This window comes from Pseudoalteromonas sp. HF66, from assembly GCF_011806445.1.
GTDB lineage: Bacteria > Pseudomonadota > Gammaproteobacteria > Enterobacterales > Alteromonadaceae > Pseudoalteromonas > Pseudoalteromonas apostichopi.
The window spans coordinates 1-57,671 of record NZ_JAATOU010000022.1 but is presented as its reverse complement, the minus strand read 5'-3'; the positions used below and the strand labels follow the sequence as shown (position 1 = coordinate 57,671).

General features: G+C 41.6%; 55 protein-coding genes (1 of these 55 running past the window's edge). 31 read left to right on the top strand and 24 right to left on the bottom strand.

The features are described 5' to 3' along the window. Positions 1-178, top strand: partial view of a hypothetical protein gene (locus HCZ11_RS17110; protein ID WP_167659043.1) — the 3' end only. The gene continues 275 nt to the left of window position 1, outside the view; 178 of the gene's 453 nt are visible here — the last part of the coding sequence; the start codon falls outside the window, past its left edge; the stop codon is at positions 176-178. Here HCZ11_RS17110 and hemF read toward each other — a convergent pair. The 6 genes from hemF to HCZ11_RS17080 form a co-directional block, all read right to left on the bottom strand. Continuing rightward, positions 175-1,125 (bottom strand): oxygen-dependent coproporphyrinogen oxidase, encoded by a 951-nt coding sequence (gene hemF, locus HCZ11_RS17105; protein ID WP_167659042.1) that lies wholly within the window; start codon positions 1,123-1,125, stop codon positions 175-177. The genes HCZ11_RS17110 and hemF overlap by 4 nt on opposite strands. Before the next feature lie 2 nt (positions 1,126-1,127). After that, positions 1,128-1,694 carry an L-threonylcarbamoyladenylate synthase gene (locus HCZ11_RS17100; protein ID WP_167659041.1) on the bottom strand — a complete coding sequence of 189 codons (567 nt, stop codon included), beginning with the start codon at positions 1,692-1,694 and terminating at the stop codon, positions 1,128-1,130. A gap of 33 nt (positions 1,695-1,727) precedes the next feature. After that, a complete protein-coding gene (locus HCZ11_RS17095) occupies positions 1,728-2,297 on the bottom strand; it encodes a type I DNA topoisomerase (protein WP_130050107.1) in 570 nt (189 codons plus the stop codon). Positions 2,298-2,368: 71 nt separating this feature from the next. After that, positions 2,369-2,842, bottom strand: coding sequence for a DUF494 family protein (locus HCZ11_RS17090; protein WP_130050108.1), 474 nt, complete (start codon positions 2,840-2,842; stop codon positions 2,369-2,371). Then, on the bottom strand, positions 2,835-3,932 hold the full coding sequence (gene dprA / locus HCZ11_RS17085; protein ID WP_167659040.1) for a DNA-processing protein DprA: 1,098 nt from the start codon (positions 3,930-3,932) through the stop codon (positions 2,835-2,837). The genes HCZ11_RS17090 and dprA overlap by 8 nt, the downstream gene beginning before the upstream one ends. Positions 3,933-3,962: 30 nt before the next feature. Continuing rightward, positions 3,963-5,081: a LysM peptidoglycan-binding domain-containing protein gene (locus HCZ11_RS17080; RefSeq protein WP_167659039.1), complete on the bottom strand. Its 1,119-nt coding sequence runs from the start codon at positions 5,079-5,081 to the stop codon at positions 3,963-3,965. A 118-nt stretch (positions 5,082-5,199) separates the two neighbouring features. On the opposite strand from HCZ11_RS17080, the gene def reads away from it, so the two are divergent. Genes def through trkA form a run of 4 tightly spaced genes read left to right on the top strand, consistent with a single transcriptional unit; the run spans position 5,200 to position 9,351 of the window. Then, on the top strand, positions 5,200-5,709 hold the full coding sequence (def, locus tag HCZ11_RS17075) for a peptide deformylase (RefSeq protein WP_054554770.1): 510 nt from the start codon (positions 5,200-5,202) through the stop codon (positions 5,707-5,709). A gap of 20 nt (positions 5,710-5,729) precedes the next feature. Continuing rightward, positions 5,730-6,683, top strand: a complete 954-nt coding sequence (fmt, locus tag HCZ11_RS17070; RefSeq protein ID WP_130050111.1) for a methionyl-tRNA formyltransferase — start codon at positions 5,730-5,732, stop codon at positions 6,681-6,683. After that, positions 6,676-7,962 (top strand): 16S rRNA (cytosine(967)-C(5))-methyltransferase RsmB, encoded by a 1,287-nt coding sequence (gene rsmB / locus HCZ11_RS17065; protein WP_167659038.1) that lies wholly within the window; start codon positions 6,676-6,678, stop codon positions 7,960-7,962. Before fmt ends, rsmB begins: the two co-directional genes overlap by 8 nt. Before the next feature lie 12 nt (positions 7,963-7,974). Then, positions 7,975-9,351, top strand: a complete 1,377-nt coding sequence (gene trkA / locus HCZ11_RS17060) for a Trk system potassium transporter TrkA (protein ID WP_054563775.1) — start codon at positions 7,975-7,977, stop codon at positions 9,349-9,351. 84 nt (positions 9,352-9,435) lie between these two features. Here the strand turns inward: trkA and HCZ11_RS17055 are convergent, their stop codons facing one another. From HCZ11_RS17055 to HCZ11_RS17015, 9 genes are all read right to left on the bottom strand, one after another. After that, complete coding sequence (locus tag HCZ11_RS17055) at positions 9,436-9,654, bottom strand: EF-hand domain-containing protein (protein WP_167659037.1); 219 nt, start codon at positions 9,652-9,654, stop codon at positions 9,436-9,438. A gap of 86 nt (positions 9,655-9,740) precedes the next feature. Further along, complete coding sequence (locus tag HCZ11_RS17050; protein ID WP_130050114.1) at positions 9,741-9,956, bottom strand: calmodulin; 216 nt, start codon at positions 9,954-9,956, stop codon at positions 9,741-9,743. A gap of 140 nt (positions 9,957-10,096) precedes the next feature. Further along, on the bottom strand, positions 10,097-10,309 hold the full coding sequence (locus HCZ11_RS17045) for a calmodulin (RefSeq protein WP_054554776.1): 213 nt from the start codon (positions 10,307-10,309) through the stop codon (positions 10,097-10,099). A 68-nt stretch (positions 10,310-10,377) separates the two neighbouring features. Further along, positions 10,378-10,587 carry a calmodulin gene (locus HCZ11_RS17040; protein ID WP_054563772.1) on the bottom strand — a complete coding sequence of 70 codons (210 nt, stop codon included), beginning with the start codon at positions 10,585-10,587 and terminating at the stop codon, positions 10,378-10,380. 475 nt (positions 10,588-11,062) lie between these two features. Then, entirely contained in the window at positions 11,063-11,719 is a 657-nt protein-coding gene (locus HCZ11_RS17035) for a flagellar brake protein (RefSeq protein ID WP_130050115.1), read from the bottom strand. Between the two features lie 38 nt (positions 11,720-11,757). Then, positions 11,758-13,209: a TrkH family potassium uptake protein gene (locus tag HCZ11_RS17030; RefSeq protein ID WP_130050116.1), complete on the bottom strand. Its 1,452-nt coding sequence runs from the start codon at positions 13,207-13,209 to the stop codon at positions 11,758-11,760. 95 nt (positions 13,210-13,304) lie between these two features. Beyond that, the gene (locus HCZ11_RS17025; RefSeq protein ID WP_130050117.1) at positions 13,305-13,922 is read right to left on the bottom strand and encodes a YigZ family protein; all 618 of its coding nucleotides are present in this window, start codon (positions 13,920-13,922) and stop codon (positions 13,305-13,307) included. Positions 13,923-13,979: 57 nt separating this feature from the next. Beyond that, entirely contained in the window at positions 13,980-15,302 is a 1,323-nt protein-coding gene (gene pepQ, locus HCZ11_RS17020) for a Xaa-Pro dipeptidase (RefSeq protein WP_130050118.1), read from the bottom strand. 93 nt (positions 15,303-15,395) lie between these two features. After that, positions 15,396-17,282, bottom strand: coding sequence for a transglycosylase SLT domain-containing protein (locus HCZ11_RS17015; RefSeq protein ID WP_130050119.1), 1,887 nt, complete (start codon positions 17,280-17,282; stop codon positions 15,396-15,398). A gap of 195 nt (positions 17,283-17,477) precedes the next feature. On the opposite strand from HCZ11_RS17015, the gene fadB reads away from it, so the two are divergent. The 4 genes from fadB (at position 17,478) to HCZ11_RS16995 (ending at position 21,862) form a co-directional block, all read left to right on the top strand. Continuing rightward, the gene (gene fadB, locus HCZ11_RS17010) at positions 17,478-19,637 is read left to right on the top strand and encodes a fatty acid oxidation complex subunit alpha FadB (protein WP_167659036.1); all 2,160 of its coding nucleotides are present in this window, start codon (positions 17,478-17,480) and stop codon (positions 19,635-19,637) included. Between the two features lie 5 nt (positions 19,638-19,642). Then, positions 19,643-20,809: an acetyl-CoA C-acyltransferase FadA gene (fadA, locus tag HCZ11_RS17005; protein WP_130050121.1), complete on the top strand. Its 1,167-nt coding sequence runs from the start codon at positions 19,643-19,645 to the stop codon at positions 20,807-20,809. Between the two features lie 153 nt (positions 20,810-20,962). Then, positions 20,963-21,202: a sulfurtransferase TusA gene (gene tusA, locus HCZ11_RS17000; protein WP_054554785.1), complete on the top strand. Its 240-nt coding sequence runs from the start codon at positions 20,963-20,965 to the stop codon at positions 21,200-21,202. 135 nt (positions 21,203-21,337) lie between these two features. Beyond that, positions 21,338-21,862 carry a transposase gene (locus HCZ11_RS16995; RefSeq protein ID WP_167659035.1) on the top strand — a complete coding sequence of 175 codons (525 nt, stop codon included), beginning with the start codon at positions 21,338-21,340 and terminating at the stop codon, positions 21,860-21,862. Positions 21,863-22,279: 417 nt separating this feature from the next. On the opposite strand, the gene HCZ11_RS16990 is transcribed toward HCZ11_RS16995, so the two are convergent. The 7 genes from HCZ11_RS16990 to dnaA form a co-directional block, all read right to left on the bottom strand. Further along, positions 22,280-22,729, bottom strand: a complete 450-nt coding sequence (locus tag HCZ11_RS16990) for a hypothetical protein (protein ID WP_167659034.1) — start codon at positions 22,727-22,729, stop codon at positions 22,280-22,282. A gap of 61 nt (positions 22,730-22,790) precedes the next feature. Further along, positions 22,791-24,860, bottom strand: a complete 2,070-nt coding sequence (glyS, locus tag HCZ11_RS16985) for a glycine--tRNA ligase subunit beta (RefSeq protein WP_167659033.1) — start codon at positions 24,858-24,860, stop codon at positions 22,791-22,793. An 8-nt stretch (positions 24,861-24,868) separates the two neighbouring features. Continuing rightward, entirely contained in the window at positions 24,869-25,768 is a 900-nt protein-coding gene (glyQ, locus tag HCZ11_RS16980; protein WP_054554789.1) for a glycine--tRNA ligase subunit alpha, read from the bottom strand. Positions 25,769-25,910: 142 nt separating this feature from the next. After that, positions 25,911-28,337: a DNA topoisomerase (ATP-hydrolyzing) subunit B gene (gene gyrB / locus HCZ11_RS16975; RefSeq protein ID WP_130050124.1), complete on the bottom strand. Its 2,427-nt coding sequence runs from the start codon at positions 28,335-28,337 to the stop codon at positions 25,911-25,913. 12 nt (positions 28,338-28,349) lie between these two features. After that, the gene (gene recF, locus HCZ11_RS16970) at positions 28,350-29,444 is read right to left on the bottom strand and encodes a DNA replication/repair protein RecF (protein ID WP_054563761.1); all 1,095 of its coding nucleotides are present in this window, start codon (positions 29,442-29,444) and stop codon (positions 28,350-28,352) included. 6 nt (positions 29,445-29,450) lie between these two features. Continuing rightward, positions 29,451-30,554, bottom strand: a complete 1,104-nt coding sequence (gene dnaN, locus HCZ11_RS16965) for a DNA polymerase III subunit beta (RefSeq protein WP_054563760.1) — start codon at positions 30,552-30,554, stop codon at positions 29,451-29,453. A gap of 13 nt (positions 30,555-30,567) precedes the next feature. Then, on the bottom strand, positions 30,568-31,965 hold the full coding sequence (gene dnaA / locus HCZ11_RS16960) for a chromosomal replication initiator protein DnaA (protein WP_130050125.1): 1,398 nt from the start codon (positions 31,963-31,965) through the stop codon (positions 30,568-30,570). 506 nt (positions 31,966-32,471) lie between these two features. Between dnaA and rpmH the strand changes: the two genes are divergently transcribed. From rpmH to yidC, 4 genes are all read left to right on the top strand, one after another. Next, positions 32,472-32,606: a 50S ribosomal protein L34 gene (rpmH, locus tag HCZ11_RS16955; RefSeq protein ID WP_045980711.1), complete on the top strand. Its 135-nt coding sequence runs from the start codon at positions 32,472-32,474 to the stop codon at positions 32,604-32,606. A gap of 5 nt (positions 32,607-32,611) precedes the next feature. Continuing rightward, positions 32,612-33,034, top strand: a complete 423-nt coding sequence (rnpA, locus tag HCZ11_RS16950) for a ribonuclease P protein component (RefSeq protein WP_130050126.1) — start codon at positions 32,612-32,614, stop codon at positions 33,032-33,034. Between the two features lie 128 nt (positions 33,035-33,162). Beyond that, a complete protein-coding gene (gene yidD, locus HCZ11_RS16945) occupies positions 33,163-33,435 on the top strand; it encodes a membrane protein insertion efficiency factor YidD (protein ID WP_054563758.1) in 273 nt (90 codons plus the stop codon). An 8-nt stretch (positions 33,436-33,443) separates the two neighbouring features. Continuing rightward, entirely contained in the window at positions 33,444-35,075 is a 1,632-nt protein-coding gene (yidC, locus tag HCZ11_RS16940) for a membrane protein insertase YidC (RefSeq protein WP_167659032.1), read from the top strand. A 56-nt stretch (positions 35,076-35,131) separates the two neighbouring features. Here the strand turns inward: yidC and HCZ11_RS16935 are convergent, their stop codons facing one another. Together HCZ11_RS16935 and HCZ11_RS16930 are read right to left on the bottom strand one after the other, a co-directional pair. Continuing rightward, complete coding sequence (locus HCZ11_RS16935; protein WP_167659031.1) at positions 35,132-36,337, bottom strand: PepSY-associated TM helix domain-containing protein; 1,206 nt, start codon at positions 36,335-36,337, stop codon at positions 35,132-35,134. Between the two features lie 9 nt (positions 36,338-36,346). Further along, positions 36,347-38,494, bottom strand: coding sequence for a TonB-dependent siderophore receptor (locus tag HCZ11_RS16930; RefSeq protein ID WP_167659030.1), 2,148 nt, complete (start codon positions 38,492-38,494; stop codon positions 36,347-36,349). Positions 38,495-38,701: 207 nt separating this feature from the next. Between HCZ11_RS16930 and mnmE the strand changes: the two genes are divergently transcribed. From mnmE to HCZ11_RS16840, 18 genes are all read left to right on the top strand, one after another. Next, positions 38,702-40,066, top strand: coding sequence for a tRNA uridine-5-carboxymethylaminomethyl(34) synthesis GTPase MnmE (gene mnmE / locus HCZ11_RS16925; protein WP_130050130.1), 1,365 nt, complete (start codon positions 38,702-38,704; stop codon positions 40,064-40,066). A 147-nt stretch (positions 40,067-40,213) separates the two neighbouring features. Next, positions 40,214-40,954, top strand: a complete 741-nt coding sequence (locus HCZ11_RS16920) for an isocitrate lyase/phosphoenolpyruvate mutase family protein (RefSeq protein WP_167659029.1) — start codon at positions 40,214-40,216, stop codon at positions 40,952-40,954. A 586-nt stretch (positions 40,955-41,540) separates the two neighbouring features. Next, positions 41,541-41,990 carry an FMN-binding protein MioC gene (mioC, locus tag HCZ11_RS16915; RefSeq protein ID WP_130050132.1) on the top strand — a complete coding sequence of 150 codons (450 nt, stop codon included), beginning with the start codon at positions 41,541-41,543 and terminating at the stop codon, positions 41,988-41,990. Positions 41,991-42,418: 428 nt separating this feature from the next. Continuing rightward, entirely contained in the window at positions 42,419-44,308 is a 1,890-nt protein-coding gene (gene mnmG, locus HCZ11_RS16910) for a tRNA uridine-5-carboxymethylaminomethyl(34) synthesis enzyme MnmG (protein ID WP_130050133.1), read from the top strand. A 15-nt stretch (positions 44,309-44,323) separates the two neighbouring features. After that, positions 44,324-44,944, top strand: a complete 621-nt coding sequence (gene rsmG, locus HCZ11_RS16905; protein ID WP_054554802.1) for a 16S rRNA (guanine(527)-N(7))-methyltransferase RsmG — start codon at positions 44,324-44,326, stop codon at positions 44,942-44,944. Positions 44,945-44,957: 13 nt separating this feature from the next. Further along, complete coding sequence (locus HCZ11_RS16900; protein WP_054554803.1) at positions 44,958-45,743, top strand: ParA family protein; 786 nt, start codon at positions 44,958-44,960, stop codon at positions 45,741-45,743. Positions 45,744-45,763: 20 nt separating this feature from the next. Next, positions 45,764-46,675 (top strand): ParB/RepB/Spo0J family partition protein, encoded by a 912-nt coding sequence (locus tag HCZ11_RS16895; protein WP_167659028.1) that lies wholly within the window; start codon positions 45,764-45,766, stop codon positions 46,673-46,675. A 159-nt stretch (positions 46,676-46,834) separates the two neighbouring features. Further along, positions 46,835-47,215, top strand: a complete 381-nt coding sequence (locus HCZ11_RS16890) for an ATP synthase subunit I (RefSeq protein ID WP_130050135.1) — start codon at positions 46,835-46,837, stop codon at positions 47,213-47,215. 15 nt (positions 47,216-47,230) lie between these two features. Beyond that, positions 47,231-48,088, top strand: a complete 858-nt coding sequence (atpB, locus tag HCZ11_RS16885; RefSeq protein WP_130050136.1) for a F0F1 ATP synthase subunit A — start codon at positions 47,231-47,233, stop codon at positions 48,086-48,088. A gap of 56 nt (positions 48,089-48,144) precedes the next feature. Beyond that, positions 48,145-48,378: a F0F1 ATP synthase subunit C gene (gene atpE / locus HCZ11_RS16880; protein ID WP_010561330.1), complete on the top strand. Its 234-nt coding sequence runs from the start codon at positions 48,145-48,147 to the stop codon at positions 48,376-48,378. Positions 48,379-48,420: 42 nt separating this feature from the next. After that, positions 48,421-48,891 carry a F0F1 ATP synthase subunit B gene (atpF, locus tag HCZ11_RS16875; RefSeq protein WP_054554807.1) on the top strand — a complete coding sequence of 157 codons (471 nt, stop codon included), beginning with the start codon at positions 48,421-48,423 and terminating at the stop codon, positions 48,889-48,891. Between the two features lie 16 nt (positions 48,892-48,907). Further along, positions 48,908-49,441 (top strand): F0F1 ATP synthase subunit delta, encoded by a 534-nt coding sequence (gene atpH / locus HCZ11_RS16870; protein WP_167659027.1) that lies wholly within the window; start codon positions 48,908-48,910, stop codon positions 49,439-49,441. A gap of 14 nt (positions 49,442-49,455) precedes the next feature. Next, positions 49,456-50,997: a F0F1 ATP synthase subunit alpha gene (gene atpA / locus HCZ11_RS16865; RefSeq protein WP_054554809.1), complete on the top strand. Its 1,542-nt coding sequence runs from the start codon at positions 49,456-49,458 to the stop codon at positions 50,995-50,997. 59 nt (positions 50,998-51,056) lie between these two features. Next, positions 51,057-51,917, top strand: a complete 861-nt coding sequence (atpG, locus tag HCZ11_RS16860) for a F0F1 ATP synthase subunit gamma (protein ID WP_062568484.1) — start codon at positions 51,057-51,059, stop codon at positions 51,915-51,917. A gap of 32 nt (positions 51,918-51,949) precedes the next feature. Beyond that, complete coding sequence (atpD, locus tag HCZ11_RS16855) at positions 51,950-53,335, top strand: F0F1 ATP synthase subunit beta (RefSeq protein WP_054554811.1); 1,386 nt, start codon at positions 51,950-51,952, stop codon at positions 53,333-53,335. Between the two features lie 13 nt (positions 53,336-53,348). Continuing rightward, positions 53,349-53,771 carry a F0F1 ATP synthase subunit epsilon gene (locus tag HCZ11_RS16850; RefSeq protein ID WP_054554812.1) on the top strand — a complete coding sequence of 141 codons (423 nt, stop codon included), beginning with the start codon at positions 53,349-53,351 and terminating at the stop codon, positions 53,769-53,771. A gap of 272 nt (positions 53,772-54,043) precedes the next feature. Continuing rightward, the gene (gene glmU, locus HCZ11_RS16845) at positions 54,044-55,402 is read left to right on the top strand and encodes a bifunctional UDP-N-acetylglucosamine diphosphorylase/glucosamine-1-phosphate N-acetyltransferase GlmU (RefSeq protein ID WP_167659026.1); all 1,359 of its coding nucleotides are present in this window, start codon (positions 54,044-54,046) and stop codon (positions 55,400-55,402) included. Positions 55,403-55,544: 142 nt separating this feature from the next. After that, entirely contained in the window at positions 55,545-57,383 is a 1,839-nt protein-coding gene (locus tag HCZ11_RS16840) for a choice-of-anchor I family protein (protein WP_167659025.1), read from the top strand. The last annotated feature ends 288 nt before the right edge of the window (positions 57,384-57,671 follow it).

Sequence of the window (57,671 nt, the reverse complement as noted above, 5' to 3'; positions counted from 1 at the left end):
CAGTCAGTGCTTAACACAGGTTAGCGCACCTATTGATACAACATCTGATCAGCTAGAGATATTAAAAGCAGAAGTGCTATTTAGTGTATTGGCAGGGCTGCCTAACAGTGACAGTGTTGCCACCCTAGTTGAGGGTGACAACATAATGTTGATTAGAGTGGTTTCAATACTTGATTAAAGCTGCCACTGGCGTGCAACTAGATCAGATTCTTTGCTATTTAACCAGTCTTGAGGGCGTAAATAGTACTGATACAGCTTAGCCTCTGGGCTGTCTGCAGCTGGTACATAGTTATATTCCCAACGTGCTAGTGGTGGCATCGACATTAAGATAGACTCAGTGCGTCCACCTGTTTGTAAGCCAAATAATGTTCCGCGGTCCCAAACAAGATTAAACTCAACATAACGACCACGACGATACAATTGGAAGTCGCGTTGTTGCTCAGTTATTGGCGTGTCTTTACGGCGCTCAATAATAGGTAGGTAAGCATCTAAATAACCATTTCCTACCGCCTGCATGAAAGCAAAGCTTTGTTCAAAGCCAAGCTCATTTAAATCATCAAAAAATAAGCCACCAACACCACGTGTTTCGTCGCGGTGTTTTAAATAAAAGTAATCATCACACCAGTTTTTATATTTGTCGTAAACCTCTGCACAAAATGGCTGGCATAAATCGCTTGCCACCTGATGCCAATGTTGTACATCTTCAAATACAGGGTAAAAAGGCGTTAAATCAAAACCGCCACCAAACCACCAAATTGGCTCTTCGCCTTCTTTTTCGGCAATAAAGAAACGCACGTTGGCATGGCTAGTTGGAATATGTGGGTTATTAGGATGGATCACTAATGACACACCGCATGCATGAAAGCTACGACCAGCGAGCTCTGGACGATGCGCTGTTGCTGATGCTGGCATTGAAGCACCAAACACATGCGAGTAATTCACCCCACCCTGTTCAATGACATTGCCACCTTGGATAACACGAGTACGGCCACCGCCGCCTTCTGCACGTTGCCAATTATCTTCAACAAACTTTGCTTTGCCGTCGGCACTTTCAAGGCCCTGACAAATTGTATCTTGCAAGGCCATTAAATAGGTTTTAACTTGTTCGAGTAGCTCGCTTTGCATGTTTATCCTCTAAATACTTTTCCGGTCGCTGCGTCTTTGATCACACTTGGTTGGCTGTTGCCACCTAACGGCTCATCAACATAAAAATCTACCGTATCAGCAAATTCGCTTTTCGCTTGTGCGATAGTCATTACCGTTTCTTGACCAGTTAAGTTTGCACTTGTTGAAACCAAAGGCTTACCAAATTGCTGACACAAAGCTTTTACCGTCGGATGATCAGTAACACGCACAGCAATAGTATCAAACTGACCTGTTAACCACTTTGGCGTTTCTTTTGCAGCCGGCATCACCCATGTGATAGCTCCAGGCCATTGTGAAAAGATATCAGCACGTTTATCCATTGGGATTTTGGCATCATCTACATACTTTAATAACTGGCCATAATTGTCAGCAATTAAAATTAAGCCTTTTTTTACAGGGCGTTGTTTGATGGCTAAAAGCTTTTCAACCGCGGCTTGGTTATCAGGATCGCAACCAAGACCAAAAACAGCTTCGGTTGGATAAACAATCACGCCACCTTGCTGCAAAGCATCAATTGCATTGGTTGGTTGTGCAACAGGATCAGACAAAGAAACTCTCCTAAAAAACGAATTACAAGTACATTAAGACTCGACTAACTTATGCATACACGACTTCTGAGGGCATTGTAACACAACACCTGAAGCTGTTTTCTTTTCGGTCATAATTGGCCAATGACAGGCCGGACACTCGGTCGCCACGGGTTTATGATTAAGTGTATATTTACAACGCGGATAGCTATCACAAGAATAAAAGGTTTTGCCAAACTTATTACTACGCGCAACCAGCTGACCTTTTTTGCATTTAGGGCAAGTAGGTAATTTAGGGGCATCGTCAGGCTCTTCATCATGAGCAATATAATGGCATTCTGGGTAACCAGTACAACCGATAAACATGCCATAACGGCCATTTTTAATTACCAATGGTTTGCCACACTCAGGACAGGCACTGTCTTCGAGAACTTTTATTTGTTGGCTATCATGATGTGCTAAAGGACGGATGTAGTCACACTTGGGGTAACTGGCACAGCCTAAAAAAGGGCCTGACTTTGAGTTGCGCATAACCAATTCAGAACCGCATTTAGGGCAAACCTCATACTCTTTTTCGAGTGCATGTTTATCTGCAGAAAAAAGAGAATGGTCGATTTTACTCATAAGATTCCTGTGGGGTTGGCTAATTTTCGCCTAATATACCCAAACTCAACAAAGATACAAGCAAAGTCGAACTAATGTAATACATCCGCTGGTTCGTCAAATATTAAGTCTTCCATTTGCGCGTAAGCTTGCTCTGAGCCCGGCACATTAAATAACACCATAAGGACCACCCACTTTAGATCTTCCAAAGAAATATATGGTTTATCCAAAGCACACAGTCTGTCTATAACCATTTCACGAGTTACGGTGTTAATTACACCAATTTGCTCGATAAACATTAAAAAACCACGACACTCAACACTCAGCATTTGGCATTCACTATCGGTGTAAATACGCATGGCATGTTGTGGCTGGGCATTAAGGTATGGATAGATGTCGCTTTGTTGCAAATCAGCCAATTGCTCTAACCAATCAAGGGCTTTGTAGATTTCAGGTTTATTGAAGCCAGCACGAACTAACTCATCGGTAAGCTCATTCTCTTCAGTAAAGATTTCAGCTTCACTATGGATATAGTTTTCAAAAAGATACATGAGGATGTCAAACATGTTTATGTCCTCCTAGTCTTATATAACCATCGAGTACTCGTTCGATTTTATCTGCGAGCTCTAAGTCGAGTAACCGAGCTTGTACTTCGTTTACTGGTAATTGGCTTCGCTGTGTTATTTGATCAACACTTGTAACCTCATACCCTATACTTTTGAACACTGGGCAGTCGGGTTCATCTGCAATAGGCTGTTCTATACTATATAGACTGTTTTCACAGAAAAAGCTCACTTCATCAAGAATATCACTAATATTTTCTGTCAATTTAGCGCCTTGCTTAATTAAAAAATGACTTGCTTCTGAAAGTGGACTTTTTATCGAGCCTGGCACTGCAAACACCTCTTTATTCTGCTCAAGCGCATAGCGTACCGTTACCAGTGAGCCACTTTTAATTTGCGCCTCAACAATCAGTACTCCTAATGACAGCCCAGAGATAATACGGTTTCGGCGCGGAAAGTTCGCTGCATTAGCAGCCGTGCCAGGTAGGAATTCAGTAACCAACAAGCCCCGCTCTGCAACTTGTTTGATAAGTAAGCTATGGCGTCTTGGATAAGCAATATCGATACCCGTGCCAAGTACAGCTATGGTATTGCCAGAGCCCGCTAATGCGCCTTTATGAGCAGCGCCATCAATCCCCATAGCCATACCTGATGTAACTGTCATTCCAACAGAACAAAGTTGATGGGCAAACTCGGCGGCTACTTCAATTCCTGTAGGTGTTGCATTACGGCTACCAACAATAGCTATTTGCGGTGACAGTAATAGTTCCGTGTTACCTAAACAAAACAATAATATAGGAGCGCTGGCTATTTGCTTGAGTAACGGCGGATAGCTGTCATCAAAATAACTAATGACCTTGATTTGCAGCTTAGCTATCTGCGCTTGATAGTGTGCAACTAACTGCCAGTCAGTATTAACTAAGTTATTGGCTTGGCTCTTTGATAAGCCGAGCTGCTGCAGCTCTGAGGTAGTTAATGTAAATAACTCTCCCAGCGGCTGTTTTTGACTTAATGCAAGAAGACTTTTGATCCCAAGCCCTTTACATAAATAAAAGGCAAGCCAATGGGATAGCTTGCCTGAAACCTGTGCCATGCTCCCTCCTTAGAGCGCCCAATTTGTGAGTTAGTTTATAACTGCATAATCTCCAACTCGGATCGGATGCTGATTTTTCACTATCAGTGCATAGCTAACGTTGTCATATACCTTAAACACCATTAGCTCACCGACTTTTTCCTTTGGCATATGCCATACATTACTGTCTTCATCACTTTCAATACCGAAAAGCTCATTTGCATCAGTCATGAACTTCTCTAGGCTGTTAGAATCTTCGCGGTAACGCGGACCATTGCGACCGTCATACACTTCTGGTGATTGACGTTGAATATCAAGTACAAAACCTGGCTTCACTTGGTCAGCACCTAAGTTTAGTACAACAATATCCATGGTACTAAATTCACGCATTTCATTAGCTGCGGCGATAATAGTGCCATCTAAAGCAACTTCTGGGCGCTTCATAGTGAAATAGGCAGGCATCATTTGCCCTTCCATTGCTGGCATTAAGAAGTCATTAGGCTTGATCTCTTGTTTTACCAACTCAACCTTGACAGAGGCAGGTACACCGTTTTCCGCATCACCGCTTCTAAATGCTCGAACAATCGCCACAAGCTCCGCTTTGTTCGCCAGTACTTCATTTGTATTTGGATCGACAAGGTCATTACCTTTACGGTATACACCATAAGCCTCGTTTAGTGTTAAATCACCTTTAACGTAAAGAGTGTGACCAATAGTGTTCATTTTGGTATTAACGCTGGCACCTAAAATATACGGCTTTTGTGCAATAATATCGGCGCTAATTGCTTGCTCATAAGTCAAATATGGGCGTAACAACTCCAAAGGCAACGTTGGCACAGCTTGCTTACCCTTTGGTGTAATTCGCCCTTCAGGAGAGAGCTTTTTATAACGCGGATTTTTAACTAAACGTGGATTTCCGTCTTTATCGTAAATTAAACTGAGCGCATCACCCGGGTATATTAAATGCGGATTCGCGATTTGCGGGTTCATCTGCCACAAATCAGGCCATTGCCAAGGCTGGTCAAGATACACGCCAGAGATATCCCAAAGCGTGTCACCTTTTTTTACAACATATTGTTTTGGCGCATCTTTTTTAATTGTTAAGACATCAGCAGCTACCGAAAAAGCACAGCTAAAGGCTAACAAAGCCGCAACTAGTGGGTATCTCATTTGGCTTCCTTGAGTTGTTTTTAGATTATTATCGACCAAAACCTGTTAAAGGTGAACACGAATGGCTAAAATAAGAGCATACAATACCCTAAATGAATCACAAGTGTAAAAGGTAACTATGGCTAGGTTAGAAGTTTTGAGATTTCCGGATGAGCGTTTGCGTACAATCGCGAAAGAAGTACCAGAAGTAAACGATGAAGTTCGTCAAATCGTCAAAGACATGCTTGAAACTATGTATGACGAAAACGGTATCGGCTTAGCAGCAACGCAAGTAGATATCCACCAGCGAATTGTGGTGATCGACGTATCTGAAGAGCGCGACCAACCGTTAGTATTAATCAACCCAGAAATCACTAAGAAAGATGGCTCAACAGTCAGTGAAGAAGGCTGTTTATCAGTCCCTTATTCATACGCAAAAGTTGACCGCGCAGAAACTGTTACTGTTAAAGCGCTTAATGAAAATGGTGAAGAATTCAGCTTAGACGCTGACGAGCTATTAGCGATTTGTATTCAGCATGAGCTTGATCACCTTAAAGGCACTCTTTTTATTGATTATCTATCGCCTTTAAAGCGCCAACGTATCCGTAAAAAGCTTGAAAAAGAAGCTAAGCTGGCTGCTAAATCATAAGTTCATCAATAGGAATATCTGTGACACAACCATTACGCATTATTTTTGCTGGTACGCCGGACTTCGCTGCGCGCCATTTACAAGCACTGATTGACTCAGAGCACGACGTTGTTGGTGTTTATAGCCAACCAGATCGCCCTGCGGGCCGAGGTAAAAAGCTAAAAGCCAGTGAAGTTAAAGAGCTAGCACTTGCCCATGACTTACCTGTATTTCAACCGCAATCACTAAAATCTGATGAAGCGCTTGCAGAACTTACAAGCCTAAACGCAGATATCATGATTGTGGTGGCATACGGCTTATTATTACCAAAAGCTATTTTAGATGCTCCGCGCTTAGGGTGCTTAAATGTGCATGGTTCTATTTTACCTCGCTGGCGTGGTGCAGCGCCTATTCAGCGTGCTATTTGGGCTGGCGACCGTGAAACAGGTGTAACAATAATGCAAATGGATGAAGGCTTAGATACAGGCGACATGCTGCATATCAGCCGCTGTCCGATTGATAGCACAGAAACCAGTAGCTCTTTATACAATAAACTAGCTGCGCTAGGTCCTGATGCACTGATTAGTACTATTAATCGCCTTGCTGCAGGTGAAATCACGCCAGAAAAGCAAGATGACACGCAAGCAAATTACGCGAAAAAGTTATCTAAAGATGAAGCCAATATTGATTGGTCAATGGATGCTGAGCAAATTGAGCGTAATATCCGTGCCTTTAACCCATGGCCTGTTTGCTTTACCGAAATGGCAGGACAAACAGTAAAAATTTGGCAGGCAGAAGTTGTATCGCAAAGTGCGCAAGCAGGTGAAATCATTGCTGCTGATAAGCAAGGTATCTTAGTCGCCTGTGGGCAAGGTGCACTTAAAATCACCCTTCTTCAACCACAAGGTAAAAAACCAATGGCTGTTAGTGACTTTCTAAATGGTCGCAGTGATTGGGTTGAACCTGGCTCAGTATTAGGTCAAAGCAATGAGTAATGTAAGAGCACTTGCTGCTGAAACCCTCTACAACGTGGTCGATAAAGGTGCATCACTTAATCAAGAACTACCTTTTGCAAGCCAAGGATTATCACCTAAAGATAAAGCCCTGCTGCAACAGATTTGTTACGGTGTGCTGCGCTATTTACCTAGCCTAGAAAATTATTGCCAGCAACTTTTAGATCAACCGCTAAAAGGCAAGCGCCGTATTTTCCAATTCTTGTTGTATGTGGGTATTTACCAACTTCAACACATGCGTGTACCGCCTCATGCGGCAATCAGCGAAACGGTTAATGCGCTTCAGCAAATGCGCGCTCTTGGTTTAAAAGGCCTGATTAACGCTATTTTACGCAGTTTCCAACGTGAACAAGCTGAGCTTGAAGAAAAAGCACAGCAAATTCCTGTTTGCAAATTTAACCACCCAGGTTGGTTTATCAAACAAGTAACCGCTGCCTACCCTGATAATTGGCAAGAAATCCTTGAGGCGAATCAGCTTCAAGCTCCTATGTGGTTACGAGTAAATCAAGCGCAATACAGCACCCAAGAATACAGTGAGATGCTTAAAGCGAATGATATTGAGCATACCCTCAATGCGAATTTTCCTGATGGTATTAAGCTAGCAAAACCTTGTGATGTATACGCATTACCAGAGTTTGATACTGGCGCCTGCTCAGTACAAGATGCCGCGGCACAATTAGCTGCGCGTTTCCTAGCACCAGAAAATGATGATGTCATTTTAGATGCATGTGCAGCGCCAGGTGGTAAAACGTGCCATATTCTAGAGCTTGCTGATGCCGACGTATTAGCACTTGATAGCGACAGCGAACGCCTAGAACGCGTTAAACAAAACTTAGTGCGTATTGGCTTAACTGCTGATCTACAATGTGCAGATGCATCACAGCCACATATTTGGTGGGATGAACAGCAATTCGACCGTATTTTGCTTGATGTGCCCTGCTCAGCAACGGGCGTAATCCGTCGCCATCCTGATATAAAATGGCTACGTCGTGCATCTGATATTGAAGATCTGGCTAATTTACAAGGCGATATCCTAAATAGCATCTGGCCTCTACTCAAGCCTGGTGGTACGTTAGTTTACGCGACCTGCTCTGTATTACCGCAAGAGAACCAACAACAAGTTGCTAAGTTCCTTGCCAATAATCCAAGTGCTGAACACATACCTTTGCATGAAAACGACACCCCAACGATACCTGGCCTACAATTACTGCCTGGTGAAAGTGACGGTTTCTACTACGCAAAGCTAGTTAAAAAACACTAATAAGAACAAGCTATGAAAATAATCATACTCGGTGCCGGACAAGTTGGTGGCACATTGGCAGAAAACCTCGTCGGTGAGCAAAATGAGATCACCGTTGTCGATATCGACGGTAACCGTTTGCGAGAGTTACAAGATAAGTATGACTTACAAGGTGTTACTGGCCACAGTGCTCATCCGGATGTATTGCGTCGTGCAGGTGCCGAAGACGCCGATATGATTATTGCCGTAACCAGTTCTGACGAAGTGAACATGGTTGCTTGCCAAGTGGCCTATAGTATTTTTAATACACCAACCAAAATTGCCCGTATTCGCTCAGAGCAATACTTAAAGTATCGTGAGAAGCTATTCCATAACGATGACTTACCTGTTGATCACTACATTGCTCCTGAAGCGTTGGTGACTAAATATATTCGTCGCTTAATCGATTATCCGGGTGCTTTACAAGTATTACAATTCGCTGATGGCATGTTATCGCTGGTTGCGGTGAAAGCGTATTACGGTGGCTTGCTGGTTGGTTATGCACTTTCGGCCTTGAAAGAACATATTCCGAATGTCGAAACCCGTGTAGCGGCTATTTATCGTCAAGGTAAAGCTATAAAGCCGCTTGGCACAACCGTTATTGAAGCTGACGATGAAGTATTCTTTATCGCAGCAACCAAGCACATTCGAGCAGTAATGAATGAACTTCAAAAACTCGAACGTTCATACAAAAAGATCATGATTGCCGGTGGTGGTAATATCGGTGCGGGCCTTGCGCGTTCACTTGAGAAAAACCACAGCGTGAAGCTGCTTGAGCGCAATAAAGAGCGTGCTGCGCAGCTCTCTGAAATGCTTGATAACACCGTGGTATTTTGTGGCGATGCCTCTGATCAAGAGCTGTTATCTGAAGAACATATTGAACAAGTTGATGTATTCATCGCAGTCACTAACGACGATGAAGCAAACATAATGTCTGCGATGCTGGCAAAGCGTATGGGCGCACAAAAGACCATGGTGCTTATTCAGCGTGGCGCTTATGTTGATTTAGTTCAAGGTGGTGAGATTGATATTGCTATATCGCCCCAACAAGCAACAATCTCGGCGCTATTAACACATGTTCGCCGTGGTGACATTGTGAATGTTTATTCGTTACGTAAAGGTGCAGCAGAAGCAATTGAAGCTGTCGCTCATGGTGATGAGCATACTTCTAAAGTTGTTGGCCGAGCAATTGCAGATATCAAGCTACCAGCAGGAACAACTATTGGTGCTATTGTGCGTAACGATGATGTACTGATTGCCCATGACGATACCGTTATTCAGTCTGGTGACCACGTAATCATGTTTTTGATTGATAAAAAGCATATTACGGTTGTTGAAAAGCTGTTTCAGGTAAGTGCGATCTTCTTGTAAACGAGAGCTTATAAACGAAAAAAGCAGCCATAACGGCTGCTTTACGACTCTTGAAGTGAAAGTACCTAACTTTTCAAAAAGATTCTATTGAATCTGTGCGAATTCTTCTTTCGAAAGCTCGCCATTACCATCGCTATCTAGCTTTGGAAATAACTTTTCAAGCTGCATATTTGCAGACGCTTCTTCTTTACTGATCACGCCATCACCGTCGGTGTCAAAAGTTGCAAAGCTTACACCTTGTGCAAAAGCTGCCGATGATGTTGCTAGTGCTAAAATTGCGATTGTTGTGCTTAACTGCTTCATAATAATTACCTTAAAATTTGAAAAGAGTGAAATCCGTTTCTGAGATCCTTGTTTAGTGGAAACTGTTTTATTACGAGTTAATTACGTTACTCTGCTTCTGAAAATTCTGCTTCAGTAAGAACACCGTCACCATTCACGTCTAAGGTTTTAAACTGCGACATAATTTTTGCATCAACGGCCGCTTCACTTTTACTGATCACGCCGTTACCGTCTACGTCTAAGGTGTCAAAGTCAGTTGCTGCAAAAGCCGCTGAAGAAGATGCAAGTGCGATTAAAGCTAATGTTTTGTTTACTGTTTTCATAATGATATTCCTTCAATATTAAGAGTGTTAGCTGATCGCACTTCCAGTGTTGTCCTCTTTCATGGATTCCCTTATCCACTTAGGCTGTCTTTGGCAGCTCAGAACTAATCAGCTAGATAAACTGGTTTTGCTTAATCACATTAAGCTTTAGAAAATTCTTGTTTCGATAACTCACCGTTACCGTCAGTGTCTAATTCACTGAATTTGCTCATTAGCTCTGCATCAACAGACGCTTCGCTTTGGCTGATAACACCGTTGCCGTCAACATCTAGGGTATCGAAATCACTCATTGCAAATGCTGCTGATGAAGATACAAGTGCCATAAGTGCTAATGTTTTATTTACTGTGTTCATAATGTCATTCCTTCAAAGTGTGTAGTCTTGAGTTAGGAAGTCCTTTTCAATGTGTCCTTACAATGAAATTAAGCTTTAGAGTACTCTTGTTTAGACAGCTCACCATTGCCGTCTGTATCAAGCTCTTTAAATTGGCTCATTAACGTTTCGCTTACTGATGCTTCGCTTTTGCTGATAGCGCCATCGCCATTCACATCGAGTGTGTCAAAATCAGCGGCAAACGCTGCTGATGAGGTTGCAAGAGCTACAAGTGCTAAAGTTTTGTGTAACGTTTTCATAATCACTATTCCTTCAATGTTGTCTCAACTGTGATAGAGGAAATTTTCCTGAATCAGTTTTTCTCTGTGTTCGCTTAGACTATTTCAACTTCGATGCCAAAGTTAAAAAGAATAATAAAATCAGTATCTTGAATTGAACTTTCGAGAATTTATGATGACTAGAGCGATTTATTTGTTGCTGTTTTGCAACAGGCTCAGTGATTGGTTTTACGCTCCCATTAAAATCAATAAGTTATAAAGATTAAAATGGAGACAATAACGATTAACTCGGATTAGAAAACAAAAAAATGAGGTGTTCGAAAATAAACTCTATCTGAACAACGAAATTTAAAGAAAAAAACCGAAATTAATTCAACTCATAACACATTGATTTTATTGGCTATTTGAATTTATTTATAAATTAATTTTGATATTTATAGGGTTAAATCGGGGAAAATAGCCATTTTGTTGCAAAATGGCGAATTGGTAGCCGGAATTAGCTGTCTAATACCGAAAGGTCAATTAAGTGCTCTTTCATAAACGCTTTCATCTCATCTTCACTTGTATCAAGCTGTACACCCAGCATAAAACCACCCGCTCTTTTGCGAACGCTACATACTGTGCCACTAAACTCTCGTTTACTGAGTGTGATTTGACAGCTTTGTCCTTTAAAAGCGGTTAAGTCGTTACTGCTATTAATATCAAACTGCACGCCCGTAAGTGAAATATCTTTAATAAGTCCCGCCAGTGTTTGCTCTGCAATCACTAAGTTTGCAGGGAATAACGTAGGAATACGCGCTTCACTACGCAAGCTATAAAGCTGTACTTGCTGAGGAAAGTCGAGAAAAATTAAGCGATGTGGATGCGATGCCAAGGCGTTTATTTGCTGACGAAAAGCAATCACTTGCCCACCTCCCGCTTCAAGTACGGCGCGTATAACGACCATTACACCGTCTTTAATGACATCACTACTATTCGCTAAACGCTTTGCTGATGGATAGTTAAGAATGATGTACTGATCATTCATCAAACCAATAAATTCTGTTTTTACCCGTTTACTGTCGGTTGGTGTGGTAATTTCAACATCCACCAAGCTACCTGCAGGGATACAGGTTAGTTTCTCAAGATTACGTTGTTTTTGAGTTTTTGGCACAGTAATGCCTCCACTTCTTGATAATCACCTTGCTTTGGTTAGCCTCGCCAGAAGGTAGGCGTAAACAGTACTAGTAGGGTGAATATTTCTAAACGACCAAATACCATTGCAATAGTAAGTAGCCATTTTGCCGTATCTGAAATCGCCCCGTAATGAGCAGCGACTTCACCTAAACCTGGGCCTAAGTTATTTAAGCAAGCAGCTGTAGCAGAGAATGCACTGATGTTATCCATACCAGTGCCCATCAGCGCCAACATGATAATGACAAACACCAAAGCATACGCAGAGAAGAACCCCCAAACCGCTTCGACAACTTTATCTGGCAGTGCCTTTCGGCCTAATTTAATTGAGTAAATAGCACGAGGATGCACAAGGCGGTTAAGCTCTCGAATGCCTTGCAAGTATAACAAGAACACGCGAACTACTTTCATACCGCCACCGGTAGAACCTGCACAGCCGCCAATAAAGCTTGAAAAGATAAGTAAAATAGGTAAGAACAGTGGCCATGCCGAAAAGTTATCGGTCGCAAAGCCTGCTGTTGTACTCATTGATACAGCTTGAAACATGGCTTGATCAAGAGTCTCATCACCATCCGCATAAATATTATTTGATGACAACACTGTAAAGCAGACAATTACCAATGCTAATTGAATCAATAAAAACACTTTAAATTCAGGGTCTCGTAAATAGGCCCGAATGCTGCGTGACGATACCGCCGCATAGTGAAGCGAGAAGTTAATTGCCGCAATAAGCAAAAACACCACACAAATAAAATTAATTACAGGGCTATCGAACTGCCCCATTGATGCGTCATAAGTAGAAAATCCACCAATCGCGATAGTAGAGAAGGCATGACAAATTGCATCAAACCAATCCATTCCTGCAGCCCAATATGCCAGCGTACAAGCAATGGTAAGCGACACATAGATATACCAAAGATGCTTTGCGGTATCAGCAATACGCGGCGTCATTTTCGAGTCTTTAACCGGACCCGGTGTTTCTGCACGGTATAGCTGCATGCCACCGACGCCTAGCATAGGCAGGACCGCCACCGCGAGTACGATGATCCCCATACCACCTAACCATTGTAATTGTTGGCGGTAAAATAGGACTGATTTAGGTAGGTATTCAATGCCTGTAAGTACGGTGGCCCCTGTGGTTGTTAGCCCTGAGAAAGCTTCAAATACAGAGTCCGCTAGCGAAAGATTAGGTTCTTGTAAGAACACTAAAGGTACCGCTGCGAAGGTGCCTAGTACCAACCAGAACAATACGACAATCAGGAAGCCTTCACGAGCTTTTAAATCACCGTGCTCATGGCGGTTTGGATAATAAGCCGCTAAACCAATCACTACACTAAAAATGAAAGCGAGAACAAATGGCACACCACCACCGTCTTTGTAGATCAAAGACACGAGTGCCGGTGGCACCATAGTGATACTAAATAACGCCACCAGCTGGCCGAGAATTTTTATTATGGTACGAAATTGCATCTAGGCGTATCGCTTTCTTATTAATTGTTTAGCTAATACAGTTTATTGTCTTACAGCCTTAATTGTAAGTAAACGCAATGTATTATTTTTAGATTTCAAACTTTTCTGACTTTTAGGCTAACTGCACCGTGAGTCAGTTCATGAATATCATCAACCGCTTGCTCCGCCTGACGACTATCGATTTCGATTTGCCAAGTGATGTTTTCTGCAAACTGTTTTTCGATATGAAGCACCTGGTACTGATTTTTTAATAGCTGCTCTATAGCCCCTTGAACGCTGTAATCACTTTGGCCTATCAGCTCAACACTAGGTACTTTGGTAATAGTTTTAAGCTCACGCATCGCATTATTTAAACTACCACCGTAGGCGCGCACAAGCCCACCGGTACCGAGCTTAATGCCACCGAAATAACGGGTTACAACCGCTGTAATTTCACCAATACCAGATCCAGTTAGTACATTTAGCATTGGCTTGCCGGCAGTGCCATTAGGCTCCCCATCATCCGAAAAGCCATATACATGGCTACCACCGGGGTTACCTGCAACATGCGCCCAGCAATTATGACGAGCATCGCTGTATTTATCTTGAATCTCTTTGATAAAGGCTTTTGCTGCCGCAAGATCTGGGGTGTGGGCAATATGCACAATAAAGGTGCTTTTTTTGATTTCTTCTTGGTAAAAAACCGGCTCAGCCGGATATTGGTATTCAGACATAATTGCTTATCTAAAAAAATGGGGCCTAATGGCCCCGATATTCACTAACCTTAATCGTTAATCTAAGTGTAGATCACGGGTCATGTTTTCTAGGCTATCTTCATGAACGATGATGTTATCTTCAATACGGATACCGCCGAATGGCTTAAGCGCTTCAACTTTTTCCCAGTTAATGAACTGCTTGTTGTCTGTTTGCGCAAGGTCACCTAATAATGAGTCGATAAAGTATAAACCAGGTTCAATAGTAAATACTTGGTTCTTTTCAATTAATCGAGTACAACGAAGGAATGGATGACCTTCTGGCGGAGCTTGGTGTGCACCAGTATCATCAGCCATAAAGCCACCCATATCGTGTACTTGTAAGCCAAGGTGATGACCAAGACCATGCGGGAAGAAAGTAGAAGTAATACCACGTTCAACAATTTCAGCTGCTGGTAATTTCACAATATTAAAGTCGCTTAGCACTTGCGCTACACGCTGGTGGCAATCTAAATGCAATTCACCATATAACAAGCCAGGCTTTAATGCTTTACCTAAAGCAATTTGATGCTCTGTCATTACTTTAATTAAATCGCTAAATTCACCCGACTTTTTAAAGTCATAAGTACGCGTGATATCAGCCGCATAGCCATTAAAGTTCGCACCAGCATCAATAAGAAAAGAATGATGTGAATGCGGCGCTTTAGGCTCAAAATGCGTGTAGTGTAAAATTGCACAGTTTTCATTTAGCGCAACAATATTACCGTAAGGCATTTCGTTTTCACTCTGACGCGTTGCCATGAGGTAAGCTTGCTGAATATCAAACTCTGAACCACCAGCAAAAAAAGTATCACGTGCAGCTTTGTGGCCATCTACCGCGATTCGGTTAGCTTGACGTAAACACTCAAGCTCGTACTGGGTTTTATAAGCGCGATGAAAGTGTAGGTAATTCATTACTGGCTCTGGGTTCATAATGCTAAAGCCCAGCGCTTGTGCTACTTCTAGGTATTCACCGATATAGGCAAATTTTTCTTTATCATAAGGAAGCAGCTTTTCGACCTGATCTGGCTGTACTAATAATTCAATATCAAAATACTCAGCCCAAAAATCACGCGGTTCGTCAGGCACTTTATGCCAAAAGTCCACAGGACGATAAAAAATTAGTTTTGGCTTAGATGCACCATCAACCACAATCCAGCAATGTGGGTTGTCGATTACTGGTAACCAAGCTTTAAATTGCGGATTCACCTTAAACGGATAATACATGTCATCTAAAAACTGACGTTTAGCCTGACCTGAGTGAATTACTAACCCTTCTAAACCTTCACGCTCTGTGATTGTACGAGTGCGTTGTTGCAAGGTTGCAATATGTTCGGCGTATAACACCGCTAATTTATCCATAGTAAACCCATCTTTAGTAAATTTAACTTGTTAGCAGTCTAACATAGCCAGCACTATCCCCCAACTGAGGGAGGATAGTGTGACACATCTTGTTTAACCACCCATCGACATATCTAGGATCGGTGCCAATACATTGCCGTCACGACCTAATCGAGTGTGATAAACCTGTCTGTAGGCAAACACATTCTTAACGTAGTTTCGTGTTTCGGTATAAGGAATTAACTCTATCCACAGTTCAGCTGGCATTGCTTGCTCTGGGATCCAGCGTTTAATGCGATGATAACCTGCATTGTAAGAAGCCGTAGCAAGGATTTCATTGCCATGATTTTTCTTTTTCAAATACTGCAAATATTCACTACCTAGACGTATATTAGTACGAGGCTGATATAACTGCCTGCGTGACACTGTACTCTTATTCATATACTTAGCAGTACTTGGTAACAACTGCATCAAACCATGAGCATTGGCATGAGAGCGTGCATCTGGCGCAAAAGAGCTTTCTCGACGCGAGATAGCAATACTCCAAGCAACATCGATATGGCTGCGGTTGCTATAAGTGGCAAACACATCTTTAAACGCAAATGGGAAACGTAAATCGACATAATCCCACTCTTTTATTTGCGCCAAGGTATAAATAGTGCTGTCGTACCAATCTAGCTCAGCAGCAAGTAAAGACGCAGCAAGCTTTTCTTCTTTAGTAGATGTATCCGTTAAATAATTCCATTCACGACGCGCAGATGTATAACGCTCAAGCTCATACAAGGCGCGAGCTCGCTTAAAACCAGGGGCATTTGCCACTTCAAGCTTAAGCTTATTACTAATATTGATATCTTTGTTATTTAAACTAACCGGAATACCCAAGCGTGCAGATGCTAAAAAGCCGTAATAATCACGCTCTTTAGCCACCGTTTGCCAAATTTCACGAGCTCGCTCGACGTCACCACGTTGATTTAAGCTATATGCCAACCAATATTGTTGACCCAAACTCAGGTTTTCTTTACCCGTGAAAAACGCCACAATGCCAGACCAATCTTGTCTCTCTAGCATGTTCCCTAGCTGCCATTGCATTAGTTTACGAGTTTGGCGCTCTTTAGGTACTTTGTTTAACCAAAAGCGTGCTTGTTGATGACCGCTCGAGGCAAGCGAAAGCGCAAAGCTGTAGTAAACATCGGCTTTTTGCTCGTCGGTGTAATCGAACATAGCTTCGAGCTTTTCCCAAGCTCGTAATGCCAAATCTTTATCTCGCCATACTAAGCGCTTAACCCCATAGAGTGCAATTTGTCCTTCTTTAGTCGACTTTTTCTTGTAGCGATAAAGACCCGCAGCAGCACTTGGGTCTCTTCGTACCTTTAAATATAAATCAGCTAAATATTGATCAGCCCGAGGCAATAATGTTTTTAAGTAAGGAATTAAGCTTGATGAGCCCCCTTCAGCAGCCAGACTAATACGCTGCCAAACTCGCTCTTGGGTTTGGTAACCCTTTTTCTTCCACAGCGAGAATAATCCATCACACTCTTTTGGCTGTGACTCCCCAACAACCCATAAATCAGTAACTTGGTTCATTATGGCTTTTTCAGGTGCCCCCAAGTCCAATTGAAAGCTTAAGTAAGGGCACGTTAATTCGTTATTGCTCGTTTCGCGATAATTTCGAATATATGCAGCTTTCTTGTTGTACTTTTTTAAGTAATTAAGCCATGCCTTTCGTACAGGCCATTCTAGTGGCGTGTTTTGATAAATATTAAGATAGTTCTCTATTTCCGTTTGGTGTTTAAGGCTTGGGTTGCGTTGCCAATATGCCTTTTCGACATAAGGTTTCAACGGATGATCAAGTCCATTTGCTGCCTCTTTCATGTCTTGATAATCACCGTAACGCGCCTTTTTTTCTGCTTTTAAAAAAGCGTCATGTTTATCGTTGGCTTCAGCTGCAAAAAAAGGAAAAAGTAATGCGGCAGCTGTCCAACCAAGGAGTTGTTTTTTCATGATGACCTTTAACAAAAATTAAAGAATTAATAACAAAAAACTTCTGCTACACCTTAGCACCAAACCAGCTATATTTTAACCAATCGCGATAAAGCGCAGTAAATTTTTCGTTGCATTTTCATTTTAAAGCAAGCACACTGATTGAAATGCAAACTCATCGTACCAGTCTTAGTTAATAAACTAGGGAGAATAATAATGTTATATAAAAGCGATTCATTTGAAGTTGCTTTCATCAAGGACAACATCGCCGAGTTTAAGTTCTGTGCAGACGGCTCAGTAAATAAACTTTCGCAGCAAACCTTGCAAGATTGCGCTTTAGCATTAAAAGAATTGGCAACAAACTCAGATATCAAAGGCATGGTGTTCACCAGCGATAAAGATCATTTCATTATCGGTGCCGATATTTTCGAATTTTTACCTACTTTCACTAAACCTCAAGAAGAACTAGTTGCATGGATCAAAAATGCAACTGATGTTTTTGACGCAATTGAAGATTTACCTTTCCCAACCCTAAGTGCGGTAAACGGCATGGCGCTTGGTGGTGGATGTGAGTGGGCACTTGCTACCGATTATCGCGTTGCTAGCTCTAACGCTAAAATTGGCCTACCAGAAGTTAAATTAGGCATTATGCCTGGTTTTGGTGGCACAGTTCGCCTGCCACGCCTTATTGGCGCTGATAATGCGATGACATGGATCACTACAGGTAAAGAAAACCGTGCTGCGGATGCCCTAAAAGTAGGTGCGTTTGACGCGGTAGTTAGTGCTGACAAACTTTTAGAGTCAAGTATTGCAACACTTGAGCAAGCAATTGCTGGCAAGCTAGATTGGCAAGCAAAACGACAAGTAAAATTACAGCCACTGAAAATGAACCGTGTTGAGCAAGGTATGAGCTTTGCTATGGCAGAAGGTATGGTAATGGGTCAGACAAAAGGTCATTACCCAGCACCTGTTATGGCTGTAAAAACAATCAAAGCTGCTGCAAACTGTGAACGCGCTGAAGCATTGGCTATTGAAAACGCTAACTTTGCTAAACTTGCAGCAACAAGCGAAGCTGCCGCGCAAACCGGTATTTTCTTAGCTGACCAATACATTAAAGGTAAAGCGAAGAAGCAAGCTAAACACAGTGGGCTTGAGATCAAACAAGCAGCTGTATTAGGTGCAGGTATTATGGGTGGCGGTATTGCTTACCAGTCTGCTTATAAAGGCACACCTATTATCATGAAAGACATCAACCAAGATGCACTTGATTTAGGTATGGGCGAAGCATCTAAGCTACTAGGTAAGAAAGTACAACGTGGCCATATGGCGATGGATAAGATGGTTGCCACCTTAGGCAAGATCAAACCAACGTTAAATGATGCAGACCTACAAAGTGCTGATATCGTTGTTGAAGCCGTGGTTGAAAACCCTAAAGTGAAGCAAGCTGTTCTTGCGGGTCTTGAAAAAGACTTACCAGCAGGCACTATCCTAACTTCAAATACGTCAACTATTCGTATTGACGAGTTAGCATCTGCACTTGAAAAACCAGAAAACTTCTGTGGTATGCACTTCTTTAACCCTGTGCCGAAAATGCCATTAGTAGAAATCATCCGTGGTGAAAAAACTTCAGAAGCAACAATTAATGCAGTTGTTGATTACGCATTAAAACTTGGTAAATCACCTATCGTTGTAAACGACTGCCCTGGTTTCTTTGTTAACCGCGTACTATTCCCTTACTTTGCAGGTTTCAGCAAACTTGTTGTTGAAGGTGCTGACTTTACTAAAGTTGATAAAGTAATGGAAAATGTATTTGGTTGGCCAATGGGTCCTGCATATCTACTTGATGTTGTAGGTATCGATACAGCTTACCACTGTACTGGTGTAATGGCTGACGGCTTCCCTGAGCGTATGGCTCGCCAAGATAAAGACCCTGTTACTGTATTTGCAAACGAAAAACGCTTTGGTCAGAAAAATGGTGCTGGTTTCTACCAATACGCGCCGGACCGTCGTGGTCGCCTGAAAAAAGCAAAAGATGCAACAGCAACTGAGCTACTAAGTGCTATCACTGATGCACCTAAAGATTTCGACAAACAAGAAATCATTGACCGTTGTATGATTCCTATGATCAACGAAGTACTACTTTGTTTACAAGAAGGTATCGTAGCGTCACCACAAGAAGCTGACATGGCGCTAATTTACGGCATTGGTTTCCCTCCATTTAGAGGCGGTGCATTCCGTTACTTAGATCAAACTGGTTTAGCGAACTTTGTTGCAACAGCAGACAAGTACGCTCACTTAGGTGCGATTTACCAAGTATCAGATGAAACTCGCAAGTGGGCCGAAGAAGGCCGTGTATTCTATAAGGTGGAAGGATAAGAAACATGAATAATCCAGTAATCGTAGATTGTATCCGCACACCAATGGGTCGTTCAAAGAACGGCGTATTCAAAAACAAGCGTGCGGAAGATTTAAGTGCTCACTTAATGAAAGGTTTGTTAGACCGTAACCCAGCCGTTGATCCAGCATCAATTGATGATATTTACTGGGGCTGTGTTCAACAAACGTTAGAGCAAGGTTTCAACATTGCCCGTAATGCGGCATTACTAGCCGGTATCCCTCACTCTGTACCAGCGGTAACGGTTAACCGTTTATGTGGTTCATCAATGCAAGCATTACATGATGCAGCACGCGCTATTATGACTGGCGCTGGCGATACCTACATCATTGGTGGTGTTGAACACATGGGTCACGTACCTATGACTCACGGTAATGATTTTCACCCAGGTTTATCAACGTCTGTAGCACAAGCTGCTGGCGTAATGGGTTTAACTGCTGAATACCTTGCAACGCTTCACGGCATTAGCCGTCAGCAGCAAGACGAATTTGCTTACCGTTCACACCAACGTGCACACGCTGCAACAGTTGAAGGTCGTTTCCGCCGTGAAATCCTAGCAATGGAAGGTCACGATGCAGATGGTTCTTTAATCTTAGTTGAAGACGATGAAGTAATTCGTCCTGAGACGACTGTTGAAGGCTTATCGCAACTACGCCCTGTATTCAATCCAGCATCAGGTAGCGTAACTGCAGGTACTTCATCTGCACTTTCTGACGGCGCGTCAGCAATGCTTGTAATGAGCGAAGAGAAAGCAAAAGAACTTGGTTTACCAATTCGTGCGCGTATCAAATCAATGGCTGTTGCAGGTTGCGATCCATCAATTATGGGTTATGGTCCTGTTCCGGCATCGCAAAAAGCACTTCAACAAGCAGGTATCACAATTGACGATATCGATGTTGCAGAGCTGAACGAAGCATTCGCAGCACAATCTCTACCAGTATTAAAAGACCTAGGTCTGATGGATGTGGTAGATGAAAAAGTTAACCTAAATGGTGGTGCAATTGCACTTGGTCACCCACTAGGTTGTTCTGGTTCACGTATTAGCACAACGCTTGTTCACCTAATGGAAGACAAGAACGCTAAATACGGTCTAGCAACTATGTGTATTGGTTTAGGTCAAGGTATTGCAACTGTATTTGAGCGCGTAGAGTAACGAGCTCACACCAAACATCTTGGTGATAAAAAGGCGCACTGATTTGCTCAGTGCGCCTTTTTTATTTGCTTTGCTTTAGGTTATTGAAACAGGCGGCAATAGAAAGTTAAAATAGCCGCTTATTAATTGTCTCTTTCATTCAAAAGGTCAGCCATGAGTTTTGATAATCCCGATCACCAATTAGATGCACTTGGCCTTCGTTGCCCAGAACCTGTCATGATGGTGCGTGGCGCAGTGCGTAAAATGAAAGATGGTGAAACATTGCTTATCATCGCCGATGACCCATCAACTACCCGTGATATTCCAAGCTTTTGTACTTTTATGGATCATACTCTAGTGGCTAAAGATGTAGAGCAAGCACCGTATCGATACTTGGTAAAGAAAGGGTTGTAACGAGCTCGTAGGTTGGGTAGAGCGAAGCGAAACCCAACGTAACTGAAGGATGATAGCAACAAATTAAAGTTCGTGAAGTTCAACTTTTAATCGAAATTAAACTACTCTTATCATTTAACATTCAAGGATGAATGTATGCGATACAGAAGAGTATTAATCCCCGGGGGCACCTATTTCTTTACTCTAGCGATTGCGCAAAGAAACTCAGCACTTTTAACTTCAAACATCACTCTGCTACGTTCAGCTTATAAAAGTGTGGCTAAGTCACACCCTTTTAAAACGCTTGCCATTGTCATTCTTCCAGATCACTTACACGCTATTTGGCAACTACCCGTTGGGGATTGTGATTATTCAAAACGGTGGCGATTAATTAAGTCTAATTTTTCTAGACAACTAAATAATTGCGAGCATAAATCGCCTAGCCGCATTCAGAAATGTGAACGAGGTATTTGGCAGAGACGGTATTGGGAGCATTATATAAAGGACGAGCAAGACCTAATGAACCATATTAATTATATTTACTTCAACCCTGTAAAACATAAATACGTGAATCAAGTTGAAGACTGGCCATTTTCGTCTTATAGGAAATTGAGTAAGTCATCTGTTTTTAATTTGTCAGATGATGAGTTAGATATCGCACTTAATCTATATGAAGATTGATGAGAAGGCTGGCGCTTTGTTCTAACGCTAGCCTAATCAGTGTAGGTTGTGTTGAGAGCAACGAAACCCAACGTGATTGCTAGCAAATCCAACACTCCCGATAATTAATCCGTTGCAGAGTTAGATACGCCAGCTAATCTTCAAGGTGAGTGTATGCGTTGGGTTTCGCTCCGCTCTACCCAACCTACCAGCGCAGAGCTTTATTTCCGAGTTGCTGTCACTTTTGGTTGATTGCTATTGCGGTAATCGAAGCTCACTACATACTCGCCTTTTGCAGCGGGTTTGAGTACGTAGGTTGGGTTGAGAGCAACGAAACCCAACGTGATTGCTGGCAAATCAAACCCTCCCGATAGCTAATTCGTTGCAGTGTATGCGTTGGGTTTCGCTCCGCTCTACCCAACCTACCAGCACAGAGCTTTACTTTCGGGTTACCGTCACTTTTGGTTGATTACTGTTACGATAATCAAAACTCACTACATACATACCTTTTGCAGCGGGTTTAAAGCTGAAATAATTGTAGATAGTATTACAGTCGGCATTGGCAGCTTGGCCTAAAACCAATGATTGCCCTGCAGGGTCCATATCACTGTAACCGCAGTTATAGCCTTCGCTAAAATCAGCATCCGCTATTTTGAATTCATAAACCTTACCAGGTGTTGAAAACTTAACTTCGGTTTGGAATATACCTGGTGCAACTTGCTCTAATTGATACTGAGGTTCGGCATCCCACAAGGTAAAGTCACCACGTAAATACATAGTACGGTCAAGGTCTTTGCTTGGCAGAATATCATCGATGCTTGGCATTTGCATTTGGCTTGAACAGGCTGTTAATAAGCCTGCTAATGCTAAAGTAATTACACGTTTCATTACTATTCCTTATGCTACAAAAAAGCCAGCACTGAGCTGGCTTTTATTAATTGGCTACTGCTTACTTCTGAAGTACAGAGATATCAGCAATATCTAAAAACAGGCGGCTTAGTTGGCTTAACAATGCTAAACGGTTTTGTTTAACTGCTTCGTCATCGGCCATTACCATGACATTATCGAAGAAATTATCAACACTCTCACGGATACCCGCAAGTTGTGACAATGCTTCTTGGTAATCACCATTTGCATATAGAGGTGCAAGCTCAGTTGCAAACTTCGCAACATGCGACGCTAATACTTTTTCTGCATCATCGCTTAATAGGCTCTCATTTACATCACCTTGTGTTGTGATGTCATTCTTAGCCAGAATATTGCTTACGCGTTTATTTGCTGCTGCAAGCGCTTCTGCAGCCTCTAATGTACGGAAGTGACTTACCGCTTTAACACGACGGTCAAAATCAACTGGTTTAGTTGGACGACGAGCTAGCACAGCTTGGATCACATCAACTTCGATACCTTCATCTTGGTACCATGCGCGGAAACGACCTAGCATAAACTCAAACACATCTGTTGATACGTTTAGGTTTGTTAGCTTCTCGCCGAATAGCGTTTGTGACTTAGCAACTAGATCTAAGATATCTAGCGGTAATGATTTTTCAACCATGATGCGTAATGCACCAATCGCTGCACGGCGAAGTGCAAATGGGTCTTTGTCGCCTTTTGGCGCTTGACCAATACCAAAAATACCCACCAGCGTATCAAACTTATCAGCAATTGCTACTGCACAGCTGATCACATTGGTTGGTAAATTATCACCCGCGAAGCGAGGCATATATTGTTCATTTTGCGCTAGTGCAACTTCTTCGGCTTCACCGTCGTGACGAGCATAATGCATACCCATTACACCTTGTACGTCGGTAAACTCCATCACCATTTCGGTCATTAAGTCTGTTTTACTTAATAAACCTGCACGCTTAGCCAGCTCGGCATCGGCACCTAATTGCTCCGCAATGTAACCTGCAAGTTCACTGATACGCTCAGATTTGTCTTTTAACGTACCCAATTGCTTTTGGAATAAAACAGTATCAAGCGATTCTAAACGGCTCTCTAGCGTTTTCTTCTTATCAGTTTCATAGAAGAATTGTGCATCAGCTAAACGTGGACGAACCACCTTTTCGTTACCAGCAATTACCACGCTTGGATCTTTACTTTCGATATTAGAAACAAATAGGAACTTGTTAAGTAAGTTGCCGTCTTGGTCTAATAACGGGAAGTATTTTTGGTCGTCCTTCATAGTATAGATAAGCGCTTCTGAAGGGACATCTAAGAAGGCTTCTTCAAATGTTGCTGTTAATGTTACTGGCCACTCAACAAGAGATGTTACTTCTTCCAGTAAGTCTTCATCCATCGCTACTTTTGCATTTACAGCTGTTGCTGCAGCTTCAATCTGTTCACGAATTTGTGCTTTACGTGTTTCGAAGTCAGCGACAACATAAGCAGATTTAAGAACATCAAACACGTCATCTGCGTGGTTAATTGTTACTTTTTCTGGATGATGGAAACGGTGACCTTGTAATTGGTTGCCAACTTGCTTACCAAGGATTTCACCTTCGATTAGCGTGCTACCAAATAAAATAGTCGCAGTGTGCACTGGGCGGATAAATTGTGTTTTATTTGCACCCCAACGCATTGGTTTAGGGATAGGTAATTTAGCAAGCGCTTTGTTTACAGCATCGCTCATAAGCGAGGTAGTTGCTTGACCTTCAACCTGTGCTTTGTGTAATAACCAAGCACCTTTATCTGTTTCTAGCGTTTGTGCGTCGCTTACATCGATGCCACAACCACGAGCCCAACCCATTGCGGCTTTAGTTGGGTTGCCATCTGCGTCAAAAGCCGCTGCTACTGCAGGGCCGCGCTTTTCTACAACCTTATCACTTTGTTTAGCTTCAAGTGCAGTAACACGTAAACCTAAACGACGTGGTGATGCGTACCAATTAACGCCTTGATGAGCTAATTCTAAGCTTGCAAGCTCAGCTGCCAAGTTCTCAGCAAACGACTCAGCAAGTTTACGAAGTGCTTTCGGTGGCAACTCTTCAGTGCCAATTTCTACTAATAAATTTTCTGCTGACATGCTAATTCTTAATCCTTACAAAGCGGGAAACCAAGAGCTTCACGGGCATCATAGTAACTTTGCGCACATGCTTTAGATAAAGCACGAACACGTAAGATATAACGTTGACGTTCTGTTACTGAGATAGCGTGACGAGCGTCTAATAAGTTAAACGCATGTGATGCTTTCATTACTTGCTCATAAGCTGGTAATGGTAAGCCTGCTTCAATTAGCTTTTCGCTTTCTTTTTCACAGTGATCAAACTGTGCAAATAAGAACTCAACATCCGCTTGTTCGAAGTTATAAGCCGATTGCTCTACTTCATTTTGATGGAATACATCACCGTATGTGACACGACCCATAGGACCATCTGCCCATACAAGGTCATAGATGCTATCTACGCCCTGAATGTACATTGCTAAACGCTCAAGACCATACGTGATCTCACCTGTTACTGGTGAGCACTCTAGGCCACCTACTTGTTGGAAGTAAGTGAACTGCGTCACTTCCATGCCGTTCAACCAGATTTCCCAACCTAGACCCCAAGCACCTAATGTAGGCGACTCCCAGTTGTCTTCTACGAAGCGAACTTCGTCAGTTAGCGTATCGATACCTACCGCAGCTAAAGAGCCTAAATAGAGCTCTTGGATGTTCTCTGGTGATGGTTTTAATACTACTTGGAATTGGTAGTAATGTTGTAAGCGGTTTGGGTTTTCACCATAACGACCATCAGTTGGACGACGGCATGGTTGAACATACGCGCTCGACATTGGCTCTGGACCAATCGACTTTAAGAAAGTTAACGGATGAAATGTCCCTGCTCCCACTTCCATATCGAGTGGTTGAGCAATCACACAGCCTTGCTGTGCCCAATAGTCCTGTAAAGCCAGGATCAAACCTTGGAAGGTTTTAACGTCATATTTTTGCATATTTGGCTTATAGTATCTGGTGCGTTTAGTCTGAAAATTGCTCTCAGTATACCTTGTGTGCAGTAAGGTTTTAAGCAGTTTGTGCTTTTTCAGCAATAAAAAAAGGAGCCAGTTGGCTCCTTTTTAATTATCAATTCTAACTTTACACGTCTAAGTTAACTACACGTAGTGCATTCGTTTCAATGAAGTCACGACGAGGTTCAACTTGGTCACCCATTAGTGTCGCGAACAATTGGTCAGCTGCAACCGCATCTTCAATTGTTACTTTCAACATACGACGTGCGCCTGGGTCCATGGTGGTTTCCCAAAGTTGATCTGGGTTCATCTCACCTAGTCCTTTATAGCGTTGGATATAAAGGCCACGTTTCGATTCACTAATTAACCACTCTAATGCATCAACAAAGTTATCAACAGCATGAGTTTTCTCACCACGTTGAATATATGCGCCTTCTTCAAGTAAGTTAGCAATGTTAACACCTGTCGCTGCAATGCGCTTGTAGTCACGAGATGTAATGAAGTCGAAGTTCAATACATGCGCTTTGTCCACACCATGTTGGCGAATATTCACAACAGGATAATACATGTTGCGTTCTGTATCGTGCTCAGTGCTCGCGTGGAAAATAGTTGCATCTTCATCGCGTGCAATTAAGTCTTCAACAAGCGTGTTAGTCCACTCTTTTACTTTTGCTTCATTTGCTAAATCAGCTTCTGTAATTTCGCTTTGATAGATTAAACGTTCCATAACCGAATTTGGATATTTACGTTTTAAACGTTCAATTACTTTTACTGTATTTTGATAATCGTGAACAATTCTTTCTAATTCTTCACCTTCAAGTGCAGTTGCACCTTCACTCGTATACAGTGCAGCATTGTTCAATGCTAATGACGTTAGGTAATCAACAAGCGCTGGGTCATCTTTAATGTAGCGTTCTTGCTTACCTTTTTTCACTTTATAAAGTGGTGGTTGCGCAATATAGATAAAGCCTTTTTCTACAATCTCTGGCATTTGACGGTAGAAGAAAGTCAGTAGCAAGGTACGAATGTGAGAACCATCCACGTCCGCATCGGTCATAATAATGATACGATGATAACGAAGCTTTTCTGGGTCATATTCATCACGACCAATACCACAACCTAATGCTGTGATTAATGTCGCTACTTCTTGCGAAGAAAGCATCTTATCAAAGCGTGCTTTTTCAACGTTAAGAATCTTACCTTTAAGTGGCAAGATAGCTTGATTTTTGCGGTTACGACCCTGCTTAGCTGAACCACCTGCAGAGTCACCCTCCACTATGTATAGTTCTGAAAGTGCTGGATCTTTTTCTTGGCAATCAGCCAATTTACCTGGTAAACCGGCTAAATCCATTGCGCCTTTACGACGTGTCATTTCACGCGCTTTACGAGCTGCTTCACGAGCACGTGCTGCATCAATGATTTTGCCAACAACAGTTTTAGCATCAACAGGATTTTCTAATAAGAACTCTGTTAGTTTTTCTGCCATTGCTTGCTCTACAGCAGATTTCACTTCACTTGATACTAGTTTATCTTTAGTTTGTGATGAGAACTTAGGATCAGGTACTTTAACACTTACAACTGCAGTTAAGCCTTCACGAGCGTCATCACCCGTTGCATTGCTTGTTGTTTTCGCTTTTTTGTTAAAGCCTTCTTTTTCCATGTAGTTATTTAGCGTACGCGTTAATGCGGCTCTAAAGCCAGCTAAGTGCGTACCACCATCACGTTGTGGAATGTTGTTTGTAAAACAATAAATGCTTTCTTGGAAACCATCGTTCCACTGCATTGATACTTCTACACTAATACCGTCTTCTTCACGCTCATGAGTAAAGTGGAAAACACTTTTATGTACAGGTGTTTTGTTACGGTTTAGATATTCTACGAATGCCTGAATACCACCTTCATATTTAAAGTGGTCATTTTTAGCTTCTTCACGCTCATCGGTAAGAATGATACTTACACCAGAGTTTAAGAACGAAAGCTCACGCAAACGCTTTGCTAAAATATCGTAGTGGAAGTTTAAGTCAGTGAATGTTTCACCGCTTGGCCAAAAACGTAATTCAGTACCGGTGTCAGTTGCATCACCAATTACAGCTAATGGTGCATCTGGTACACCCATAGTATAAGTTTGTTGGTGAATTTTGCCTTCACGACGAATTGTCAGTTGTAGTTTTTCAGATAGCGCATTTACAACCGAAACACCTACACCGTGTAAGCCACCCGATACTTTATATGAGTTATCATCGAACTTACCACCAGCGTGAAGTACCGTCATGATAACTTCAGCCGCAGAAACACCTTCTTCTTCGTGAATAGATGTAGGAATACCACGACCGTTATCTCTTACAGAGACTGAACCGTCTAAGTGAATCGTTACAAAAATATCATCACAATGACCAGCTAAGGCTTCATCGATAGAGTTATCAACAACCTCAAACACCATGTGGTGTAGGCCTGTACCGTCATCGGTGTCCCCTATATACATTCCTGGACGCTTTCTTACTGCGTCTAATCCTTTAAGTACTTTAATACTCGACGAATCGTAATTCTCAGACATGGTTAATCCCACTTATCTTGTTATTAGGTTGCCATGTTTCACGTGGAACATTTTTAGTTCTCGTTGCATGGGTTCCACCACAGCAGAAATACTTTCAGATAAAATTGATGAGATAAAAAGTTGCGAATCGCAATGAGTCAAAAGCTGACCCACTTTTTCTTTTGTATCTTCACCCAGTTCTGAAGGTAAGTCATCTATTAGCAATATAGATTGCTTATCTGTTTCTGACTCAATTAAGCTATTTTGCGTTACTTTTAACGCATAAAGCAAGAGCTTCAATTGACCACGAGAAAATGTATTTTCTACACTGTTACCAGAAACACTAAAACTAAAATCAGCTTTATGCGGCCCCTTACTTGTGAAACCTTGTTTGGCATCACGTTCAAAGCTTTGCTCAAGCGCCTCTGAGAGCGTTTCACTCTCTTTCCAGCCCGCATGAAAGTTAATTTCTAAATCGCTTACAAGCGTTAATTCTGCACACATTTTATCAAAAAACTGCTGCTTAAACCTACTTATATACGCGATTCTTAAATTATTTATTTGTTCAGCTAGTCTAACAAATTCTTTATCCCAAAACTTGATCTGTTCGAAATAATCTCGAGGTTTACTTTTTAATAAAGCATTACGTTGTTTCAGTACTTTATTAAAGGACTGCCATAAATAAAAAAAGTCATGTTCCACGTGGAACAATCCTAAATCGAGAAATTTTCTACGCTCTTTTGGGCCACCAAAAAACAATGAATAGCTTTCAGGTGTAATAACTTGCACCGGTACTAGCTGCGCTAATTCAGAAATTTTACGGCTCGTTTTTCCCTGAATCTTTAAAGATGTTTCACCCGCTTGGTTTTTACTAATACCAATTGGGATAGACAAGTCGTGTAGTGCTTTTCGACCATGTATCACAAACTTGTCTTGTTGATGCTGAATGATATTTTTATGTTTGGCGGTACGAAATGATTTACCGTGAGAAAGGAAATAAATCGCCTCAAGGAGACTAGTTTTTCCGCTGCCATTTTCGCCGTAGATAATGTTTATGCCATTAACCGGCTCAAGTGTCAGCGCCTCAATATTCCGAAAATTATTGAGGCTTAAATGACTTAAACTCATATAAGCTTATAGGCGCATCGGCATAACAACGTACATAGCTTCTTCGTCACCCGCACCTTCAATTAGCGCACTGCTATTAGAATCTGCAAGCGTAAACGTAACATCTTCTGTTTTTAATGTATTAAGTACATCAAGGACATAAGAAACGTTAAAGCCAATTTCAAGTTCGCCGCCTTGGTACATTACTTCAACGACCTCTTCAGCTTGTTCTTGCTCAGGGTTGTTTGCTGTAATTTTTAATAAACCTTCAGACAGGTTTAAACGTACACCACGGAACTTTTCATTCGATAAAATAGACACTCGCTGAAAAGCACTACGTAGCCATTCACGGTTAGCAGTAATCACCTTGTCACCACCACGCGGCAATACTCGACGATAATCAGGAAAACGACCATCAACTAGTTTACTGGTAAACGTAAATTCAGTATCAATAATACGAATATGATTAGCACCGAATTGAATGGTAACTAGCTCATCATCAGCCACCATTAGGCGCATAATTTCTTGTACACCTTTACGTGGAATAATTAACTGACGTTGCGTATTTAAGGATTGCGGTAATTGCTTTTGTGCAATCGCCAAACGGTGACCATCTGTAGCCACTGTTTTAATATCTGCGTTATCAACTTCAAATGACATACCGTTTAAATAATAACGTACGTCTTGATTCGCCATAGAAAAATGCGTGCTTTCTAAAAGCTTGCGTAACTCTAAACGCGTTAGTTGAAATTCAACTTCACCATCCCACTGCTCAAGATTCGGAAAATCTTCAGCGGCAAGCGTTGTTAAAGAAAAACGGCTTTTACCACTGGTTAGTAGTAACTGATGATCTTGGCTACTTAACGTAAGGTCTGAGCCATCAGGTAAACTTTTACAAATATCGAGTAACTTTTTAGCTGGTAAAGTGAGTTGCGTATCAGTGGTATCTTCACCTACAAACACACTCGCCACTAACTCAATTTCAAGATCGGTACCCGTCATCGAAAGTTGTCCGTTTTCAACAACTAAAAGTACGTTCGATAAAATAGGTAAGGTGTGCTTACGCTCAATCGCACCAGACACTTGAACTAAAGGTTTTAAAAATTGCTCTCTTGATATTGTTATTTGCATAATAAAGTCGGCCTTAAGATGACAAGGTTCTTATTAAGTTTTGATAATCTTCTTTCACTTCGTGGCTTTCATCACGTAGTGATTTAACTTTACGACAAGCGTGTAATACAGTTGTGTGATCGCGACCACCAAAAGCGTCGCCAATCTCAGGTAAACTGTGATTTGTAAGTTCTTTTGATAATGCCATGGCCACTTGACGTGGTCTTGCTACTGAACGGCTTCGACGTTTAGATAGTAAGTCTGATACACGAATGCGGTAATACTCAGCAACTGTACGTTGGATATTATCTATCGTTACCAGTTTATCTTGCAGAGCAAGTAAGTCTCGCAGGGCTTCTTTTACAAAGTCGATCGAAATCGGACGACCAGTAAAGTTTGCATTAGCAATAACGCGGTTTAACGCCCCTTCTAATTCACGCACATTTGAACGCAATTTTTTAGCGATAAAAAAGGCCACTTCATGGGGTAAATTAATTTTACTTTGCTGCGCTTTTTTCATCAAAATGGCAACGCGCGTTTCAAGTTCTGGCGGCTCAATAGCAATTGTTAAACCCCAACCAAAACGTGATTTAAGGCGATCTTCAACCCCTTCTATCTCTTTGGGATAGCGGTCTGAAGTTAATATAATCTGTTGATTTCCTTCAAGTAAAGCGTTGAAGGTATGGAAAAACTCTTCTTGTGAGCGCTCTTTATTAGCGAAAAATTGAATATCATCGATCATCAATGCATCAACACTTCGGTAATAACGTTTAAATTCTTCAATGGCATTATTTTGCAGCGCTTTAACCATATCTTGCACAAATCGCTCTGAGTGCATATAGACAATTTTAGCGTCTGGCTTATTTGCCATAATACCGTTACCAACAGCATGTAATAAGTGAGTTTTACCTAAGCCCGTACCACCATATATAAATACAGGGTTAAATGCTGAACCTGGGTTATCTGCAACTTGAGTCGCTGCAGCTTTTGCTAATTGGTTTGATTTACCTTCAACAAAGCTATCAAAGGTATAATTTTCTTTAATGTTTGATTTATAACCTGATTTTGGTGCAGGTTCAACCGCTGCTTTTTCAGGCTTTGGCTGTTGCTTTTCGGCAGCTTGTTGTGGAACAGATGCGCTAGCTTCTGAAGCAGCCGGTGCTGATGCCACTTGGGCATTTAAAATTGGTTTACTACCAACATCAAAACGTAGCTCAGGTGCTTCATCACCACAAATTTCAACGAGTAGTTCATTAATACGGTTTAAATACTTTTCTCTCACCCAATCCAAAACGAAACGGTTAGGTGCATATATAGTCAACGTATCTTCGGTACTTTCTGCTTGAAGTGGTCTTACCCACATACTGAATTGCTGTGAAGGCAATTCATCTTGCAATACATATAAACAACTTTGCCAAACCGACAGATACACAGTTAAACTCCCAGAGATTTAATTTTTATTCCCGTTCATCTTTAATGATGGAAAATCAAACATTTATTGCTAATCTTTGACCAACTTTCTTGGCCCAGACCGACTATTATGAAGGTACTTTATCCACAAGTACAAGATTGATTTTTATGAAAAATATGATCTCAGCAACATAAAAGAATAAAACACTGATTTTTAAGAAATTTATTTTTTAAGCTCGAACAGTGATCATAACAAATTTGCAGGCAGATCGCGATCAAATTCTACGATCGAATTGGCTTTTCCCAAGCTTTTATTCACTTTTTATACAGAGGCTGTGGAAAACTTCTTATTTATGATGATCCTATATGATCACGAAAAAGGATCCTTTATAATTACTACCTCTGCAGCGTTTTAATGATTGACTTTTATTGTCTTCATCTATAATATCTCGCGCTCGCAATGGCACCTGTGCCAGGATCGCGACCTGCATAGGATGTTTTAACCTTAACCGATCGGATGGAATTGTTATGAAAAGAACTTTTCAACCTAGCGTTTTAAAACGCAAACGTACACACGGTTTCCGTGCTCGTATGGCATCAGCAAATGGCCGTAAAGTATTAGCTCGTCGTCGTGCTAAAGGCCGTAAAGTTCTTTCTGCTTAATATAAGTGGAAGACTTTAGCTTCAGCAGGGAGTTACGTCTGTTAACTCCCTCGCATTACTCTCGAATCTTTAATGAACCAGCACGCGCTGCGACTCCTTTCTTTACTCTATTAGCTAAACGCAATGACCAAACTAATCCTCGATTAGGTCTTACGGTCGCAAAAAAACGCGTTAAAAAAGCCTGTCAACGTAATCGAATTAAACGACTTGCTCGCGAAAGTTTCCGTTTAAATCAACATAAAATCGATAACATTGATATTGTGCTTATGGTTAAAAGTGGTATTGATGAACAGTCCAACGAAGAGCTAACAAAGCAACTAAATAAATTGTGGCGAAAAATTAACGAACGCTGCAAGCCTGGTGCACCTAAACCACCACCATTTAAAAAACGCCCGAATAAATCAGCTAAATCTAATAAACAAGCCTGATAGCAATAGAATTACAGGCTTAATTAAGGTATCTTTAGCTCACCTTTTAATCATGCATTTAAAATTCTACGATGGGAATTTAAATTCATGGTATCCATTGACTAAATTAACGCAGGGGCAGACACATCATGAGGTTACTTAAACCACTTGTTGCTATTCCAAAGCGCTGTTTAGTCATGCTAATACGCGGCTATCAAAAATGGATAAGCCCACTATTAGGCCCGCATTGTCGTTTTAATCCAACCTGCTCTAGTTACGCTATTCAAGCAATTAATTTGCATGGAAGTGTAAAAGGCAGTTGGTTAGCTGTTAAACGCATATTAAAATGCCACCCTTTACATGCTGGTGGGGATGATCCCGTACCGGCAAAAAATCATATTAACCACCAACACGAGAAATAAGAGCTGTTATGGAATCGCAACGCACGTTTTTATTAATCGGCTTGATGCTTGTGTCGTTTTTATTATTTCAAGAATGGAATAACGACTACAACGCACCAAAAGCTGATCCAAGTGCCACAACACAAACACTAGGCGCAACAACACCAGAATCTGATGACTTTATTCCAGCATCATCTGACGGTGAAGTTCCAGCTGCTACTACAGCAAAGCGCTCAGTTATCGATGTAACAACTGATGTATTCACTGTTAAAATTGACACCCAAGGTGGTGACATTATTGAAGCAGACTTACTTCAGTACGAAGAGGTAAAAGGCGGTGAAACACCTTTCATGCTACTTGGTGAGTTTGACGGTAACCAATACTTCTCGCAAAGTGGCTTAATTGGTTTAAATGGCCCAGAGACAACCCTGAAAGGCCGCCCTGTTTATAAAACCACACAAAAAGCATTCACTTTAACGGGTGATGAGCTACGTGTACCACTTGAGTTTACTGACAGTAAAGGTGTGACGTTTACTAAAACTTATATCTTCAAAAAAGGCGACTACGCTGTAGATTTAGAGTACACAGTAAACAACGTAACAGCTGATCCAATTCAAGTTCAGTTATACACGCAAGTAAAACGCACAGTACAAGAAAAAGGTAGTTTAGTAGATCAAAACTACTTAGGCGGCGCATATGGTACTGAAGAAGAGCCATATGAAAAGTACAGCTTCTCAGATATGGCTGATAAGAACCTTAATATCACTACATCTGGCGGCTACATTGCATTTATTCAACACTACTTTGTAAGTGCATGGGTACCTAAGCAAGACCAACAAAACACTCTTTACACTAAGCTTGTATCTGGTAATGCGGCAATTATTGGTACTAAAGGTGAAGCAGTTAACGTACAAGCGGGTACGCAAGCAACACTTAGCTCAACTTACTATATGGGCCCGAAAGAGTCTGACGTACTAGAAGCAATTCACCCAGACTTAGATTTAACCGTAGACTACGGTTGGTTATGGTTTATCTCACAACCACTATTCGTATTACTTAAGTGGTTACACAGCATTCTAGGTAACTGGGGTCTAGCTATCATAGCAATCACGGTTATCGTTAAGACAGCAATGTACCCGCTAACAAAAGCACAATACACGTCAATGGCGAAGATGCGTGCATTACAGCCTAAAATGGCTGCGCTAAAAGAGAAGTATGGTGATGACCGTCAAAAATTCGGTCAAGCTATGATGGAAATGTACCGCAAAGAAAAAGTGAACCCTATGGGTGGCTGTTTCCCGCTGTTACTACAAATGCCAATCTTCTTAGCATTATTCTACGTATTCTTAGAATCAACAGAGCTACGTCATGCTGAATTCTTTTTATGGTTAAATGACTTATCAGCAATGGACCCATACTACGTATTACCGGTTTTATTTGGTTTAAGTATGTTCATCACTCAAAAGCTGCAACCTATGACGGTTACTGACCCTATGCAGCAAAAAATGATGACCTTTATGCCAGTAGTATTCTCTATTTTCTTCTTGTGGTTCCCATCTGGCCTAGTACTTTACTGGTTAGTATCGAACCTTATCTCAATCGCACAGATGCTAATCATCTACCGCGGTATGGAGAAAAAAGGTATTAAGGTAAGAGGCTAAACTCTTAACCCAATAAAAAAGGCGCTAACTGCGCCTTTTTTAATGCCTGAAAATAGCTAACCGAGTATAGGAGAATAAACTTGATTGGGCATACTACGTTCAGTAAAGCTCAAACTTGTAGTTAGCAGCGAAGCAACCACCAAACCGATTGCAATCACCCCAGATAAACCAAGCCACTTTCCAGTCGTTGTTTTACGCTTAACCCTAAGCCAACTCATATAGATGCCAGCAGCGCTTACAAAGCTCATCAATGCACCAAATAGCGCCCAAATAAGCTTGGTACCAATTCCTGCAAAGTTACCAAAGTGCAGCGGATCTGCGGTGTCTTTAATTCGTGGAAGCAGGTTTAGTTCTTCCCCTTTTTGTATACCAAGAACTTCACCGGAACTTGGTTTTAAATAAACCCGGTTAGCACGTAGGCGTAGTAAAATATCATCGTTGTAACCACGCACTTCAATAGGCTGATTTGCTTCATTAGGATAACGAATATAGCGAATATCAAGGCTAGTAAATGCCTGTTGAGCGGCTTCATAAGCAGCAGCTAAACTAATTGGCGATAGACCTTTGCGAGGACTTTGTTTTTTAAACTCACTCAAGGCTTGTGGACTAGATACATAGTGAGGTACCTTCGCGGTTTGCAGTCCATGTTCTATCAGATACCAAACCCCTGTGATGGCCATCACAGCAATAAACCATAAACTCCAAAGCCCTAACAGCTTATGCCAATCAGACCAACTACTGCGCTTATCAAGGCTAAGCGCAGCAGGTTTTTTTATAAAACCTTGCCACCAGCGCCGATACACATAAATACTCGAGACCAATAAAATAACAAGTAAAATACTCAAACTGGTGACGATTAATTTACCCGTCCAGCCCATCGACAAATTCATATGCCAGTTACGTAAAAACCGCGATATCCGCGCCCACTCTCCTTCACCGAGTAAGCGACCCGTTGCTGCATCTAAATACACAAAACGAAATGAATCACCGACTTTAAGGGCCGCTTCAGTGGCTAGGTAATCTTGCTTATGACGTTGTATATAGAGTAACTGAGCTTGCGGATAATGCTTATTAAGGGTGTTTTCGAGAGCTTGGTAGTTAGTAGAGGCAGAAGAAGTTAAAGCACGGTACTTAGCGTCTGTTAAGTATTCGAGTTCATGACTTAACGTAGCGAGTGTGCCCGATACGCAGGTAACAAAAAGCAGGACTCCAACAAAGAGTCCTGCCCATGAATGTAAGTTAAACCAACTTTTAGCGTTCACACGCCACCATTAAAAGTTGTATTTAGCACTTAAATAGACACGGCGTGGTTCACCAGGAAAGTGCCCTGTTCGCTCGATAAAGCCACTGCTTGCGTATTCTTTATCAAACAAGTTCTTAACTGATAGCTGCCATTGCCAGTTATCAACGGTTGTTTGCCACGCCATGTTGTAAATAGTGTAAGGTTTAACGCGTTGACCACCTAAACTAAGCTGTTCATCAACATAATCTAAACCAGCAGAAATAGATGACGATAAACTAGCTAGCTCATAGCGTGTCCATATACCTAAAGTATTTTGCGGTGCGTTGGCAAATTTATCGCTATCAGGAATTTGGTTACGAATACTGTCATTTGCTTCAGTAATACGGGCATCATTATAGGCGTAGCTTGCAGTAACCACCCAGCGCTCAGTGATATCACCAACCACTTCTAGTTCAAAACCTTTACTTTGAACTTCACCCACCGCAACTAAGTCATCAACGCCGTCGCCTGCAACATCACCCAATAAACTAGGCTGCAGAATGTTTTTACGTACGATATCGTACACAGCCATATTAACAGCAAGTGTGTCTTCTAATAATTTGGTTCTTAAACCTAACTCATTAATACGGCTAGTCTCTGGCGAGAATGGTCCGCCTTTTGCTGTTTCTTGATCACTGGCACCCTGTGGTACAAAGCCAGTACCATGAAGCGCATAAGGAAAGAACATATTGTTAATGTTATAGCTGGTACCAATACGGTAGGTTAAGTCGCTATCAGAAAACTCGGTTTGATTTAACAGATCTTTATCTTCAAAACGGTCATATCTTAAGCCAGCAGTAACACTCCAATTTGCAGTTATATCAAGCTGATCTTGCAAGTACGCACCAAAGCGAGTGCTATTTGTTTTACCTAACCTTGGTTTAATACTATCAAGATCATAATCATCAGCAGAGGTTAAACCATATTCAGGATCGTTAAGAGCAAGGCCTGGTACAGGGCCTCCTTTACTCTGTTGCTTTGCTGTGCGGTAAGCACTTTCAAAGTCATGCTCATACCAGTCACTACCAAGCAGCACTTGATGTTGCATGTCTGCAATTATAAATTCTGCAATCGCATTAGCAGTTAAACTAAAGCCTTCGTTTTCACGTACTTGATCGCGAAACTCACGATGGCTCCAATCTACAATACCGTCGTCATCAGTATCTACAAGCCCTCTTGGCTCATGGTAGTTTTGTACTTCTTTGTTATCAAAATAGCGTGTTGTGACATCTGTTCGCCAAATATCATTAAACTCATGTTTTAAAGTAGCCTGATAGACATGGGCTTCAACATTTTGAAAGTCTGTCGCCTCGTTATGATTCCAGCTAATATCAGTTAAAAAATTGCCATTATCATCAGCAGGGACTCCACGTAAACGTGCCCCACCCAACTCTTGCTCTATATAGGTATACTGAGTGGTCAATTCGGTTGCACTGTTAATAAGCCACGTATAACCAAGATCAACAATAGTATTATCGCTGCTAGTGTTAGCACGGAATGGCTTTTCAGTATCACGGTAAAGACCAACACGGTAAGCATGATTATCAAGTGATTCACTCAATGTTCCAGTGCTTTCTAATGCACCACTGAAGAAGTCATCATTACCTACTTCAACTTCAATACTGTGTTCACTGGTGAATTTAGGCTTCTTAGTTACATAGTTAATAATACCGCCTGGATTACCACTACCATATATAGCGCCAGCAGGCCCTTTTAAAACCGCAACTTGTTCAATATTAAATAATTGCGGTACAGCAAAACCATTGAAAGGGTCGCCCTTTACGCCATCATATAAAATCTCATCTTGGCGGAAACCACGGAATGTCACGCCCGAATAACTAAAAGCATTAACGCCAGCAATATTGCTATAAAGGTCGGTAATTTGACGAGCAGCCTGATCGCTGATCAGCTCCTGCGGCAGAATTTGGATTGACTGAGGAATTTTCTCTAAAGGTGTATTTGTACGAGTTGCAAAGCTTGACTCGGTTGGGCGATATAAAGAAAACGCACGGCCAACAACTTCTATTTTTTCGATCTCTTTAGAATTGGTTTGATCAGAAGTAGTAACTTCTGTTTGAGCATGGACAATGGCCGAAAAACCAGCAGCAAGTGCAATAAAAACAGCAGAAAGACGCATAATAAAAAGGGACAAAATGAATAATGCGAAACATGTTAATGAATATAATTATCATTTGCAATGACGTTTTTTATTAATCGGAGCTAAATAAAGTATTACTTACAATGCGCTTTTAACACTTCATTGGTTAAACAGCTATTCGCATGAAATTAAGCCATAGGTTACAATAGAGCCAGCATTCATTCTTTTATTGGCATTTTTCATCGCATGATTAATCAAGACACAATTGCAGCACAAGCGACCGCACCAGGACGTGGTGGGGTTGGTATTATTCGCGTCTCTGGCAGCTTAGCTAAAACAGTGGCAGAGCACATTATTGGCCGTTGTCCTAAAACACGTTACGCAGACTATGTGCCATTTAAAAGCTTGAGCGGTGAGCAGCTTGACCAAGGTATTGCTATATACTTCCAAGGACCAAATTCATTTACCGGTGAAGACGTACTTGAGCTGCAAGGTCATGGCGGTCCTGTTGTACTTGATATGCTATTAAAAGAAATTAGCCAAATTGACGGTGTTCGTTTAGCAAAGCCGGGGGAGTTCTCTGAGCGCGCATTTATGAATGACAAGCTTGATTTAACTCAAGCAGAGGCAATTGCCGACCTCATCAATGCAACCAGTGAACAGGCAGCAAAAAGTGCCCTACAATCTCTGCAAGGTGAATTTTCTAAGCACATCGAAACGCTGGTGGAAAAAGTCATTCACCTACGTATGTACGTTGAAGCCGCTATTGACTTTCCAGATGAAGAAATCGACTTCCTATCAGACGGTAAAGTATCAGCAGATCTCAATGCCATTATTGATCAATTAGAAAATGTAACTCAGCAAGCAAAACAAGGTAGCATCATGCGTGAAGGTATGCGTGTTGTTATTGCAGGTCGCCCTAACGCTGGTAAATCAAGCCTATTAAATGCATTAGCTGGCCGAGATGCAGCTATCGTTACCGAAATAGCCGGTACAACACGTGACGTATTGCGTGAACATATCCACATTGATGGTATGCCACTGCATATTATTGATACCGCAGGCCTACGCGAAAGCCCTGATAAAGTAGAACAAATTGGTATAGAGCGCGCATGGGAAGAAATTAACCAAGCCGATCGCGTACTATTTATGTTAGACGGCACAGACACATCAGCCACTGACCCTCATGATATTTGGCCGGAATTTATGGCCAAGTTACCAGAGGGTATGGGCGTTACTGTGATCCGAAATAAAGCCGATATTTCCGGTGAAAATGTCGGAATGGATGAACATGAACAATATCCGGTGATCCGTTTAAGTGCCAAAAATGCAGAGGGTATAGAGTTAGTTCGTACTCACTTAAAGGCATGTATAGGTTTCCAAGGGGCAACTGAAGGTGGATTTATGGCACGCCGTCGTCACTTAGATGCACTTGATCACGCAGCCTATCATTTAAACACAGGCAAAGAGCAATTAGAGATGCATATTGCTGGTGAGATCCTGGCTGAAGAGTTACGCCTAACACAACAGTTCTTAAATGAGATAACGGGTGAATTTACTTCTGATGACTTGCTAGGAAAAATCTTTAGTTCGTTCTGTATCGGTAAATAAATTCCGGTCATCAATATTATAAAAAAGAGTCTTGCGACTCTTTTTTTTGTTTTTAATTCAGTAATCAATTATCGGTTCAGGGCCGAAACCAGCCAGTAATTAAACCCAAATCAATTAGTCTAGCGATGTCATTAAACGGAGGACGTCATGGACAAATATCAACTCTTTCATCAATTACACCACCAGCAAATAGGCTTTGTACTCGCTAATGCGTGGGATCTTAGTTCAGCACAATTCATTCAGGCCGCAGGAGCTAAAGCTGTAGCAACAACCAGCTGGGGCATTGCTGAAAGTTTAGGTTTAGCTGATGGTGAGAACATCTCTTTTCAAACTCAGTTAGCGCTGGTTAAAAGCTTGACCAAATACATACATATTCCACTCTCTGTCGATATAGAATCAGGATACAGTAACGATCCGCTGCAAATTAGCCAAAACGTTCTTGCGTTAGCAAAATTGGGGGTTGCAGGTATCAACATTGAAGACTCAGACAAAGACACGAATGCACTCAGATCTATCAAACAGCAATGCACTATTATTAGTGAGATAAAGAAAGTACTTAACGAAAATGGCTTCGGCAGTTTATTTATTAACGCCAGAACCGATACCTACTTTGTTAGTGACAGCCCTTTTAAAGTCACATTGAAGCGCGCAAAAGCTTATCAAGATGCAGGTGCAGATGGTCTTTTTGTACCTGGCTTAACTAATATAGAGCACATAACCAGCTTAGCTAACGCGATAGATATGCCACTAAATGTGATGGCTATGAACAATTTTAACTCAGCAAAAGCCGCTTTCGCTGGTGGCGCAAAACGGTTTTCATTGGGTAATTCGCTCTATGATCTAGTCGGAAATACGATAAAAAACAGTTTAACTCAGATCGCAAATTAACTTAGCGAGCTAAAAAATCAGATCAAAACAGCTTTTAAGATCGACTTTAGCTAAAAATGTTATCCACAATTGAGGTGTTTTTAGATCTAAAGGCTGATTTGATCATAAAAAAACGCTGAAATTTGAACTTATTTACAAACAACAGCCCTTTTTGATAATTAATTTTCTAAAAAGCAGCCTTTATTTGCCCATATTTAAGTTTTTTTCGATCTATTTTATTGATCGCAAATTACAAACCGATCGTTATCAACAAGCGATCTATCCACAAAACGATCATACTCTCCATTTTAATCCGATCTGAAAAATAAAGCGCTTACACGCAATTAAAGATCAACAACTTAGCAAAGTTATACAGTTTCTAAATTTTAGCTTGATCAGAACTTTCCCCAAATTTATTAACAGCTTGATCAAAGGGTTTAATTTACGAATAAATATAAAAAACCATTAAAAACAGTAAATTATAAAAAACATTGAATTTAAGCCGTTATTTTAGGCAGAAAAACTTATTCAGATCGTAATTCAACGCTTTACTCACACCCTAACTTAGTTATCATGTGGCCACTTATTTCTATACATGATCAATCACATGCAATCAGTAAATATCATCGTTGGCAGCCAAATGGGATCTGCTGAATACGTGGCAGAGCAACTAGCAGAAGCCCTTGAACAACAAGGGATCCAAGTGCAGCTTCATGAACAGCCTGTATTTGATGATATTGATCAGCAAGATACTATTTGGTTGTTATGTACTTCTACATATGGCGCGGGAGACTACCCAGAGAACCTACTGCCATTTGTTGAATCTATTAACCAACAGGCTGATCTTAAAGGATTAAACTACAGTGTGATCGGATTAGGCGACACTAGCTACGACACCTATAACTATGCAGGCCGTAATCTAGATGAGTTATTAGCAAATAAAGGTGCAAACCGCGTGGCAGAACGCTTAGAGCTAAATATTCTTGATGAAGCGTTACCAGAAGACACAGCTTTAGCTTGGTTACCAAGCTGGATCGAGGCTGTAGGACTCAATTAAGCCGATCGGTGTTGATCGTTGTAATAAAAGTTACCCACAATTTACTGATAATTTAGATCGGATTGTGGATAAACACTGATCTAACTGCGATTTTAACCTAGTTTATCCCTTGGATAAGATCCAACCGATATTGCCCTGTGTATAAATAGCCCTTTTGATCAAAGCTTTTACGCCGGAAGATCCGATCATACTAACACCTTTAGATCTGCCTTAAAGCAATGTTTTAAAAAGTAAATTGAACATTATCAACAGATCTAGCCCTCACTAGTAATAAGAGTAATAAAAGATCTCTTTAAAAGATCCTTTATATTATTAGAGATCACCTACTTAGATCTTGAGCACTGTTTAATCATTTATCTTCTCTAAATTTCTAGGTAGAATACGCTCCCTTTACAAAGTTTTGCTGGTTGATTAGTAGGATCCCATAAATGATTTTTCACGAACGTTTTGATGTTATTGTTGTAGGTGGTGGGCATGCAGGTACTGAAGCTGCATTAGCATCTGCTCGCATGGGCATGAATACCCTATTGCTAACTCATAATATGGATACTCTTGGTCAAATGTCTTGTAATCCGGCAATTGGCGGTATTGGTAAAGGCCATTTAGTTAAAGAGATCGATGCACTTGGCGGTGCAATGGCTCAGGCTATCGATAAAGGTGGTATTCAATTTCGTACCTTAAACTCATCTAAAGGCCCTGCAGTACGTGCTACACGTGCGCAAGCTGACCGTGCTTTGTATAAAGCCGCTATTCAACACACTTTACAACATCAAGAAAATTTAAAGATCTTCCAGCAGTCATGTGACGATCTAATCGTTGAAGGCGATCGAGTAATCGGTGTTGTAACTCAAATGGGTCTTCGTTTTAGTGCGCCTTCAGTGGTTCTTACTGTGGGTACTTTCTTAGGTGGTCAGATCCATATTGGTTTAGAGAACTTCAAAGGGGGTCGTGCTGGTGATCCACCTTCAATTGCACTTGCAGAGCGTTTACGTGAATTACCGTTCCGTGTTGATCGTTTAAAAACAGGCACGCCTCCTCGTATTGATGCGCGTACTGTTGATTTTAGCAAGATGCAAGAACAGCCTGGTGATACTCCTACTCCAGTATTCTCATTTATGGGTAAACAATCGGATCACCCACAGCAGATCCCGTGTTACATCACTTATACAAATGAAAAAACACATGATGTGATCCGTAATAACCTGCATCGTTCACCTATGTACTCTGGTGTTATTGAAGGTATTGGTCCACGTTACTGCCCATCAATTGAAGATAAGATCGTACGTTTTGCTGATAAAGATAAACATCAAATCTTTGTTGAGCCAGAAGGCTTAACATCATACGAATTATATCCAAATGGTATCTCGACGAGTTTACCATTTGATGTGCAACTTGAAATTGTGCAATCAATTACTGGCTTTGAAAATGCACATATCTGTCGTCCTGGTTATGCCATTGAGTATGATTTCTTTGATCCACGAGACTTAAAACAATCATTAGAAACTAAGTTTATTAATGGTTTATTCTTCGCAGGCCAGATCAATGGCACAACAGGCTACGAAGAAGCTGGTGCGCAAGGTTTAATTGCTGGTATGAACGCAGCATTACAAGTACAAGGTAAAGAACCTTGGACACCTCGTCGTGATGAAGCATATACAGGTGTACTGATTGATGACTTAGCAACATTAGGTACTAAAGAACCGTACCGTATGTTTACCAGCCGTGCTGAATACCGTTTATTACTTCGTGAAGATAATGCCGACATTCGTTTAACTGCTAAAGGCCGTGAACTTGGCTTAGTTGACGATGCTCGTTGGGCTGCCTTCAACGAAAAAATGGAAATCATTGAAAAAGAAACACAACGCTTAAAAGAAACCTGGATCCATAAAGATCACGTGGCTGTTGATCAAGTAAATGCGTTATTAAAAACACCACTGACTCGTGAAGCGAGCCTTGAAGATCTGATCCGTCGTCCTGAAGTTCGTTATAACGACCTAATGGCGATCGATGGTTTAGGCTCTGAGTTCGATAACCAAGCTGCACTTGAGCAAGTTGAGATCCATACTAAGTACGCAGGCTATATTGCTCGTCAACAAGATGAGATCAATAAGCAGCTACGTCATGAACAAACTGTATTACCAAAAGACTTTGATTATTCAACTGTTTCTGGTTTATCAAATGAGGTTATCGCGAAACTTACTGATAGTCGTCCAGATACAATTGGCCAAGCATCACGTATTTCAGGTATCACCCCTGCAGCTATTTCGCTATTATTAGTCTATCTGAAAAAGCAAGGCTTACTGCGCAAGACTGCGTAGTTGGTGAGGAATACAGTGTTACAACAACAATTAACTTCACTGTTAGCGCAAACTGATATTGCGCTAACAGAAAAGCAGCAACAACAACTTGTACAATATGTTGAATTATTAGACAAGTGGAACAAAGCATATAACTTAACCTCTGTTCGTTTACCTGAAGAAATGATGGTTAAACATATCATGGATAGCTTAGTTGTTGCGCCACACCTTAAAGGCAAACATTACATTGATGTTGGTACGGGTCCTGGTTTACCGGGTATCGTATTAGCCATCGCTTTACCTGATACACAATTTGTATTGTTAGATAGTTTAGGTAAACGCGTGCGCTTTTTGATGCAGGTAAAACATGCACTTGGCCTTGAAAATGTAACCCCAGTGCAGTCTAGAGTTGAAGAATATCAACCAAGTGTTAAATTAGATGGTGTATTAAGTCGTGCATTTGCCTCTTTACAAGATATGGTTGACTGGTGTGCGCACTTGATTGATCATTCAGGTAAATTTATCGCCTTAAAAGGCGTATTTCCGAGCGAAGAACTAGACTCATTACCTAAAGGTATTAAGTTTGATGAAAAAATCAGCTTGGAAGTACCTGAGTTAGATGCGCAAAGACATCTAATCATTCTTTCTAAAGACTAGGGATCAGAACACTGTGGCAAAAGTCATCGCATTAGCAAACCAAAAAGGTGGTGTTGGTAAAACAACCACCGCTGTGAATCTTGCGGCATCGATGGCCGCGACGAAGCGTAAAGTGTTATTAATCGATCTTGATCCGCAAGGAAACGCTACCATGGGTAGTGGTGTCGATAAATACGGTGATGTTGCGACTATTTACGATTTATTGATTGAAGAAACACCAATCGATGAAGTTATCAATAAAGAAACCTCAGGTGAGTATCACTTAATTGCTGCTAATGGCGATGTGACTGCCGCTGAAGTTAAATTAATGGAATTGTTTGCGCGTGAAGTGCGTTTACGTAATGCGCTTGAACAAATTCAAGACCAATACGATTTCATTTTTATCGACTGCCCGCCTTCACTTAACATGCTTACTGTTAATGCAATGGCTGCCGCAGATTCGATTTTAGTTCCGATGCAATGTGAGTATTATGCCCTTGAAGGTTTAACGGCATTAATGGATACCATTACTCAGCTATCTAAGCTAGTAAATCCAGCGTTAACAATTGAAGGGATTTTGCGCACCATGTATGATCCGCGCAATCGCCTTGCAAATGATGTATCAGAACAACTCAAACAACATTTTGGCGATAAAGTATATCGTACCGTTATCCCACGTAATGTCCGTTTAGCAGAAGCGCCGAGTTTTGGTGCCCCTGCCATGTATTATGACCGTGCATCAAGTGGTGCTAAAGCTTACTTAGCCCTAGCCGGCGAAATGTTACGTAGAAAAGAGAAAACATCTTCAGCAGTAGCCTAACTTCGAGGTAAAAAAATAACATGTCTGCTAAAAAACGCGGTTTAGGCCGAGGACTCGACGCTTTATTAAGTTCATCAAAACCTGCCCCAAGTGCAAATAATCAGCAACAAGCGACTGCAACACAAGAGCAAGTCTCTGAGGTCGTTGCAGAGCAAAGTAAAGGTGAGCTGCAAAAGTTAGCGATTGAGTTTTTACAATCGGGTAAATATCAACCGCGTAAAGACATGTCTGAAGAAGCGCTTGAAGAGTTAGCTAACTCAATACGTGCTCAAGGCATCATTCAGCCGATTGTTGTGCGCCAAATTGGTGCAGAAAAATATGAGATTATCGCCGGTGAGCGTCGTTGGCGTGCTGCTCAACTTGCAAAATTAGATGCTGTTCCATGTATCATCAAAGATGTACCTGATGAAGCGGCCGTTGCTATCGCGCTTATAGAAAATATTCAACGTGAAGATCTAAATGCGATGGAAGAAGCGATTGCGTTAAATCGTTTACTTAACGAATTTGAACTAACTCATCAACAAGTCGCCGAGGCAGTTGGTAAATCTCGTACTACTGTGACTAATTTACTACGCCTAAATAATCTCAATGAAGATGTTAAAATTTTGTTAGAGCATGGCGACATTGAAATGGGTCATGCACGTTGTTTATTAGCACTTGAAGGCGAAGCGCAATCAGATGCTGCTCGATTAGCCGTTGCTAAAGCTTTAACTGTTCGTGAAACTGAAAAGCTAGTGCGTTCTATTTTAGAACCAGCCCCAAAGAAAGAAGTGCAAGAAAAAGATCCAGATGTCAAACAGTTAGAACAAAAGCTTGCTGAAAATTTAGGCGCTAAAGTAGAAATAAACTACAATAAAAAAGGCAAAGGCAAACTGGTTATCTCTTATACAACTCTTGATGAGTTAGATGGCATTTTAAGCCGTATAAATTAAGACTATTCCCGTCATTAATTAATAACATGTCCAAAAAGAGACATTTGTGGTGTTTTTGCACTACAAAGGGTCGACTCAAGTTGCAAAACTGGTAGGAATCAGTATAATTTCGCCAGTTTTCATACCCTGACAATTTAACGTTCTAAAGGTTAACAAAACGTGACTAATAGGTTAGCAAAGCCGTATAGGCTTGCCGCATTTAAATTAATTTGTCTTCAGGGTATCGTAGCATTTATCGCTGCAGTAATTGTTTTTATAGGTTGGGGAGTCAATGCCGGCCAGTCAGCGCTTGCTGGCGGAGCTGTTGCACTACTCCCTAATTTTGTATTTGCTGTCTATGCATTCCGTTATATGGGTGCAAGTCGAGTAAATCAAGTGTATGCCTCGCTAAAGCGCGGCAACGGATTAAAATTTATGCTAACAATCGTTTTGTTTGCACTGATACTGAAGTCTTATACGGTCGTTTTATTACCGTTTTTCTGTGTGTATGTATTGGTGTTATTTAGCGGATTGTTTGCGCCCGTTTTTTTTAATCATTAACTTTTGGGATATAACATGGCTGCAGAAGAAGTAACTCTATCAAGCCATATTCAGCACCACTTAACTAACGCTAAGATGTGCTCGACCGACGCTGGTCTTGCCTTCAACAAAGCGTGTGCAGACAGTGGTTTCTGGACATGGAATATAGATACCCTCGCATGGTCAATCGGTTTAGGTCTGGTATTTTTATGGATCTTCCGTGGTGCCGCTAAAAAAGCAAATACCGGTGTACCGGGTAAATTTCAGTGTTTCATTGAAATGATTGTTGAGTTCGTTGGCGACAACGTACGTGACACATACCATGGTAAAAGCGCATTAATCGCTCCATTAGCTCTAACGATTTTCGTTTGGGTGTTCTTAATGAACTTAATGGACTTGATTCCGGTTGATTTCCTACCTGCATTAGCTGGCTTTGTTGGCGAGCAAGCATTTGGTATGGATTCTCACGACGTTTACATGAAGATTGTACCTACAACAGACATCAATATGACTGCTGCACTTGCTATTGGTGTATTCATTCTGATGATCGGTTATGCAATCAAAATCAAAGGGATTGGCGGATTCTTAGCTGAATTAACGCTTCACCCGTTCAGCTCTAAAAACAAGCTAGCGATGGTGTTCTTAATCCCATGTAATTTATTACTAGAAACAATCGCTTTAGTTGCTAAGCCGTTCTCGTTAGCATTGCGTTTATTCGGTAACTTATATGCTGGTGAGTTGATTTTCATCTTGATCGGCGCAGTTGGTTTAATGCAACTACCGTTGCACTTTATTTGGGCTGTATTCCACATCTTAGTAATCGTACTGCAAGCATTCGTATTTATGATGCTTACAATCGTTTACCTAAGCATGGCAAGCTCAGATAATCACTAATTTTTTACACTTTTAAATTTTAACTTTAATTTACAATTGAAACTTTGGAGAAAAAAATGGAACTAATGATTGGTCTTAAGTACATCGCTGTTGCTCTACTTATCGGCTTCGGTGCAATCGGTACTGCTATCGGCTTCGGTAACATGGGTGGTAAATTCCTAGAAGCTTGTGCACGTCAACCTGAGCTTGCACCTTCATTACAAGTTAAGATGTTCATCCTTGCTGGTCTAATCGATGCCGTAGCTATGATCGGTGTTGGTATCGCAATGGTATTGTTGTTCGTACTTTAATATTATTTTTTGAACAGCTTACTATTTTAAGGAGGAGCGGTCGTGAACTTAACAGCCACTCTTATCGGTGAATTAATTGCATTTACGGTTTTCGTACTTTTCTGTATGAAATACGTATGGCCACCACTAAATGGTGCAATTGAAGCTCGCCAGAAGAAAATCGAAGATGGTTTAGCTGCCTCTGATAGAGCCGAAAAAGACTTAGAACTTGCGCAAAAGAAAGCTGCTGAGCAGCTTAAAGAGGCAAAAGCTCAAGCGGCTGATATCATTGAACAAGCTAAAAAGCGTGCCACGCTAATCGTTGACGAAGAAACTGTTCGTGGTCAACAAGAGCGTGAAAAAATTATTGCTCAAGGGCACTCTGAAATCGAAGCAGAGCGTAACCGTGTAACAGAAGAACTACGTAAACAAGTAGCGACGCTGGCCGTGGTTGGTGCTGAGAAGATTTTAGAGCGCGAAATCAATCAAGCCGCACACAGTGACATCGTTGAAAAACTTGTCGCTGAGCTGTAATTAGGAGGGTATGAGCATGTCTGAATTGGCTACTATCGCTCGCCCATACGCTAAAGCGGCTTTTGAACTTGCCGTTGAAAAAGGCACTGTTGAAAGTTGGAACGACATGCTGTTCTTTGCTGGCCATGTTGCCAGCAATGAGCAAGCCGCTGCCGCGCTAGCTGGATTGCCTACTGCTACTGAAAAAGCAGATCTGTTTATCAAGATCTGTGCAGAGCAGCTCAACGAACAAGGTCAGAACCTAATCAAGGTGATGGCTGAAAATGGACGTTTAGTTGCACTGCCTGCTGTTGCAGAGTTATTCGCTGAATTTAAAGCGGACTACGACAAAGAAATCGACGTTGATGTGGTTTCTGCAACACCGCTAGCTGCTGAGCAGCAAGCATCATTGGTAGCGGCACTTGAAAAACGTTTCGCACGCAAAGTTAAGCTGAATTGTAGTGAAGATACTACAGTTGTTGGCGGTCTTATCATTAAGGCGGGTGACACTGTAATTGACGGCTCAGTACGTGGCAAATTAGCCCGCTTAGCTACATCACTACAATCGTAATTGGGAAAAAGAGCATGCAACTTAATTCCACTGAAATTTCAGATCTGATCAAACAACGTATTGAGCAGTTCGAAGTTGTAAGTGAAGCTCGTAACGAAGGTACTATCGTATCTGTTACTGACGGTATCATCCGCATCCACGGTCTTGCTGACTGTATGCAAGGTGAGATGATCGAGCTTCCTGGCAACCGTTATGCTATCGCACTAAACCTTGAGCGTGACTCAGTAGGTGCTGTAGTAATGGGTCCTTACGCTGACCTTAAAGAAGGCGTAAAAGTTAAATCAACTGGTCGTATCCTAGAGGTTCCTGTTGGTCGTGGTCTACTTGGTCGTGTTGTAAACACACTAGGTGCACCTATCGACGGTAAAGGCGCTTTAGATAACGACGGTTTTGAACCTGTTGAGAAAATCGCACCAGGCGTTATCGAACGTCAATCAGTAGATGAGCCAGTACAAACTGGTTATAAATCTATCGATGCGATGATCCCAGTAGGTCGTGGTCAACGTGAGCTTGTTATCGGTGACCGCCAAACTGGTAAAACTGCATTAGCAATCGATGCAATCATCAACCAAAAAGGTACAGGCGTTAAGTGTGTGTACGTTGCAGTTGGTCAAAAAGCATCTACAATCGCTAACGTAGTACGTAAATTAGAAGAGCACGGTGCACTTGAAAACACTATCGTTGTTGTTGCATCTGCTTCTGAATCTGCGGCACTTCAGTACCTAGCACCATTCTCTGGTTGTACTATGGGTGAATACTTCCGTGACCGTGGTGAAGACGCGCTAATCGTATATGATGATTTATCTAAGCAAGCTGTTGCTTACCGTCAAATCTCATTACTACTTAAGCGTCCACCAGGCCGTGAAGCATACCCAGGTGACGTATTCTACCTTCACTCACGTCTTCTAGAGCGTGCATCACGTGTAAACGCTGATTACGTTGAGAAGTTCACTAATGGTGAAGTGAAAGGTAAAACAGGTTCACTGACGGCATTGCCAATCATTGAAACTCAAGGCGGCGACGTTTCTGCGTTCGTACCGACAAACGTTATCTCTATCACCGATGGTCAGATCTTCTTAGAAACTGACTTATTCAACTCAGGTATCCGTCCAGCTGTTAACGCTGGTATCTCGGTATCTCGTGTTGGTGGTGCAGCGCAAACTAAAATCGTTAAGAAACTAGGTGGTGGTATCCGTCTAGCGTTAGCTCAGTACCGTGAATTAGCTGCGTTCTCGCAGTTCGCGTCTGACCTTGACGATGCAACACGTGCTCAATTAGAGCATGGTGAGCGCGTAACAGAGCTAATGAAGCAGAAACAGTACGCACCAATGTCTGTTGCTGAAATGTCTCTGTCGCTATTTGCTGCTGAAAAGGGCTACCTAAAAGACATCGAAATCGCGAAAATCATGGATTTCGAAGCTGGCCTAATTTCTTATGCAAACAGCACATACGCAGAGCTAATGGCTCAAATCAATGAAACTGGTAACTACAACGCTGAGATTGAAGCTCAACTTAAAGAACTTCTAGAGAAGTTCAAGTCGACGCAAACTTGGTAATTTAGTTATGAATGGTGAGCTTTAGGTAACTAAAGCCCACCTGATTCGGAGAGAGAGTCATGGCCAGCGGAAAAGAGATTAAAAGCAAGATCGGGAGTATCAAGAATACTCAGAAGATCACCAGCGCGATGGAAATGGTTGCTGCGTCTAAAATGAAAAAAGCGCAGGAACGTGTGGCGTCAAGCCGTCCATACGCTGAAAACTTACGCCAAGTGATTGGTCGTGTTGCTCAAGCAAATCTTGATTTTACTCACCCTTTCTTAGAAGAGCGTGAAGTAAAACGAGTTGGTTATATTGTTATCTCTACTGACCGTGGTCTATGTGGTGGCTTGAACTCAAACGAGTTCAAAAAAGTTGCCCTAGACGTGAAAGCGTGGAAAGAAAAAGGCGTTGAAGCTGAGTTTACTACTTTAGGTAGCAAAGCAGCTGGCTTTTTCCAACGTTTTGGCGGTAAGTTAGTCGCTAAAAAAGCGAACTTAGGAGATACGCCTTCATTACAAGACGTTATTGGTCCTGTAAAGACAATGCTAGATGCATACTCTGAAGGTAAAATTGACCGCTTATACGTAGTATTTAACAAGTTCGTTAATACTATGAAGCAAGAGCCAACAATCGATCAGTTACTCCCTTTGCCAAAAGCTGAAGAAGAAGTATCTCAACATTCTTGGGATTACTTATATGAGCCAAACCCAGATGCGATTTTAGAAGCTCTGTTAGTACGCTTTATTGAGTCTCAAGTATACCAAGGTGTAGTTGAGAACGCTGCCTCTGAACAGGCTGCCCGTATGGTTGCAATGAAAGCTGCAACAGATAACGCAGGCGACCTTATGGATGAGTTACAGCTTGTTTATAACAAGGCTCGTCAAGCTGCAATCACACAAGAAATTAGTGAGATTGTTGGCGGCTCGGCAGCAGTTTAACGCTTCGGCAAAGTTTAATGAGAGGAATAGACATGAGTTTAGGTAAGGTCGTCCAAATTATCGGCGCCGTTGTGGATATCGAATTTCCACAAGATAACGTGCCAGCCGTATATGACGCACTAAAAGTAACAGATGGCGACTTAGCTGGTTTAACTTTAGAAGTTCAACAACAGCTAGGTGGCGGTGTGGTACGTGGTATCGCACTTGGTACTACTGACGGTTTACGTCGTGGTACTGCAGTAGAAGGTACAGGTCAGCCAATCCACGTTCCTGTAGGTACGAAGACACTAGGTCGTATCATGGACGTATTAGGTAACCCTATTGATGAAGCTGGTCCAATTGGTGAAGAAGAGCGTATGTCTATTCACCGTGCAGCACCTTCTTATGAAGAACAATCAAGTTCAGTAGAACTTTTAGAGACTGGTATCAAGGTAATCGACCTTGTATGTCCATTCGCTAAAGGTGGTAAAGTTGGTCTATTCGGTGGTGCCGGTGTTGGTAAAACCGTAAACATGATGGAACTTATCCGTAACATCGCAATCGAGCACAGCGGTTACTCAGTATTCGCAGGTGTTGGTGAGCGTACTCGTGAGGGTAATGACTTCTACCATGAGATGAACGACTCAAACGTACTAGATAAAGTATCTCTAGTATACGGTCAAATGAATGAGCCACCGGGTAACCGTTTACGCGTAGCGTTAACTGGTCTTACTATGGCAGAGAAGTTCCGTGACGAAGGTCGTGACGTACTTTTCTTCGTTGATAACATCTACCGTTATACTCTAGCGGGTACAGAGGTATCAGCACTTCTAGGTCGTATGCCTTCAGCAGTAGGTTACCAACCAACTCTTGCTGAAGAAATGGGTGTACTTCAAGAGCGTATCGCATCTACTAAGACGGGTTCAATCACTTCAATCCAAGCGGTATACGTACCTGCGGATGACTTAACTGACCCATCTCCAGCAACAACGTTTGCTCACTTAGATGCAACAGTAGTACTTTCTCGTGATATCGCTTCACTTGGTATCTACCCTGCGGTAGACCCACTTGATTCATCTTCACGTCAACTTGACCCATTAGTAATCGGTCAAGAGCACTACGATACAGCGCGTGGCGTTCAAACAGTTCTTCAACGTTATAAAGAACTTAAAGACATCATCGCAATCCTAGGTATGGACGAGCTTTCTGACGAAGATAAGCAAGTTGTATCTCGTGCACGTAAAATCCAGCGTTTCCTATCTCAGCCGTTCTTCGTTGCTGAGGTATTCACAGGCGCGCCTGGTAAATACGTGTCACTTAAAGACACAATTGCTGGCTTCAAAGGTATCTTAAACGGTGAGTTTGATGATATGCCAGAGCAAGCGTTCTACATGGTTGGCTCTATTGAAGAAGCTCAAGAAAAAGCCAAAAGCATGTAATTAGGAGGGTAGTATGGCGGCTATGACTGTACATCTTGACGTAGTAAGCGCAGAAGAGAGCTTGTTCTCTGGTCTGGTTGAATCGATTCAAGTGAGTGGTAGTGAAGGTGACCTTGGTGTTAACTATGGTCACGCTCCATTATTAACTGCCCTAAAACCTGGTATGGTACGTTTAGTTAAGCAATTTGGTCACGAAGACGTGATGTATATTGCTGGCGGTACGCTAGAAGTTCAACCGGATCGCATCACGATTCTTGCAGATACTGCAGTACGTGGTGAAGACCTAGACGAGCAAGCGGCTGAAAAAGCTAAACGTGATGCTGAAGAGCAAATGGCGAATACGTCAACTGCTGAGTTAGATTATCAACAAGCTGCAGTGCAACTTGCTGAAGCAATCGCTCAACTTCGCGTAATTCAACAATTACGTAAAAAGTAAGCCTACTCGGTTTTCAAAAAGCCCACTTAATGTGGGCTTTTTTGTGCCCGAAATTCACGGCTTTCTACCCTACTTAATATTTATACTTATATCCTTCATCAAAGCTCGCTACAATAGTGTAAATTAATAGTGAATAGCTGTTTCATCCAAGGTTCAGTCCAACTCATTAGGATTGCGTATTTACACATGATGTGACTTACACAACTTTGTATGTTTCCCAGAACTCACAAAATATTGCACACCTAAAACAAAGAAAGAAGGATATTGTTTTAATGTCTCTGACTACCGTTATTCTTGCTGCGGGTAAAGGCACTCGTATGCGCTCTGCTCTACCAAAGGTTTTACACAAAGTTGCTGGTAAACCTATGGTGCAGCACGTTATTGATAATGCCACTGCCCTTGGCGCTCGTGAAACGAACCTTGTTTACGGTCATGGCCGTGAACAGCTGCAAGATGCCCTATCGCACAATCAAGTAAACTGGGTATTACAAGAAGAGCAACTAGGTACGGGTCATGCCGTGGCAGTTGCTAAAGAACACATTGCTGATGACGACACTGTATTAATTCTCTATGGTGATGTGCCACTGACAAAACGCGCTACCTTAGAGAAATTACTCGCAGCGACACCAGAAAAAGGCTTAGCTGTATTAACCGTTACCTTAGATGACCCATCAGGTTATGGTCGTATGATCCGTGAAAATGGCAAGCTAGTGGGTATTATCGAACAAAAAGATGCCTCTGCTGAGCAACTTGCAATTAAAGAAATTAATACCGGTATTATGGCTGCCAATGGTGAGCTACTTAAACGTTGGTTAGGTAACCTATCGAACAACAACGCTCAAGGTGAATACTATTTAACAGATATCGTTGCTATGGCACATAGCGAAGGTGTTGAAATTACTTCTGCACAGCCCGAGCACCCGATGGAAGTCGAAGGCGCAAATAATCGCGTTCAACTTGCAGCTCTTGAACGTGCATACCAAGCATGGCAAGTCGAAGAGCTAATGCTTAATGGTGCTACACTTGCTGATCCTGCGCGTATTGATGTGCGTGGTGAAGTTACTACCGGCGAAGATGTACTAATCGACGTTAATGTTATTTTCGAAGGTAAAGTAACACTAGGTAATAACGTGCAAATTGGCCCTAACTGCGTACTTAAAGATTGTACTGTTGGTGATAACGTTGTAATTAAAGCTAACTCACTTGTTGAAGAAGCGAGTGTTGCTGCTAAATGTACTTTAGGCCCTTATGCTCGCCTTCGCCCTGGTGCGATTATGGAAGAAGACTCGCATATCGGTAACTTTGTTGAGATGAAAAAGACTCGCTTAGGCAAAGGCTCAAAGGCAAATCATCTTACCTACTTAGGTGACACTGAAGTTGGTGAAAAAGTGAATATTGGCGCAGGTACTATTACTTGTAACTATGATGGCGTAAACAAATCAAAAACTATTATCGGTGATAACGCCTTTATTGGTTCAAACTCATCACTAGTCGCACCGGTGAATATTGGCTCAATGGCAACGATTGGCGCAGGTTCTGTTATTACTAATACTGTTGAAGACGAGCAGCTTGCAGTAGCTCGTGGCAAACAACGTAATCTAACTGGCTGGAAGCGTCCAACCAAAAAGTAGTGAGCTACCCTACTAATTTATAAATAAAAGCGAGTTTATACTCGCTTTTTTTGTGGCTAAATTTTGTTCTCATAAAAGTGCCATATAGTTGTAATGCCTGCGTGTTGTAATTGCCTCAATACAATACCAAGGAAAAATAATAATGTTAAAAAGATCAATTATTGCGCTATCACTTTTAACTATTCTTACAGGTTGCTCGTTAGACGGTGACGACGGCAGAGATGGCCTACAAGGTGAACAAGGTCCTGCAGGTCAAAATGGTACTAACGGAATTGATGGGGAAAATGGCACCGATGGTACTAACGGAGCTGACGGAGCAAATGGTACAGATGCAAACGCGGCTTTAAGTATAAACCTTATCGGTCGTGCAGTGCTTAACGCAGAAAGTCCGGAAGGTGCAGCAGAGATTGTCGCTTATCAAGCTTCTAAACAACGCATTTTTGCGATCAATAGCTCCGGTGATTCGGCAGTTGTGAATATCATGAAAGCCGATAGCTTTGACCGTGCAGCTTTAGTTAAAGATAACGAAGGGGTTATAAACGGCACTAATTTAACCTCAGAGATTACCCTTGCACTTAATAAGTACAGTGCGGGTGATGCAAACAGTATCGCTATTGATGCTAATAATGAACTTCTTGCAGTTGCAATGGCCGCAGATATTACCGGTGATGAAGGTTTAATCGCATTTTATGATATCAGTGGCGATGAGCCTCTGTTTATTAAGAATGTAACGGTAGGCGCCCTACCCGACATGGTTACTTTTAGCCATGATGGCAATAAGGTACTGGTTGCAAATGAAGGTGAGCCTAATGGTGATTACAGTATTGACCCTGAAGGCTCAATTAGCATTATTAATATCAATGATGGTGTAATTGCAGATACTGCTATTAGCATTACTTTTTCAGCTTATAACGACAAACAAGCAGAGCTTGAAGAGCGAGGGATTGTATTTGCTAACCCGACAGGTCGAACAATCAACGGTAATTTGATTAATACAACCGTGGCTATGGATTTAGAACCTGAATACATCAGCGTTTCGAAAGATAATAAATTTGCCTACGTGTCACTACAAGAAAATAACGCCCTTGCTATCGTCAATCTTGAAGATAATAGCCTAGAGCTTAAAGGCTTAGGTTTTAAAGATTGGTCTAATTTGCTTTTTGATGCATCAGATAAAGACGGTGGGGTTAACTTTAAATCATACCCTGGCCTCTATGGCATGTATCAACCAGATACTATTTCAAGCTTTACCTGGAAAGGTGCTAACTTTATTGTCACAGCGAACGAAGGTGATGCACGAGAATACTTCTTTGATACAAACGACGAAGCTGATTGTATAGCTAAAGGTGGTCTTGATTATGATAAAGATGACGGTTGTTTATCATATATAGATGAGACAAGAGCTAAAGACTTAACACTAGCAAGCAATTTTGACTACCTGAACAATGACAACAGTGATATTGGCCGTTTAAAAGTGACCACTGTTAAAGGTGATGAAGATAATAATGGCGAATACGAATCACTCTATGCATATGGTGCCCGCTCCTTTACCATCTGGGATAATAACGGCATGGTAGTTTTTGACTCTGGCGATCAAATTTCACGCATTACTGCATCAGTTCACGGAGCAGCATTCAATAATAACGAAGATGAAAATGACGGTGATAGTCGCTCTGATGACAAAGGTGCAGAACCAGAAGCATTAGCACTAGGTACTATTGGCGAGCGTACATTTGCATTTATTGGTTTAGAGCGTATGGGTGGCATTATGGTGTTTGATATTACTAATCCATACAATGTGACATTCCAAGATTACTTTTTTAATCGTGGTCTAGAAACTGATGCAGATATTACGGGTGATCTTGCCCCTGAAGGTATGGCATTTATACCAGCAGAACAAAGTGCAACGAATGAAGCATTGCTAGTTGTTGGTAATGAAATTTCGGGTTCAATCGCTGTTTGGGAAATTTCTACTAACTAATCCGCCTTATAAAAATAAAAAGCGACATAGCTAATTTAAAGCATGTCGCTTTTTCTATGCCATTTTACCTTCACAAAAATGACTGCTTTTTGAGCTAAAATCCCTTTGTAGCCCTTTATTTGTATGGTTATTGTACTAATTTGAAAATAATCAAAAAAACCTTCAAAAAGTGCTTGCGTTAATTCTTCGCATCCCTATAATGCGCATCCACTGACACGGCGGGCAGCAACGAAAGACGCTGAACAACGTAGCAGAGAGTTAAGTAAAACTTCGGTTTAAAACGGTCTA

What these genes read in the sequence shown, in the direction of transcription:
- HCZ11_RS17095 (WP_130050107.1), bottom strand. Translation starts at nt 2,297, where the DNA reads ATGAGTAAAATCGACCATTCTCTTTTTTCTGCAGATAAACATGCACTC.
- HCZ11_RS16920 (WP_167659029.1), top strand. Translation starts at nt 40,214, where the DNA reads ATGGACAAATATCAACTCTTTCATCAATTACACCACCAGCAAATAGGC.
- recF (WP_054563761.1), bottom strand. Translation starts at nt 29,444, where the DNA reads ATGAGTTTAAGTCATTTAAGCCTCAATAATTTTCGGAATATTGAGGCG.
- atpH (WP_167659027.1), top strand. Translation starts at nt 48,908, where the DNA reads ATGTCTGAATTGGCTACTATCGCTCGCCCATACGCTAAAGCGGCTTTT.
- rpmH (WP_045980711.1), top strand. Translation starts at nt 32,472, where the DNA reads ATGAAAAGAACTTTTCAACCTAGCGTTTTAAAACGCAAACGTACACAC.
- HCZ11_RS17090 (WP_130050108.1), bottom strand. Translation starts at nt 2,842, where the DNA reads ATGTTTGACATCCTCATGTATCTTTTTGAAAACTATATCCATAGTGAA.
- glyQ (WP_054554789.1), bottom strand. Translation starts at nt 25,768, where the DNA reads ATGCAAAAATATGACGTTAAAACCTTCCAAGGTTTGATCCTGGCTTTA.
- HCZ11_RS16840 (WP_167659025.1), top strand. Translation starts at nt 55,545, where the DNA reads ATGTTAAAAAGATCAATTATTGCGCTATCACTTTTAACTATTCTTACA.
- mnmE (WP_130050130.1), top strand. Translation starts at nt 38,702, where the DNA reads ATGATTAATCAAGACACAATTGCAGCACAAGCGACCGCACCAGGACGT.
- tusA (WP_054554785.1), top strand. Translation starts at nt 20,963, where the DNA reads ATGAGTTTTGATAATCCCGATCACCAATTAGATGCACTTGGCCTTCGT.
- HCZ11_RS17030 (WP_130050116.1), bottom strand. Translation starts at nt 13,209, where the DNA reads ATGCAATTTCGTACCATAATAAAAATTCTCGGCCAGCTGGTGGCGTTA.
- pepQ (WP_130050118.1), bottom strand. Translation starts at nt 15,302, where the DNA reads ATGGATAAATTAGCGGTGTTATACGCCGAACATATTGCAACCTTGCAA.
- HCZ11_RS17045 (WP_054554776.1), bottom strand. Translation starts at nt 10,309, where the DNA reads ATGAACACAGTAAATAAAACATTAGCACTTATGGCACTTGTATCTTCA.
- atpE (WP_010561330.1), top strand. Translation starts at nt 48,145, where the DNA reads ATGGAACTAATGATTGGTCTTAAGTACATCGCTGTTGCTCTACTTATC.
- yidC (WP_167659032.1), top strand. Translation starts at nt 33,444, where the DNA reads ATGGAATCGCAACGCACGTTTTTATTAATCGGCTTGATGCTTGTGTCG.
- def (WP_054554770.1), top strand. Translation starts at nt 5,200, where the DNA reads ATGGCTAGGTTAGAAGTTTTGAGATTTCCGGATGAGCGTTTGCGTACA.
- HCZ11_RS16930 (WP_167659030.1), bottom strand. Translation starts at nt 38,494, where the DNA reads ATGCGTCTTTCTGCTGTTTTTATTGCACTTGCTGCTGGTTTTTCGGCC.
- HCZ11_RS16995 (WP_167659035.1), top strand. Translation starts at nt 21,338, where the DNA reads ATGCGATACAGAAGAGTATTAATCCCCGGGGGCACCTATTTCTTTACT.
- HCZ11_RS17040 (WP_054563772.1), bottom strand. Translation starts at nt 10,587, where the DNA reads ATGAAAACGTTACACAAAACTTTAGCACTTGTAGCTCTTGCAACCTCA.
- HCZ11_RS17080 (WP_167659039.1), bottom strand. Translation starts at nt 5,081, where the DNA reads ATGAGATACCCACTAGTTGCGGCTTTGTTAGCCTTTAGCTGTGCTTTT.
- rsmB (WP_167659038.1), top strand. Translation starts at nt 6,676, where the DNA reads ATGAGTAATGTAAGAGCACTTGCTGCTGAAACCCTCTACAACGTGGTC.
- trkA (WP_054563775.1), top strand. Translation starts at nt 7,975, where the DNA reads ATGAAAATAATCATACTCGGTGCCGGACAAGTTGGTGGCACATTGGCA.
- fadA (WP_130050121.1), top strand. Translation starts at nt 19,643, where the DNA reads ATGAATAATCCAGTAATCGTAGATTGTATCCGCACACCAATGGGTCGT.
- HCZ11_RS16895 (WP_167659028.1), top strand. Translation starts at nt 45,764, where the DNA reads ATGTCTGCTAAAAAACGCGGTTTAGGCCGAGGACTCGACGCTTTATTA.
- HCZ11_RS17050 (WP_130050114.1), bottom strand. Translation starts at nt 9,956, where the DNA reads ATGAAAACAGTAAACAAAACATTAGCTTTAATCGCACTTGCATCTTCT.
- atpA (WP_054554809.1), top strand. Translation starts at nt 49,456, where the DNA reads ATGCAACTTAATTCCACTGAAATTTCAGATCTGATCAAACAACGTATT.
- HCZ11_RS17055 (WP_167659037.1), bottom strand. Translation starts at nt 9,654, where the DNA reads ATGAAGCAGTTAAGCACAACAATCGCAATTTTAGCACTAGCAACATCA.
- HCZ11_RS16990 (WP_167659034.1), bottom strand. Translation starts at nt 22,729, where the DNA reads ATGAAACGTGTAATTACTTTAGCATTAGCAGGCTTATTAACAGCCTGT.
- HCZ11_RS17015 (WP_130050119.1), bottom strand. Translation starts at nt 17,282, where the DNA reads ATGAAAAAACAACTCCTTGGTTGGACAGCTGCCGCATTACTTTTTCCT.
- hemF (WP_167659042.1), bottom strand. Translation starts at nt 1,125, where the DNA reads ATGCAAAGCGAGCTACTCGAACAAGTTAAAACCTATTTAATGGCCTTG.
- fadB (WP_167659036.1), top strand. Translation starts at nt 17,478, where the DNA reads ATGTTATATAAAAGCGATTCATTTGAAGTTGCTTTCATCAAGGACAAC.
- HCZ11_RS16850 (WP_054554812.1), top strand. Translation starts at nt 53,349, where the DNA reads ATGGCGGCTATGACTGTACATCTTGACGTAGTAAGCGCAGAAGAGAGC.
- atpG (WP_062568484.1), top strand. Translation starts at nt 51,057, where the DNA reads ATGGCCAGCGGAAAAGAGATTAAAAGCAAGATCGGGAGTATCAAGAAT.
- mnmG (WP_130050133.1), top strand. Translation starts at nt 42,419, where the DNA reads ATGATTTTTCACGAACGTTTTGATGTTATTGTTGTAGGTGGTGGGCAT.
- atpD (WP_054554811.1), top strand. Translation starts at nt 51,950, where the DNA reads ATGAGTTTAGGTAAGGTCGTCCAAATTATCGGCGCCGTTGTGGATATC.
- dprA (WP_167659040.1), bottom strand. Translation starts at nt 3,932, where the DNA reads ATGGCACAGGTTTCAGGCAAGCTATCCCATTGGCTTGCCTTTTATTTA.
- atpB (WP_130050136.1), top strand. Translation starts at nt 47,231, where the DNA reads ATGGCTGCAGAAGAAGTAACTCTATCAAGCCATATTCAGCACCACTTA.
- yidD (WP_054563758.1), top strand. Translation starts at nt 33,163, where the DNA reads ATGAGGTTACTTAAACCACTTGTTGCTATTCCAAAGCGCTGTTTAGTC.
- HCZ11_RS17025 (WP_130050117.1), bottom strand. Translation starts at nt 13,922, where the DNA reads ATGTCTGAATACCAATATCCGGCTGAGCCGGTTTTTTACCAAGAAGAA.
- dnaN (WP_054563760.1), bottom strand. Translation starts at nt 30,554, where the DNA reads ATGCAAATAACAATATCAAGAGAGCAATTTTTAAAACCTTTAGTTCAA.
- glmU (WP_167659026.1), top strand. Translation starts at nt 54,044, where the DNA reads ATGTCTCTGACTACCGTTATTCTTGCTGCGGGTAAAGGCACTCGTATG.
- gyrB (WP_130050124.1), bottom strand. Translation starts at nt 28,337, where the DNA reads ATGTCTGAGAATTACGATTCGTCGAGTATTAAAGTACTTAAAGGATTA.
- mioC (WP_130050132.1), top strand. Translation starts at nt 41,541, where the DNA reads ATGCAATCAGTAAATATCATCGTTGGCAGCCAAATGGGATCTGCTGAA.
- glyS (WP_167659033.1), bottom strand. Translation starts at nt 24,860, where the DNA reads ATGTCAGCAGAAAATTTATTAGTAGAAATTGGCACTGAAGAGTTGCCA.